The sequence below is a fragment of the Halorubrum rarum genome, assembly GCF_048380895.1.
Classification (GTDB): Archaea; Halobacteriota; Halobacteria; order Halobacteriales; family Haloferacaceae; genus Halorubrum.
On sequence record NZ_JBLWMN010000017.1, the window covers coordinates 1 to 57453 of the forward strand.

The window sequence follows — 57453 nt, forward strand, 5'->3', positions numbered from 1 at the left end:
GGAGCCGCTCGGCGACCGCCCCTGACTCCCTCGCGCGAGGCCGTTCGCGGCCTGACGGCCGCTCACGGGCGCACGCCACCGCATGCATTCTTTATAAGTAGCCATCGCCGTCGCTCACGATCGTTTAAATACTATATTACAACCGACGACCTGCAACACCCACTCCCGCTATCGATCAAGAAACACCGTTCGGCGACCGACTGTTTCATTCTCCGTTGTATTTGAAGAATAGGATCTCGACGGAACCAGTGGGACAAACTTCATGCTCGCGTAACCGCATGTGATACACATGCATGGTGATGACGTCGGTGGTCCGCGAGACCCCCTCGAAGCCGCGGTCCGCGAGCGGCGGATCGACGACCCGGATCGGGGACCCGGCCCGCGGGTATCGCGGGTCCCGGAGCCCCACGTCAACGACACGTTCGACGTCGACGGCATCGACACGAAGCGGCGGGAGTCCCTTCTGGAGGCGCTTCTCGCCGCCCGCGACGACGTGAGCGCCGCCTCTGCGACCGAACGGAACGGCACGGTCGGGATACACCACGATCCGTCGGTGTCACGGGACGAACTGCGGGCGGAGCTCGAGTCGTACGGGCTCGTCGTTGCTCCGGGCGACGAGGCGTTCGCGAGCCGCCGAGCCGCCCAGTTCGACTCCGCCCGCGTCGCCGTCGCGGTCCTCTTCGGACTGATGGTCGCGGTGCCGTACGTCGGCGTGTTGTATCCGACCCGGGTCGAGTGGCTGTTCTACGACCCCGTCACCGTGGCGTACCTGCAGTCGATCCTCGACTCGCGGGTCGCCACCCACTTCTTCGTCAACCTCGCCGCGCTCTCCGGCGTCGCCTTCCTCGTCGCCTGCGGCCCAACCATTCGCCGGTCGGTCGCGGCGGTAAAAGCCGGTCGACCGACGAACGAGGCGGCGTTCGTCGTCGGCGTCCTCGCCGTGTACGGGTACAGTACGCTCGCCGCGTTCACCGGCTTCGGCGGCACCGTTCACTACGACCTCGTCGCGTACGCGGTCGTCGGTGCCACGCTCTGGACGCATTTCGACGTCGACTCGGCGACGACGGGGACGGACGACGCGAGGTCGACGACCCCCGCGGCTCCGGACACGACTGACGAGGAGGACCCGATCGCACTGACCGACGGCGGCCGGCACTGACCGACAACGGCCGTCACTGACCGACGGCGGCCGGCGCAGACGACAACGGTCGTCACGGACCGACGACGACCGGCGCAGACGACGTCCGTGTCGTTCCGGCCATGCCTCACGCTCCGGGAACGAAGGCGGCGAGCTCGATCAGTCCCCGTGCGATCGCGGTCACCATCACGAGATAGACGACGTTTCCGGCGGTCGAGAACGCGAGGAACCGCCCGGACGGATACGCGCTCAGCCCGGCGGGGATCGCCATCAGGCTCCGAATCCCGGGAACGGTGTTCGTGACACAGATCCCAACCCCACCGAACCGGTCGAAGAGCCTCGTGACGAGTGCCACCCGCCGGTTCCCGATCCGGCGCTTCACGAGGGAGGGGATCCGGTCGACGTACGGCACCGTCCGTCGGACCCCGATGAACTCCGGACTCTCCTCGTTGAAGCCGCGATAGATCGTGAACTGTCCGAGCGTGGACGCGACGACGCACACGGCGGCGATCACCGCCAACGCCGCGTCGGTCGGCGATGTCAGCGCGACGTACGCGACGTACAGGGCCGCCGGCGGGGTGAGCTTCCCGACGATCATCCCGTCCAAGTAGAAGAGCAGGACGATGGTAGGGACCGCCAGCGCCTGGAGCACGACGAGGACGTCGACGACGCTCGGAAGCATGCGATCGAAGAACGTGCCGGGCGAGTATAACGACGGCGGCCTGACCGGTCGCTCCCGGTTACCGAAATGCAAGGAGAAAGCCTCGTCCCGTTAGGTCGGGGAGGATGTCACTCGTTCCAGACTTTCCGTGGCATCGGGAGACCCTCCCACAGCGCCGGATCGATCGGGTCGTCGAAGCCGACGTCCAGTTCGTGTTCCAGTATCCACTCGAGCTGTCGCACGTGTTGGCCCGTGTGCCACGTCGTCCGCTCGAAGAACTCGTGTTTCGTCGGCTGGCCCCAGAACACGTCCGCGGTCTCCGACCAGTCCGTCGTCGAGCCCGGCCCCTCGATCCAGTCCCGGAACCGCCCTCTGACGGAGCGACCGTACGTGTCGAGCGCGACCGTCGAATGGGGGTCCCAGTCGTGGTCCATTCGTGGGACGCCGTCCATCGGGACGCCGGCCTCGTGCATCATGAACACGTCCGGCAGACTGAACACGTGCTGGATCAGCTCACCGTAGCTCCGCGGTCTGTTCGGGATGTCGGTGGACAGCTCCGACTCCGGGATCAGTTCGAGATATCGGAGCGCTGCCGACAGCATAGTGTCGAGTCGATCACCGAGCTCCTCGACTGGCAACGGCTCCGCTTCGTGCTCGATCCCGACGAGGTCCGCGACGTTCGGGATGTCCTTGCCGTCCGCCCAGTCGTCCCCGACCCTGACGACCGGAACGTGCCCGGGGAGTCCGAGCTCGGTCATCTCCTCGATGATCTCCGGATCCGCTCCCTGAACCCCTATCGGCGACGGATCCGTCGGGTCCCGCTCGGCGTCGGGACCCACCACGTTGTGTGACACGAACTCCACCCCGTTGCGCTCTAAGAACTCCTTGACGCGCAAACAGCTCGTGCATCCGGTCGCCCAGTAGAGATGTGTGTCTGCTGTGGACATGTTTCCTGCGCTGACCAACGTCTGATGAAGGTAAAGCTGTTGTGTCCATCGACTGGTTCGGGTTATTGTTGGCCATCCGAACACAGTGTCCGTTCGCCGATGCCGACGATCGTTGAGGCGGTGGTCGATCAACGGCGACGATCGACGGCTGGATACCACCCATCACCTCCGATCCCTCCGTGTCGCGTTCGCACGCCAGGACGGGGCCGTAGTCGTGTGACCCGGTCCGAACCCGTTCGTGTATTTAAAAGTCGAAACGAATGAAGGGGTAACCAGAGGGGGAACCGGTGCGTCCTTCGAGACGTAATGAACCGATACGCCGCCGGTGAATCGTGTCGCACGCGGTTCGACACGGTCGCTCACCGACGCCACGTCGGTGGGGGATCGGCCGACGGACTGCGACGTTCCGCGGACCGTCTCGGGTGTCGACGATGACGTGGGTCAGGTTTCGCCTCGGGCTCCCGGACGGGTCGTGGATCGCGGACGTCTCACGAGCGAACCCGATGACGACGTATCGGGCTCTGGGCATCGTCTCGGATGACGACGTCGGTTACACGCTGCTCTCGGTCGTCGGTCCGAAGCGGGAATCCGCCGCCGAGGACCTCGACGTACTCGAGGGAATCGAGCAGGTCGAGACCCTCGGTAGCGACGAGTTCGAGACGACGCTGCACGTGACCGGCGAGACGCCGCAGTTCTTCGACGCCGTCCGCCGGTCCGGACTTCCGGTCGAGCCGCCGATCGAGGTCGTCGACGGCGGCACGTCGATCGAAGTTGCCGGCGATCACGAACGGATCTCGTCGCTCGGTCGTCACCTCGCCTCCCTCGACATCGCGTTCGACGTGGAGCTCGTCGGGCAGTACGACGCCGCGAATCGCGTGCTGACCGACACCCAACGGGATCTCGTGTTGGCGGCGATCGACGCCGGCTACTACGCCACCCCGCGCCGGTGTACGCTGACGGAGCTCGCCGAGCGGGAAGGGATCGCTAAATCCACCTGCAGCGAGACGCTCCAGCGCGCCGAGGAGCGACTGATGAAGCGGTTCGCCGAGGGGTTACCGCATGACGAAACCGCCGACACGACCGCGAAACGCGAGGTGGTCGTGTCGTGACGGCCGCTCCGGCAACGGAGGACGACCCCATCCCGGCAACGGAGGACGACCCCATCCCGGCAACGGAGGACGACCCCGACTCGTCCGACGACCTGCTCGCCCGCATCGACCCGACCGATGCGGATCACGAGCGGGTGACGGTGTCGTGTTCGTACCGGTGTCACTCCGGGGAGACGTTCGGCGGCGAGTGGCGCGGCGTTCCCGTCGGAGACCTCCTCGCGGACGCGGATCCGGAGACGACACACGTGCGAGCCGTCTCCTCCGATGGATACTGCGTTCCGGTTCCGATCGTGGACGCGTTCGAGACCGTCGTCGCGGCGGAGCGCGTCGACGACGGAGCGGACTCCAACGGACTTCCGCGGCTCGTCGGAAGCGGGATCGAGGGTCCACGAACCGTGCGCGATCTCGTCCGACTCGAAGCGGTCTCGCTGCCCGCGGATGCGGATGCGGAGCCGCGGTTCCTCGGTGAATCGGACGCGGACCACGACGGGACCGCCGAGCGGGGAGACGTCGACGATCCGACGGAGGTGTCCGACTGATGGTGCTGGACGCGACGCCGATCGTCGTCGCGGGCGGGCGGTCGCTCCGGTTCGGGAGCCGAGACAAGCTCGTGGCGGAACTGAACGGACGGCCACTGATCGATCGGGCCGCGGTCGCGGTGGCACGTGCGACCCGAACCGACCCGATCGTCGCGACGCGGGACCGCGATCACGCGTCCCGCCTCGACGACGCCATCGACGGCGTCACGCCGTCGTTCGTCCACGACGATGAGGAGTACGAAGGGCCGGTCGCGGGCGTTGCCGCCGCGCTCGACACGGTCGATACGCCGTGGGTGTTCGTCTGTGGCGGCGACATGCCGTGGCTCTCCCCGCGGGCGATCAGACGCCTCGGCGAGCGCGCGGAACACCTCTCGCCCGCGGGTGTCGTGCCGGTGTCTGGCGGTCACCCGGAGCCGCTTCACGGTGTCTACCGCGTCAACGACCTCCGACGGGCCATCGAGGGCGCGTGTCCCCGGACGAGCCTTCGCGGCGTCGTCGAACGGCTCTCCCCGCTCGTGACCGTTCCGGCGACCCACGCCGACGACTCGCTCCGGCACTCGCTCGCGGACGTCGACGAGCACGCGGATCTGTTAAGCGGAGGGGCCGCCACGATCACCCAATGACGCGGACAGAGACCGAGATCGAGGTCCCGTCGGTCGTTCGCATCGCCGGCCCGAGCGACGCGGGCAAGACGACGCTCGTCGAGCGACTCCTCGAGGCGTTCGACGGTGAACTCACGGTGGCGACCGTGAAATCGATCCACCACGACATCGAGCCCGACACGGCGGGAACAGACACGCACCGTCATCGCACCGCGGGCGCTGCGTCCGTGGTCGGGATCACGCCGTCGTTCGCGTTCGAGGTCTCGCCGATCGGCGACTCCGCGAACGCGACGGAGTCGGATCCGACCGACTCGGACGCGGCGAAGCGCGCGGCGCTACACGCGACGCTCCGTCGGTTCGCGGACCGCGGATACGATCTCGTCCTCATCGAGGGGTTCTCGGGGACCGACCTCCCGACGGTGTGGCTCGGGGACGGCGACGGTTCGACGGTCGCGGGCGAGGTGATCGCGACCGGATCGGACGCCTTCGAGGAGATCCTCGCGGCGGTTCGCGCCGCGGGCCCGCCGCCGACGGTCGACGTCGCGGCCGCCGACGAGGAGTAACGACGACATCGGGCCACGCCGTCGACGCGGATCAGATCTGTGGACCGAGAGACCCGAGCGCGTCCGACCCGTCGATCGCGATCGAGAGGTCCGCCGTCGCCTCGCCCAGCAGTTCCAGCCGCTCGCGAGCGTCCGCGTCGGCGACGGCCCGGTCCTCGAAGTCGTCGGCGTTCGCGTACGCCGCGCCGCCGACCGCGTGTGCGCCGAAGAACGCGAAGAGTGGGCGGAGCTCCTGATCGATCGCGAGGAAGTGGTGATCGGTCGCGCCGGTCGCCACGAGTCCGACCGCCGCGTTCTCGAACGGAGCGACGTCTCCCTGCCACCCGCCGCGCGGGACGGCGTCGAGCAGGTTCTTCAGCGCACCCGAGTACGACCCCCGATACACCGGCGTTCCGACGACGTACGCGTCGGCGTCGACGATCCGATCGAGCGCCTCGGCCGTGTCGCCCTCGTAGGCGTCGCGTCCGCGACCGTCCGCCGTCGCGAGGTCGTACTCCGCGAGGTGGAGCGTCTCGGCGACCACCTCGTCGTGACTCGCCGCCGCGGCGTCGATCGCGACCTCGACCGCGCTCCGGGTCCGCGACTCGGTGGAGACGCTGCCGACGATCCCGAGGAGCGTTCGTGCCGTCATCTATCGAGCGACCCTCGCGCCGCCGACCGTCTCGATCTCGTCGACCGCGTCGACGTCCTCGGGGGCGAGGGGCTCGGCCTCCTCGACGGCCGGAATGATCGTCTGCCCGAAGCGTTCGAGGTCCTCGTCGTAATCGAGGAACCCCGCGAGCACGACGTCGATTCCGATCGCATCGAGCTTCCGTATCCGCTCGACGATCTGTTCGTCCGTCCCGATGAGACCGGTTTTGAAGCCGTCGTTGTACTGAACCAGGTCCTCGAAATCGGAGTCGGACCACATCCCGTCGCCCTCCGCGGAGGACTGTCCGGCCTGTTTCACCTGCTCGCGGAACGCCTCGACCGCCTCGTCGGTGGCGTTCTCGATCACGCCTTCGAGCACCGATTTCGCCTTCGACTCGGTGTCTCGCTGGATGACGAACGCGTTCGCGGCGAACCGGGGCGGTTCGGTCTCGAACTCCGCGGCGTACTCCTCGACGTCCTCGATGACGGCGCGGATCTCCTGGAGGCTCCCGCCGTTGATGAACAGCACGTCCGCCTGCCTCGCCGCCATCCGTCGTGCGGCCTGCGAGTTACCGCCCTGGAACACCTTCGGATACGGGTCCTGAACGGGCTTCGGCTCCAGCGGCGCGCCCTCGAAGCCGTCGATGTCCCTGCCGATCGTGTAGAACCGACCGTCGTAGGTGGCCCGCTCTTCCGTCCACAGCGCTTTCAGGACCTCGATGAACTCCTCCGATCGGGCGTATCGCTCGTCGTGTGCGAGCCAGGGCTGCCCGAAGCCGGTGAACTCGCCTTTGAACCAGCCGGAGACGACGTTTATCGAGAACCGGCCGTCGCTGATGCGGTCGGAGGTGGCGATGAAGTTCGCCAGCGGGCCGGGCTCCCAGAGTCCGGGGTGGACCGCGCCGATGACGTGGAGCTCGTCGGTCTGTGCCGCGAGCGCGTTCGCGATCGACAGCGCCTCCAGCTGGCGGTCCGCGCCGTAGCTGCCGAAGAACCGCGCCTGTGCGAGCGCGTAGTCGAAGCCGACCTCCTCCGCCGTTCGAGCGAGGTCGAGGTTGTACTCGTACGTCCAGTCCGTCTCCGTCTCCCAGTCCGAAACGACCAGCCCGCCGCTGACGTTCGGCACCCAGTACGCGAACTCGGTATCCATACCCGACCCTCGGCCCGGACCGGTTTAACGCGGTCTACGGCGGCGATAGCTGTTGATGCTCCCGTGTGGCGGCGAACCCTGCGAACGGACCCGGTCGCCGGCAACGATTGACGAGAGGTCGGTTCCGGACCGACGGGTAGAAGGCCCGCCCGACCGCATCGAACGCCATGGAGGTCGAGTGCCGGTTCTTCGGACCCTTCCGTGACGACGTCGGTGAGAAGCGGGTGACGCTGGACGTCGACGTCGAGACGTACCGCGAACTGCTTGCGCGGTTGGCGGAACGGTATCCGGAGCTCGACGGGCGGCTGCTCGCGGACGGCGGAGACGACCTCGCGGGGCGAACCGTCGTCAGCGTGAACACGACCGACCTCAGACATCTCGATGGACTGGACACGCCGGTCGAGGACGGCGACGTCGTCCGTGCGATCCCGTCCGTGTACGGTGGGTGAGACCGTCATTCGGTGGGTATAACCGCTTGACGGAAGATGAGCCGCGGAGCCCGAGCGCGCCCCTCGCTTCCGCCGCATCGCTTTTGACCGCACCCGTCGTACGTTCCGACATGAAGAACGTCCTCCTGTTGGTCGTCGGTCTCGTCGGACTGATCGAACTCCTCGTCCCGAGCTGGATGGTCCGGCTGTTCACGCGAGTCGCGTATCGAGACGCGGACGACGCCGAGCCCCGAGAGTGGTTCCACGTCGCCGCCAGACTGGAGGGTGCGGTGCTCGTCACCGTCGCGCTCGTCGGGCTGTTCCGCTCCGCCCGCGGGTCGGGGGCGCACGGTGACACGTCGAACGAGTCCGCCGACGAGGCGAGCTAACTGGGTCCTCGCCCGGGTCTCGTCCGTTCTCGTCCTCTTTCGCGCTTCCCCATCCCATACTACCATATACGAGGCGGCTGTTGAACGGAACACCATGTCTCGATCCGATCGTCGGATGGCCTCCGGGGACTCCGGTGAGGTCCGCGTCCTCCACGTCGACGACGATCCGGATTTCACCGCACTCACGGCGACGTACCTCGATCGGATCGACGAGTCGATCGAGGTGCGTTCGGAGACGAGCGTCACTCCCGCGCTGGACGCGCTCGGGGACGAACGGATCGACTGTGTCGTCAGCGACTACGATATGCCCGAAATGGACGGCTTGGAGTTCCTCGATCGCGTCAGGGAGCGCGACGACGACGTTCCGTTCGTCCTGTTCACCGGTAAAGGAAGCGAGGAGATAGCGAGCGAGGCGATCTCGGCGGGCGTCACCGACTACATCCAGAAGGAGGTGGGCGGCGACCAGTACACGGTGCTCGCCAACCGGATCCGGAACGCGGTCGAACAGCACCGCTCGAAGCGAGCGCTCGCCGCCAGTCAGGAGCGACTCTCGCGATTCATCGACCAGTCGCCGCTGGGGACGATCGAGTACGACGACCGGTTTCGGATCGTTCGCGTGAACGCCGCCGCCGAGGAGATCCTCGGGTACGACGAGTCGGAGATCGTCGACGGGACGTGGATGCCGTTCGTCCCCGACGACGAACAACGGCTCGTCGCCGAGGTCGAACGACAGCTGCTCTCCGATAAGGGCGGCTACCGGAGCGTCAACGAAAACGTTCGATCGAACGACACGCGAATCCTGTGTGCGTGGCACAATCAAGTCGTGACCGACGCGGACGGGGAGGTGATCCGGATCTTCTCGCAGTTCGAGGACATCACCGCCCAGGAGTCCAGAAAGCGGGAGATAGAACGGACGAACGCCGTGCTCTCGACCATCTTCGACACGCTCTCAGTCGGTATGCTCGCGGAGGACGCCGACCGCCGAGTCATCGCGGTCAACCAGCAGCTGTACGACCTGTTCGGCGTGGAGGGATCGCCCGAGGAGGCCGTCGGAGCCGACTGCGAGCGGTTCGCCATCGAGGTCAGCGGCATGTTCGCGGATCCTGACCGGTTCCTCGAGCGGATCAACGAGATCGTCGACGCCCGAGAGCCCGTCCCGAACGAGCGGATCGCGCTGGCCGACGGACGCAGCTTCCGACGGACGTACCGACCGATCGATCTCCCCGACGGTAAGGGACATCTGTGGGTGTATCGGGACGTGACGGAGCCGGTGATCTGACGGTCAAGCAAGGTCGACGTCCCACAGCGGAGCACACAACGGGACCGTTCCGACCGGCTACTGATCGACGATTTCGACGCCATCGATGTCGATGCGCGCACCGCCGGTTTCACTTTCGGTCGCGGTTACTTCCCAGCCGTGTGCCTCGACGATCGATCGAACGATCCATAGTCCGTAGCCCGTGCTGTCCGAGCTGTTCGAGTACTCTTCCTCAAACACGCGATCACGATCGGATTCCGGAATACCGCAACCGTCGTCCGCGACGTAAAATCCACTCTCCCCGAGCACGACCCGAATGGTCACGTCATTTCCTCCGTGCTTGACGCTGTTTCGGAACAGGTTCTCGAACACTCGCTGGAGACGATCCGGATCGGCGAGGATCGTTCCCCTCCCCTCGATCTCGAGTGACGCCCCCTCGGTGTCCACGTATTTCCATGCATTGCTCGCGATGCGATCGATATCCGTCGGCTGGGTCTCGGCGATGTCCCGTCCCGTTTGAGAGAGCCAAAGGAGATCCTCGAGGATCCGATCCATTCGATTCAACGATGCGTTCACTCGATCGAGATGTTCCTGCTCGCCGTCTTCTCGGTACAACTCCAGACGTCCCATGGCAATCGAGAGCGGGTTCCGAAGATCGTGTGACACCGTACATGTGAACGCTTCCAGTCGGTCGTTTTGGCGTGTTAGCTCCCGTTCTCGATCCCGTAATTGCTGTTTCCGTTCGAGCTGATCGAGTGCCGTTCTGATATGTTCTGACAGTACTTCTCCGACGGCGATATCCTCACGACCGAACGCTCCTCGTTGCTTTGACGTTGCGATCAACACGCCGTGCTCCCCGAGCGGAAGGAACAGTTCACTGTGGACATCGGTCTCCGGGTTGTACGCGTCACCCTTCTCGCGAACGTCATCGATCGCGATCGGCGCTTGGTTTTCATATGCTCGCCAGGCGATACTGTTTTCCGTCAGAGTTGGCGGATCGCCGATAAGCGACTCGCCGGCCTCCGTTATCGCGGCGGGAACGAGCGTCGCTGATTCCTCCTCGTAATAGTGGATGCCGTTCGTATCGAGCCCCAGAGCGTCTCGTGCGGCCTCGACGCCGACTTCGGCCACCTCGGTCCGAGTTTCCGCGTCCAGCAACGTTTCCATCGCGTCGTTCAGTGCTTTGAACTGACGTTTGCGTTTCTCACGAGCGGTGACGTCCGTGTTCACCGCAACGAACTTTCGGACTGTTCCGTTCTCGTCAGTGATCGGTGCGATCGTCTGGTCGATCACGTACCGATCGCCGTTCTTTCGCCGATTTATCACTCGGTTTCGCCATACCCGACCGTCGAGGATCGTTCGCCACAGCTCCCGGTAGAACGCTTCATCGTGTTCACCCGACTGGAGGATCGTTGGTGTGTTCCCAACCGCTTCATCGGAGCTGTAACCGGTGATCGCTTCGAAGGCGGGATTGACGTACTCTATTTCGGCGTCGATGTCGGTGATATATATCGCATGCCCGGATTCATCGATCGCCCGCTTGAAGGTTCGAAGTCGCCGCTGTCGACGTTTCTTTTCGGTGACATCGCGAATCGCCATCAACACTCGATCGCCGGCCACGTGGTGTCTCATCGGGGCCATGTTTCCCTCGTACCACAACGTCCGATCGTCGAGTTCGAGTGGGAACTCGATCCGCTGGGACGTTTCGGATCGGATCGTCTCACGGCATGCGTTCCCGATCCGGTCTCTCTCCTCCGCCGAAACGTATTCGCGGAACGACTCTTCGTCAAGGAGCGATGAAGACACTGCATCATGCTCCGGGTGGTCTGTGACGGGTCCTTCGCAGTTTCCGTCGCGGTCGAAGACTATCAGTCCGTCCGATGATGCCTCGTAGATCGCTCGGAGTCGGTTCCGTTCGGCTCGGAGCTTTGCCGTCGTCTCAATCGCATTGATCGCGTGAGCGATGTCGTCTCCCAGTCGTTCGAGAAGCTTCCGTTCGAACCCTCCGATATTGGCGTGTCGATCCGTACCGACACACAGTATCCCGTAGTTGGTACCCTGATACGTAAGCGGCACTTCCGCGATCGTTTCGGATCGGTACCAACGATCCAACGTCTCGGTATCCTCGTCGGACGCATATCGAGATCCCACGTCGCCGCTTTCGGGTCCGTCGGAACGGATCGTCGCGTCGTCGTACAGTTCGGACCGGCTGAAAACGTCACAGACGTACCGTTCGAGTTCCGTCCGTGAGGTCTTCCGAACCAGAACTTCGCGTACCTCCTGAGCGACGTGGTTGATCCGTTCGATTCGCTCAGCGTGTCGCTCGGCATGGTAGCGATCAACGATGTTCTCGATCCGGTTCCTGAGCACCTGATACTGGCTGGTACCGTGCTCTTTTTGAATATATTCCGTTGCTCCCGCTGAAAGCGCTCGCTCGGCGACTTCCTCTGACCCCTTACCGGTGAAGAGCACAAATGGGAGATCAGGTTTCTGCTCTCGGACCCGTTCGAGCAGCTCGATCCCGTTCATATCCGGCATCTGGTAGTCACTGACGACGCAGTCGACACTGTCGTTTAGTCGTTCGAGCGCCCGTTCGGGATCGGTTTCGGTCGTTACGTCGATTCGCTCGCTCCGAGTTAGATATCTTGAGACCAACTCGGCGAAGGATTCGTCGTCGTCGACGTGTAACACCTGTAACTCGGTTCCGATCTCGGACTGTTTCTGGCTCATTCTTTGTATCTCGAGAGTAGATCACAGTAGAGTAGTCGTGCTCGCGTTTGATCGCTTAGTAGCGTTTCGAGACGCGAGTCAGTTTCCGCTTCCAGTTCCGCCTTCCGTTCTTTCAGTGCGAGGTACTCCGGATCGTTCTCGACGATGTCGATATATCCCGTTTGTTCAAGTGCGATCAGTCGGGATGTAATGGAGAACAGCTCCTGCATTCGGTCCTCGAGGGCCCGCCGTTCGAACAATGACTCGACAAGCGATCGCAGCTCTCGTTCTCGAACAGGCTTGATCAGATAGGCGTCGAACTCCATGTCGACGATGTCGGCGTCCGGTTCGATGGCGGTGATCATTGCGACACGACAGTCGAGGCCACGATCCCGGATTCGATAGAGCACTTTATCACCGGAGAGACCCGGCATGCGCCGATCGAGCAGGACGACGTCCGGAACTGGCGTCTCATTGTCAAACAGGTACTCGATCGCTTCTGTCCCCGTGGTAGCGGTTTCGATCGTGTAGCTGTCCTCGAGTCTTGCCGCGTACATCCCGAGCAGGAACGGTTCATCTTCGACGATCAACACTCTACCGTCCGAAACCCCATCGCCATCCTCTCTCACTGACGCCGGTCGTTCGTTGTCGTCCGTTGCACTCGGATCGTTACTCCTGTCCATCGGTCTCGGGCTCGTGGTTCTCCGTCGATACCATCAACTCTCGATCGCTTGCCGTCGTATCATTGTCGCTCATTGGTGGCTCTCCTCGGTCGTACTGACCGTTACCGAGCGCTTCGATGACGAATCGACGACGGAGATCGCCTCGGAATGAGGCTGTAAGGGAGCGTAAAACTCATCGACGAAGTCGGCCGAGACCGCCTCGAACGTGTCGGACATCGACGTGCGACGGTTGATGTCGTCTGACTCGAGTCTCGTGAAGCGCTTCCACCATTCGATATCCTGTTCCGAAATTCCGATATCGTCGGTGAGTCGACCTCCATCGACCTGTGGACGCTCCTCCGCGGTGATCCTCGCTGAAGTATCATCCGACATTGAGCTTATGGATAGCATAACTCATATATGTAAGAACGTCAGGGGCAAAATATCCCGCCTAGACTACCAATGGGGGTGATATTTCCCAGACGAGGAGGGAGGACTCATCCGCTCCGGATCAAGAATTCTCATTACAAGGATCAGCAATGAAACTCACTCGAGTAGTTCCGAACTGGTTCCGTCTCTCTCACCCGTCTCGGTCGCCGTCCAACAGACCCGAAAGTATGGTCCGTTCGGCTGCTCGGAGATGGCGATGAAACGCCGACGTCGAGAGATCCATCATATCGGCGAGTTCGACTCCGCTTGCCTGTTTTGGCGAGGTGAAGTATCCGCTCCGGTACGCCAGTTCGATCGCTTCTCGTTGACGAGCGGTGAGCCGATCGAGAATCGATCCTGGTAGCGAGGTCAACGTGTCCGGCGTTTCCTCCTGACTCCGCTGAGCCGTCAGTTCCGAGTCGGGATACAGAGTGGTGAGCGTTTCGACGGCAGTGTGGACGTTCATGGTCGGTGACACGCCGACGACGACAGTCGCCGCCTTCTCGGCAGCCGTGATCCGCTTGATCTTGATCCCGTGATCGGCGAGTCTCGTCCCAATGAACGTCCCGGACACCTCTAGCTGTACCAACGGCTCCGACTCGTCATCGAGAATAAACTGGGTACTGTCGACTTCGCTCGCCTCCTTGGCATGTTCGAGGAGTCCATCGGCCGAACCGTCAACGACGGTGACGAACAGGTGTGTCGTTCCGCTCTCCTGCGGGACCATTCCCTCGACTCTGAGGTGGGTATCCGTCCGTTGAGCGAACCGGAGGACGAAGCATGAGAGATCCGTCACTCGAAACTCGAGTTCGGTTGCCTGGTTCGTAACGAGCGCGTTCTTCCGTTGGACCGCATTGATCGCGTAGCCGGTGATTCGCCCGAGTTCGGTCCACACCGATCGAACCGGGCCACGGAACGGGTCCACGTCGTTTACATAGACGGTAAGGACTCCGTACACACTGTCTTCGTACCGGATCGGAACCGCGAACACGGATTTGAAGCCTCGTTCGAGTGCACGGCCCCGCCACGGCTGACGGCGTGCGTCCTTCGCCGTGTTCTCGACGATCGAGAGCTCCCCGGTCCGGATCGCTTCGAAAGTCGGCTCGTGCCCGTCATCGATCGACTTGGAAAGGCGATCCAGATACCCCTGTCCGTCTCCCGCACGCTGTCGCTCGACGATCCGATCGTCAACCGGATCGCGTTCGGCTATCCACACGAATTCGACCCGATCGTTTTCGGCTAGCTGTTCGCAGACCGCTCTCTCGAGTTCGGTACGGGTGGTAGCAGTGATCAGCGCCCCGGTAAGGCCTCTGATCTCGCCGTTCAACTGTGCGAGCAGTTCGAGCCGTTCGTTCCGTTCCCGGAGCTCGCGTTCATGCCGTCGCAGCGACCGCTCCCGTTCGACACGATCGAACGCCGCAGTCGCCTTCGCTCCCAACAGCTCAAGGAGGGTGGTCGTGTTCTCGGCGTAGGCTCCTCGTCCGGCCGATCCGACGAGCAAGACGCCGTGATCGCCGAGCGGATACACGATCTCGCTCCTGGACACGGTGTCGGGATCGCACCGGTCGGCGTCGTCGGCTCGAACGTCGTCGAACGTCTCGGGGGAACCGGTCTCGAAGACGTGCCAAGCGATGTTCTCATTCGGTCCCAGAGTCGGCAGTTCGTCGACGTGTTCGTCGACGTCGTCGGAACACGCGATCGGCTCAAGAACGCCCTCGTCATCATTAAAAAGATACAGTTTCACGCTCGTGGCGTCGGTCACGTCTTGTGTGGTGTCCACTGCGATATCCGCGATCGATTGGTTCGTCCCTGCAGTGAGAAGTTGCTCGCCCACCTCGTTGAGTGTCTCGAGTGCGTCTTCGTATCTGACGTGGTCGGAAACGTCTCTCAGCGTCGTATACACTACATGGCGGTCCTCAAGCTCGACCGTTGATGTCGACCACTCGACCGGGACCTCGATCCCATCGTTATCGATTGCACGTATCCGATCGCCGTTGGGGAGTCGCCTGCAACTACCCTGCCTCTCGACGCAGAGATTAAACTGCCGTCGGTACTGGTCCTCGTCGACCTCGGGGTACAGATCGGTGTAGTGTCGTCCGACGAGACCCTGCTGTGGCGTCCCGAACAGCTCGGCTGCCGCTTCGTTCGTCTCCACGATCGCTCCGGTTTCCACGTCTGTAACGACGATCGGGTCGGGTGAGGCGTCGATCAGTGTCAGATACTTTCGACGTGCCGTTTCGATCGTCCGTTGCTGGCGACGTTCGACAGTGACGTCCTGAGACATCCCCATCGCTGCGACGATCGAACCGTTCTCTCGAACGGGACGAACGCGGATCCGGGCGATCCGGTCTTGCACCTCCGTTTCGAACCGGCACGATTCCCCATTGAGCGCCGACCTGTACCGAGCTTCCATCTCCGAGCCGATCGGCTCCGGCAGTGCCTCCGAGACTCGGGAGCCTTCGAGGTCGGACCGACATAGATCGAGTCGGCCGAACCACTGGCCCACTACCAGTTCGTACTCCAACTCCTCGTTAACCAGCGAAACCACACCGTTCGGGAAATTCTCAGCGAGCACTCGGTACTTGTTCCGGTGTTCCAATGCATCCCGCTCTGCCGTTTTGCGATCGCTGATGTCTCGGACGGACGCGAGCACCCGCTCCCGATCGTCGATGTCAACGAGGGTGAGTATCACCTCTGCCGGAAACGACGTCCCATCACGTCGCCGTACCTGCCACTCAAATCGGATCTTCTCCTCTTTAGAAGCTTCCTGGATCCGGTCGAGGGCCGTCTCGATCGAATAGGTCGGGTCGTCCGCGCTAAGACGTTCTATTGTTTCGCCGACGATCTCACCGTATTCGTAGCCCACCATCTCGAGATATGTCTCGTTAATGTCAACTATCCTTGTTGAATCGGGATCGTGCACGGCGAGTCCATCCGCGACACCGTCGAAGACGTTCCGACCGTCTCGCGGAACAGTCACGAGCGGAGTTTCGGTAGATCCTCCCCGGAAGTGTGAGCCTCGGATTGCTTCCATCCGATCGGCTCCGGGGCTCGGTGAGCAGCCTCCGCTGTGGTCCCAGTCACAACCGAGTTCATCGATACACTAACACTACTCCATTCCAAGAGTACATCAATCTTCGCCAGTCCATGAACTACATCAATCTTCACCAGTCCATGAAGCCGTTCGCACACGGTCCCGTGCAGGAAATAGAGAAGCGGCTCGGAAACTAGTTTGCTACCACCGATCTCTCCGGTTCCGAGTTCGTTTCGCTCTCGTCTTCGGCTCCACTACGCTGTGCCGCTACGTATAAGCGCCCGTCGCCGTCGAGCACGCCCCTACAGCGCCGGCGGCTCGTGGCGGCCGAGAACGATCTCCTGTCCTTCGATGTCCTCTAACGCGGCGACGCGGCCGCCGATCTCGACGCGGCCCTCGGCGGTCTCGACCACGAGCGAGGCGACCTCCTCGGTGTCCTCGAAGGCGACGTCGACGACCCGACCGCCGACGGTGACCGACTCGCCCGTCTCGATGTCGCGTCCCTCGACGGTGGCGTAGAACTCCCCGCCCATCTCCCGGACGTCCTTCACGGCACGGCGGATCGAGGCGTATCGGCGGGGGAACGGTCGGGCCTTCCCGTCCGCGGCGAGCGTCTCGGCGGTCGTCCAGAGGACGGTCCCGAAGAACCCGGACACGAGGAAGCCGAGCGCGGAGCGGTTGAAGATGACGCCGTAGCGCTCGCGGTCGTCCCGCAGCGCGTCCTGTGTGGCGTATACGGAGTACTCCCCGTCGCCGACCGCGAGGACGGGCGTCGTGATCCCCCTCCGCGCGCGAGCGATGGTCGCGACGTCGAGGTAGTCGAACTCGTCGGGATTCGGCGCACGCGAGGCCGGCGTGACGAGGAGCTCGATGCTGACCCCTTCGTTTATCTTCTGCGCCAGGTCATCGCGGAAGCGACGCAGGATCTCCGGCGTGAACGAGACGGCGAGCTCGTACTCCGCTCCAGTTATCACCTCCTCGATGTACCGGAGGATCGTCGAGCGCGACTTCACGAGCGACACGGCCTCGGTCTCGCGGGTCGGGGCCGTGTATCGCGCCTCCAGCTCGTCGACCATCTCCGAGAACGACGAGCGAAGCTCGCCGAACGCCTCCTCGGGATCGACGGCGACGATCTTCATCGGCCGCGACTCACGTAGCTCGACGAGCCCGCGGTCCGAAAGGCTCCGCACCGTATCGTACACTCGCGGCTGCGGGATATTCGTTCGGTCGGCGATGTCGCTCGCCGTCAACTCTCCGTGTTCTAACACCGCAAGGTACGCGTCGATCTCGTACTCTCCGAGGTTGAACCGGTCCCCGACGTAATCGAGCGTCGCGCGGAGGTCGTCTGCCATACGCGGCCCAACACGCTCCCCCGGTATAGGTTTTTACTATACCCCGAGTTGCACGGAGTTTCGGAGCGAGGTCAGCGATCGGGCCAGTGCCCGTCTTCGACCGTCGTACGCGGGATCGCCGTTCGATGCTCGATTTCGGTTACATGTACATTCGGTCGTAGGTGCCCTCGGGTTCGCGCTCCTCGATCCGTTCCGCGAGGTCCTCGTAGTACTGTCGGATCTCGTCGGCGAACGCCGACAGCGGCCCGGCGTCGACGCCGAGATCGTAAGTGTCGTCGATCGTCTCGACGAGCCGTACTGCGGCGTCGACGTCCGGTGCTTGTGCGTGTACCGGCGTGACGAACAGCCCCACCCCGAGCGGCGACTCCATTCCCCGTTCGAGCAGTGCCGCGTTCGTCCCGTCGAGGAATCCGGCCGCCATCGGCTCGACGTCACTCGTATCGAGTCGTTGTTCCCGATAGTCGTCGGTGGCGACGTAGAACGTCCGGTGTCCCTCGGGGCCGTGCGGAATCGGGACGCCGGCGAGAACCGCTATCTCGGAGATGTCGGCCGCCTCAGTCCACTCCAGGATCGACTCCGCCAGCGACTCGCCGAGCACGGACGGAACGAACTGCTCGCCCACGAGAATGGTCACGTCGAGGTCGGGACGCGAGTACAGCCGAGTCGGGTGTCGCGGTCGACCCTTCTCGAACGGCGTGATCGAGGGGATACCCTCCGCTCGCACGTAGCCGGTCTCCACCAGTTCGAGGTGGTCGACGAGGTAGTCGACGGCCGTGAGGCCGGCGAGCCCGTACGCCGAGAAACCGGCAACGAGCGTCGAGCTCGGGGCTGATTCGTGGGTGACGTCGAACGACGGAGGCGTCTTGAACATACCGAACATATGGGGAGTTCGCCCGGCTGCGTGTTAGCGTTTCCCCCGAAACGCGCTCGCCTCGATGGCTGAGGGGCCCCAGTCGGACCTCGGACGAACGTATCCGATCGGGTGCTGGCCGCCACGGGAGGAAACGCTTTTTCGGGTGGGGGCCGCGGATAGCGCATGGTCGAGACCGAGGGAACCGTTCCGGTGGCCGAGTGGTTCCCGTGGTTCGCGGATCTGCCGGGTGCTCGCGCCCTGTTCGTCCTCATCGTGTTCGCGCTCGGCGTCGTCCTGTCGAACTTCCTCGTCCGACTCATCGGTCGTCCGGTCGCGCGGCGGTTCGCCCGTCAGAGCGTCGCACAGACTGTCATCCGCGGCGTCAGAGCCGGCACGATAACCGCCACGCTGCTGTTCGCGCTGTGGGCGATCGGCGTCCGGTTCGCCGACCTCCTCCTCGGGACCGCGGTGTTATCCGCGGTGGTCGGTATCATCCTCGCGCCGCTGATCGGGAACTTCATCAACGGCGTGTTCATCCTCGCCGACCAGCCGTACGAGATCGGCGACATGATCGAGCTCGACGACGGGACGCAGGGGTTCGTCGAGGACATCACGATCCGATACACGAAGATATTCACGATCGACAACACGTTTCTCGTCGTGCCGAACGGCAACATCCGCGAACGCGACGTCACCAACTACTCCGCGGAGGACGAACGGACTCGACGGACGCTCGACGTGCTCGTCACCTACGAGTGCGACGTCGAGGAGGCCCGACGGCTCATCGAACGTGCCGCCCGCGACTGTGAGGCGGTTATCGACGGCGGACCCGACATCCGGATCGGCGTCGCGCGGTACAACGCGAGCCCCGACTGTCGGGTCGAGGAGTTCGGCGACGACGGCGTGTTGCTCCGGCTTCGCTACTGGGTGAAGAAGCCGTACAAACTCGGGAAGGTCCAGTCGGACGTCAACGCCCGTATCCGTGCACTCACCGCCGACGCCAACGTCGAGATGGCGTACCCGCACCGCCACCTCGTGTTCGACGACACCTCCGGCGTCGCTCGCGTGGGCGTCGACGGCGATGACGGGCGAGACGGTGAGCGGGCAGAGACGGGAGACGGTGACGACACGGAAACGGGCGACGGTGAACGAAAACGTGCAGGAGATGAGGCAGGGACCGGCGACACGCATCTCGATGCGGCAGAGCCGGACGACCCCGTGTGATGCGGTTTCAAGCGATCGGAACGCTGATATCCGAACGGCCTCACTTATAAACTAGTGACGGACAAGCCCTCCAGTGACCCGTCGGACCCCGACGGAGACCCTGCCGGAGCAGATAGCTCGGACGACCCCGATCGGATATACGGCGGCCCGACCGACGACGACACCGACCCGACCGACGACGACACGAACGACTCGATCACCGAGGGGAGCCTCGTCGGACCCCTGTTCCATCTCGCGTGGCCGATCGTCGTCATTCAGCTGTTACAGGTGACGTACAACGTCGTCGACACCTTATACCTCGGTCGCCTGTCCGCGGAGGCGGTCGGGGCGATCAGCCTCGCGTTCCCGCTCATTTTCCTGCTCATCGCCGTGGCGGGCGGGTTCACGACGGCGGGAGCGATCCTCGTCGCGCAGTACACGGGCGCGGACGGCGACCGGTCGGCAGGACTCGTCGCCGGCCAGACGGTCGTCACCGTCGCCGCCCTCTCGGTTCTCATCGGTGTCGTCGGCTACTTTTATACCCGTCCGGCGCTGGAGCTGCTACCGAGCGACCCGGACACGGCGGCGTCGGTGATCCCGCTCGCGGCCGACTACATGGAGATCATCTTCCTCGGGATCCCGCTGATGTTCGGCTTCTTCGTGTTCTCCGCGCTGATGCGCGGCTACGGCGACACCCGGACGCCGATGGCCGTGATGTTCCTCTCGGTCCTGTTGAACGTCGTCCTCGATCCGTTCCTCATCTTCGGGTTCGCGAACAACCCGCTGTTCGGCTGGCTCGCGGCCGTCCCCGGCGTCGCAGCGCTCGATCCGGTCGCTGTCGAGTCCGCGCTGTTCGCGGCCACCGAATTCACCGGATACGGGATCGAGGGGGCTGCACTCGCGACGATCGCCTCCCGCGGCGTCGCCACCGCGGTCGGCCTGTGGCTCCTGTTCGCGACGGGGCTCGGACCGACGGTCACCCTCGCACATCTCCGGCCCGACCTCGAGTTCATCGAGGACATCTTCCGGCTCGGACTCCCGTCCAGCGTCGAGCAAACGACGAGCGCGATGGCGATGATCACCCTGACCGCGATGGTCGTCACGTTCTCGCCGCCCGTCGTCGCCGCCTACGGGCTCGGGAACCGGCTCATCTCGCTCGTCTTCCTCCCCGCGATGGGGCTCGGACGCGCCATCGACACGATGGTCGGACAGAACCTCGGCGCGAACCGCGCCGACCGAGCCGCCCGCGCCGTGAAACTCGCCGCGGGCACCGGCGCGGGAGTGATGGTGCTCGTCGCCGTCGTCGCCGTCGCGTTCACCGAGCCGATCGTCTCCGTCTTCCTCGGTGACGTGCCGGACGCGCCCGCGACGATCTCGTATGCGGTCGAGTACGTGCGGATCCGGTCCGTCGAGTTCGCCTTCATCGGCGTCACGCAGGTGATTCTCGGCGCGTTCCGCGGTGCCGGCAACACCAAGATCGCGATGGTGATCTCGATTCTGACCCTCTGGGTCGGTCGCGTCGCGAGCGTGGGCTACCTCGTGTTCGTCGCCGGCTGGGGCGCGACCGGTATCTGGGTCGGAATGGCGCTCGGAAACGTTCTCGGCGCGCTGATCGGCGTGGTGTGGTTCGCCCGCGGCACGTGGACCGAACGATATATCGACGGCTCCGCACCCGACGTCGACGCCGCGACGACGGGCGACGGGGTCGTCGGGAAGTAGCACCTACGCGAACGTGTCGATCACGGTCCCGGTGTCCTCGCCGGTCGTGTAGTAGTACCCCGCCTCGTCGGTGAGGTTCCCCCAGTCGGCCCAGCTCCCCTCGTAGTTGCGTACGTCCTCCCAGCCGAGCTCCTCGAGGACGAACCAGCCGACTGACGCCCGCACTGCGGTCTGACAGTACGCGACCGTCGTCTCGTCCGGCGAGAGCCCGGTGTCGTCGATCCACAGCGTTTCGAGCTCCTCGGGCGTTCGGAGTCGACCCGCCTCGCCGTCGATGCTCTGCGGGAAGTTGACGTTGAGCGCGCCGGTGATGTGCCCGAACCGCTCCGTGCCGTCGCGTTGTTCGATCCCGTGGTACTCGTCGGGCGAGCGCATGTCGAGAATCGGTACCGCCGCGCCGTCCTCGGCGACGTGCTCGGCGACGAACTCCCGGGTCGCAACGACGTCGGTGTCGAGCTCCGGGTCGTACGACGCCGCCTCCGCCTCCGGCGGCTCCGAGACCGTGTCGCCGCCGCCGGCCGTCCACACGGAGTAGCCGCCGTCGAGCAGCGAGACCGTTCCCGTATGACCGATGGCGTTCAGCGTGTAGATCGCGTACGTCTCCCAGAGGTTCGACTCCGCACCGTACACGACGACGTCGTCGTCGCTGGCGATCCCGGCGTTCTCGAGTAGCAGCGCGATCGTCTCCGGCGACGCTTGGAAGCCGTCCTCGGTCTCCTCGGTGTGGCTCCGGAGCATGTTCTCGTTCGAGAAGTGGTGTGCACCGGGGATCCGCGCCTCCTCGACCGCCGCCTCGTCTCGAACGTCGAGCAGTTTCACGTCGTCGAGGTTCTCCGTCAACCACTGGCTGTCGACGACGCCGTCGAACTCCTCGGCGGCGGGCGTGGTGTACGCCTCGGGCGTCTCGGTGTCGTCCGCGACTCCGAGACAGCCGGCGACGGCCGCCGTCAGCGTCGCTCCGGCGGCTGCGAGGAACCCCCGACGATCCGTCGACGTCCGTGTCGTGTCTCTCGTCATCGATCGATCCCTCGAGCGGGACCCGCATAACGGTGTTATCCGCGGCTCGATCCACCGTCGTTCACGACGGCGCTCGCCGCACCGATCGCCTCCGATTCAGGGCTGATCGGCGGAGAGACGGGTCGACGCCGGAACGTGGCACTCGATCGGCCGGTCGTCGACACGTGTAATACTTGCGCATTCGGCGGCCCGTCTCGCGGGGGGAACCGCTCTCACGCCTCCGCCAGGAGCCGGTCGACGACCTCGGATATCCGATCGATCGCGACCGCGACGTCGTCGCCGTCGACGTCGAGATGGGTCGTAAAGCGGGTCGTATGGGTGTCGAACTCCACCGCACCGACGCCCGCGTCCGCACAGGCATCGACGAGCGCTGCGGCCTCGATCCCCGCCTCGTCGGTGTGGGCGACGACGATGTTCGTGTCCGGTTCCGGGGCGTCGATCCCCGTCAGTTCGTCGAGCCCGGCGGCGAGCCGCTCGGCGTTGGCGTGGTCGTCCGCGAGCCGGTCGACGTTCTCCAACGCGAGCAGACCGGGCGCGGCGATCATACCCGCCTGTCGCATTCCCCCGCCGAACAGCTTGCGGACGCGCCGCGCCTCCTCGATGAACGCCTCGCTCCCCGCGAGGATCGAGCCGACGGGCGCGCCGAGTCCCTTGGAGAGACAGACGTTAACCGAGTCGACCGCCTCGACGAGTTCGGGCGTGGGCACGTCGAGCGCGACGGCGGCGTTGAACACGCGCGCGCCGTCGAGGTGAACCGGGACCCCGGCATCGTGGGCGACCGCGGCGGCCGCGTCGAGCCGGTCTTTCGGGACCGCGGTTCCGCCCCGGTAGTTGTGGGTGTTCTCCAGGGAGAACAGCCCGGTTCCGGGACGGTGGAGGTCCTCGGTCACCAGCTCCCGCTCGACCGTTTCCGGGGTGGGGACGCACCGCGACCCCGCGTCGATCGGTCGGGTCTGGAGTCCCGAGAGCTCCGACGCGCCGGCCAGTTCCCAGCGATAGAGGTGCGACTCTCGCTCCAGTACGAGCTCCTGGCCCGGCTCCGTGTGGACCTTGACGGCGATCTGGTTGCCCATCGTGCCGGAGGGCACGTACAGCGCGGCCGCCATCCCGAGCGCGTCGGCGGCTCGACGCTCCAGCTCGTTGACCGTCGGGTCGTCGCGGTACACGTCGTCGCCGACGTCGGCGTCGCGGGCGGCGTCGCGCATCGCGTCGGACGGGGTCGTGACGGTGTCGGATCGCAGGTCGATGAACTCGTCGGCTTCGGACATTCGTTGGCGGCGGTTCGACGGCCGACCGGAAATAACTCGCGCTCCGATATCCCGTCGCGACGTCGCGGACGGGAACCGGGGCCGATCGTCGATCGAGTTCCGCGTTCGGACCCTTCTTAAGTCAGGCGGCGAATATCACGGGTATGGAAACGGAAGCCGCAGCCGACGACGTATCCGCCGCTCCCGACGCGTACGAGGACCTCCTCGATCGGGCTCGGCGGTGGAACACGATCGGCAGCGCCGCGGGCGTGCTCGGCTGGGACCAGCAGGTGATGATGCCCGAGGGCGGTACGCCCGCCCGATCGAAGCAGCTCTCGACGCTCTCGTCGCTGCAACACGACGTTCTCACCGACGAGGCGACCGGCGAACTCCTCGCCGAACTCGACGATGCCGACCTCACGGACGAGCAGACGGCCGTCGTTCGAGAGCTCGGCCGGGCGTACGAGCGCGCCGACGCCGTCCCGGTCGAGCTCGTCAAGGAGATCTCGGAGACGAGCTCGAAGGCCCTTCAGGCGTGGGAGGAAGCGAGGGCGAACGACGATTTCGCGGCGTTCGCCCCGTACCTGGAGAAACACGTCGAGCTCAAGCGCGAGTACGCCGAACACATCGATCCCGATCGGGACCCCTACGAGGTCCTCTTCGAGGACTACGAGCCGTGCCTCTCGATCGATCGTGCCGAGGCGATCCTCGAGGAGCTTCGAGAGACGCTCGTCCCCATGATCGACGAGATCCGCGAGTCGGATCGCGATCTGGCCGTCGACACCTTCCACGGGGAGTTCCCTGCGGACGACCAGGAGGCGCTCGCACGTGACGCACTGAAACTGGTCGGCTACGACTTCTCGCGCGGTCGACTCGACGTCTCCTCGCACCCGTTCACGTCGGGGACCCAGTTCGACTGCCGCGTGACGACCCGGTTCGACGAGTCGGACCCGCTCGGTGCGATCGGCTCGACGATCCACGAGTTCGGCCACGCCCAGTACACCCTCGGGCTTCCGAAGGAGGCGTGGGGCACCCCGCTCGGGGAGTCGCGCGATCTGTCCGTCCACGAGTCGCAATCGCGGCTCTGGGAGAACCACGTCGGTCGCAGCCGCGCGTTCTGGGAGCTGTTCTTGCCGACGTTCCAGGCGCAGTTCCCGGAGACCGCGGACGCGACCGTCGAGGACGCCTACGAGGCGGCCAACCAGGTGTACGAGGACAACCTCATTCGCGTGGAGGCAGACGAGCTCACGTACCACCTCCACATCATCGTCCGATTCGAGATCGAGCGCGACCTGATCCGCGGGGATCTGGCCGTCGAAGACGTACCGGAGGTCTGGAACGATACGTACGAGGAGTACCTCGGGATCCGTCCCGACACCGATTCGGCGGGGTGTCTCCAGGACATCCACTGGAGCCACGGCAACTTCGGTTACTTCCCCACCTACTCGCTCGGCTCCGTGATGGCCGCACAGCTGTACGCCGCCGCAGAGGCGGATATCGAGGACCTCGAAGCGAACGTCGCCGACGGTGACTTCGAGGCGCTCCACGAGTGGCTCGCCGAGCACGTCCACCGGCACGGCTCCCGCTACGAGACGAACGAACTGGTCGAGCGTGCGACCGGCGAGCCGTTCGCTGCGGACGCGTTCATCGACTACGTCGAGGAGAAGTACGGCGAACTGTACGATCTGTAGAGAGTACGCTCTCTAGGGTACGATCTGTAGAGAGTACGCTCTCTAGGAGATGACTCGCGCTGCCGCGCGCGAAACCCGCTCCGCCGGTTGTTCGAGACGGTCGAGGACTGACGATCGATCCAAACGGTTTTGGTATCAGAATGTGGTATTTTCCGCATGACTGGATCGATCCGGGTACTTTACGTCGCCGCCGACGATCGAGCCGCCACGCGGCTCGCGGCGGCGAACGACCGGATCGATGTCACGACGGCTGAGTCGATGCGGACGGGCGTCGAGACGTTGGACACGGCGGCGGTCGACTGCGTCGTCTCCGATCGGGATCTGCCCGACGGGACCGGAATCGAACTCCTCGATGCGGTCCGTGACGAGCATGGCGACCTTCCGTTCGTCCTATTTCTCCGGACCGATTCCGAGCGCGTCGCCGTCGAGGCCATGCGTCACGGCGCGACCGACTACGTCGCTAACGACGACACGGAGGCCGCCTACGACGACCTCGCGGCACGGATCATCGATGCGGTCGAGCGCCGTCGAGAGAGCCCCTTCGAGCGACTCCCGGTCGGAGCGATCGTGTGGAACGACTCGACCGAGATCGTTCGGGTCAACGAGGCCGCGGAGTCGATCCTCGAGCAGGACGGAACACGCCTCCGTGGAGCGACGTGGACCGAACTCGTTCCCGACGACGAGCCCGCCGCGGTTCGTGAGACGATGGATCGGCTTCGCGAGGGGGAATCGCAGACGACGCTCGTCAGCGAAACGCTGACCGAGGGCGGCGAGACGGTCTCCTGTGAGTGGCACCACCGGGCGGTGACGAACGCGTCGGGCGGTCTCAGATCGGTCCTCTCGGCGTTTCAGGACGTGAGCGACCGCGTCGAGCGCGAGCGTCGGGTGAGCCAACTCCGCGACCAGTTACGCGAGTTGGCGTTCGCGACGACGAAAGCGGAGGCCACCCGTATCGCGGTCGACGCCGCCGAGAAGGTGATGGAAGCCCGGCTGAGCGGCATCCACCTCCTCGACGAGAGCGGTGAGACGATCGGCCCCACCGTGTTGACCGGGACGGCCCTCGAAGCGTTCGAGACGGTTCCGAAGTACGAGCGGGACGCGGCGTACGGGACGCGCGACGCGTTCATCTGGGACGTCTTCGAGAGCGGGACCCCACGGCGTGTCGACGACGTCGCGGGAGACGACCGGATCCGCGAGGATACCCCGGCTGGAAGCATCATCGTCCACCCGCTCGACGACCACGGCGTGTTCATCGTCTCTGCACTGGAGACGGACGCGTTCACGGACGCCGACGACGCCCTCACCGAGATCCTCGCGCGGACGCTCACCACCGCGTTGGACCGCGTCGAGCGTGACGAACGGCGGTACGAACGCGAGCGTCGTCTGGCTCGGCTCCACGAGGCGACGCGTGACCTGATCGCCTCCGAGACGGAGGCCGAGGTCGCGACCAAGGCCATCGAGGCCGCCGGTGATATCCTCGGGTTCTCGATCTCGGTCGTTCGTCTGTACGACGAGGACGTCGGTGGGCTGGTGCCAGTCGCCGAGAGCGAGGCGGTCGACGACGTGCTTCCACCACGGAAGGCGTTCGTACCCGGCGACGGCAGTCTCAACTGGCGGACGTACGAGCGTGGTGAGATCGCCGTGTACGACGATATCGAACGGGAGCACGGCGCGTTCGACAGTGGGACGGGTCTTCGGAGTCTGATGATCCTCCCGATCGGCGAGTACGGAACGCTCTCAGTCGGAGAACTGGAGCCGAACGCCTTCGACGACTCCGACGTCTCGATGGCGCGGATCCTCGCGACCACCGTCGAGACGGTTCTGGAGGCGAACGAGCGGAAGGCGGCGCTCCGTCGGCAGCGTGACGAACTCGAGGCCCAGAACACGCGACTCGAACGGTTCGCGGACGTGTTGAGCCACGACCTCCGGAACCCGCTGACCGTCGCGCAGGGCCGGCTTCAACTCGCGAGAGAGAGCTCCGACTCCCCGCATCACGCAGCGATCGGTCGTGCCCACGATCGGATAGAGACCCTCATCGACGACCTGCTCACGCTCGCACGGAACGGCGAGGCCGTCGACGACCCGGAGCCGATCGAACTCCGACGGCTGGTCACCCAGTGTTGGAACACCGTCGAAACGGACGCCGCCGAGCTCCGGGTGCTGACGGACGCGACGATCGAGGCGGACCCCAACCGACTCAGGCAGTTGATCGAGAACCTGATTCGGAACAGCGTGGAACACGGTTCCACGAGCAATCGGGCGGAGCCCGATGACAGCGTCGAGCATGGCTCGACGGGAAACCGGCCGGAGGTCGGTGATAGCGTGGAACACGGCTCGACGAGCGATCGGGAGACATCCGGCGACGACCCGAGCGATGAGCTCACGATAACGGTCGGTGCGCTCCCGAACGACGCCGGGTTCTACGTCGAAGACGACGGCCCAGGGATTCCAGAAGACCTCCGATCGAAGGTGTTCGAGTTCGGCTACACGACCACACAGGGCGGAACAGGGTTCGGGCTCTCGATCGTCGCCAGCATCGCCGAGGCACACGGCTGGACCGTCGAACTGACCGAGAGCGACGCGGGCGGCGCACGGTTCGAGTTCCGAACGTCGTAAGGTCGCCTCCCGTACCGCGTCCGGAAGCCTCACAACGGCCGTGTTCGCGCTTTTTGGATCGAGATAATTTATAAATGACTAAACTATCCATATGTGTGGACGGTCGTTTCTCCGAAGTATGGAATCTGGTGGGGTTTATACCTTCACTGGAGTCGTTCGTTCAGGTAGAGGGAGACACAATGTCAACGAAAGCACGAAACGAGTTCGGCGGGGAGTTCGGTGGCGTATCGCTGCGGGGAGAGGCCCACTCGCTGTCGGCGCTGTTCATCGTCGCGTTGCGGGCGCTGATCGGCGGGATGATCCTCTTTGCGGGCATCGGGAAGGTGCAGGGATGGCCGTTCGATGCGAGCGGGTACTTGGTCCACGGCGTGGATGCGGCCAGTCCGGTGAGCGGCCTGTTCGCCGCCATGGCCGGCAGCCCGCTGCTCATGGAGATCATCAACGTCGTCATCCCGGTCACCCAGGTGCTCATCGGCGTCGCGCTCATCGCGGGCGCGTTCGTCCGACTCGCCGCGCTCGGCGGCGCGCTCCAGATGCTCATGTTCTACCTCGGCGGCTGGGAGGGCGAACTGCTCGCGCTGTTCGACTCGACGCTCATCTACGCGATCGTCTTCCTGACGGTCGCCGCCTTCGGCGCGGGTCGCATCCTCGGCGTCGACGCCTACCTCGAGCGCCTCGACGTCGGCGGCCAACCCCTCGTCGAACGCTACCCCAAACTCCAGTACCTCCTCGGGTAACGCCCGAAAACAGTTCGGTCGGCGAAACGGCCGGACCGGCGAAACGATCGACCCCTGAACTCCAGCGAACCGGCCCTTTTCACGCTACCCACACCGACCCGGTCGGTGTGGCTCCACGACGGTCACGACGCTCCGTGTCGTGTGACCGAGTCGGGCAAGCGGGCCTCAATCGAGCAGTTCGTCGACGGTGCGGATGAAGCGGTCCACGACGCTCTCGGGGAGCGTCGGCGACACCTCATCGAGGAGCGCTCCGGTCCGCTCGGCGTCCACGAGCGTGAGGGTCATCGGGTGATCGACCGACTTCGTTACGATACCGTGCTCGACCAGGTTCGAGACGTGCCAGGCGATCGTGCTTCGTGCGACGTCGAGTTCCGACGCGAGCGTGGTCTGGCGCGTCGGGCCTTCGGCGTAGAGCCGGACGACGATCGCGCGCGGCGTCTCGCGCTGCAGGTACGCGATCAGTCGGCGGTCCCACGGGTCGAACGTCGTCTCGAAATAATGGCTCTTTCCACCGATCCGCTCGACGACGAGCTCTCCGTCCGTCACGAGTCGACGGAGATGATACTGGGTCTGTCCCGTTGCGATGTCGAGGTCGCGACTCACTCTGTTGAAATGCACTCCGGGGGTGTCTCGAACGTGTCGCTTGATCCGCGTTCTGGTGTCCGGCATCGGTGCGTGTTGAACGGTCGTCGATCACGAGATAAAAGGCTCGCGCCCGTTCTCGATCGGCTGGACCGATCGGGGCGTGATTTCTTATCGCTCCTCACACTACTGCTCGTACACGTGACTTCCGTGACCACACTGTCGGCGATCGAGGGGTGGGGGGTTGAAGGGTCGCTGCTCCTCCTCGCGGTCGTGTTCGTTGCCGGACTCGGGACCGGCGTGCTGTTTCTCGTGAGCCTCGTCGCGTATCGTCGTCGCCGCACCAGCCAGTACCTGTTGATAAGCGTCGCAGTCGGGGGACTTCTGGCACGGTCGATCGTCGGGGCCGGAACCGTCCTCGGCTACGTACCGATGCCGATCCACCACTTCCTCGAACACAGCCTCGACTTTCTGATCGCTGCGACCGTGCTCTATGCGGTGTATGCCCACGCACCCGGATCGCTGTCCGAGACCACATCGAAGTGACCGAAGCGGCGTCCCGCTACGAACTCATCCGGGTAAACGTAGCCAACCGACGGTTCCGGTGAGAAATCGCCTGCAACTCATCGCCGCGTCCGACGCCTCCTCTCACTCGAGGAATCGGACGCGGGCACCTTCGAGGAGCGTGTCCAGCCGACGGCCGTACGTCAGGATCCCCGCCGAGCCGACGGTGCTGACGACGATCCACCCGACGAGCGTCCCGAGGGCCCGTCCGGTGTCGACGAATCCCCCATCGGGTGCGAACGCGACGCCGATCACGTACTCAAACACGAGCCCACGGAACGCCCCGTTGGGCGTGAGCGCGAGGAGGGAGGGGATCGACGCAGCCGACGTGCCGGCATCCAACGACCGCAGGAGCGCGAGGTCACCGCCGAGTACCCCGCCCACGAGGAGGAGCGTACCGAGCGCGACGGCGCTGCGACGGCTCGACACGACCGCAGACACCACGACCGCGATCGAGAGGTACGCCGCACCCAGCAGAGTAACGAACGCGAGGAACCGGACGTATAGGAGCGGCGAGTCGATCCCGGCGTGAGTGGCGTAGATCCCCGTATCCGGACTCGCGGTCAGCCAGACGTACCCGCCAACCAGCGCGAACGGGACGCCGACGACGGCGAGGAACGCCAGCAACCGGGCGAACAACACCCCCGAGACGTAGCCGACCACGCTCACCGGATACGTCCGTATCACGTCGAGCTCGCCGCTCGCGACGTCGGTGAGCAGTGCACGATAGCCGAGCACGACGGCGATCGCCGGCACCAGCACCTCGGTTGGAAAGAGGAGGTCGACGACGCCGGGAACGAACCCGGTCCCACCTCCGCCACCGACCGTGAGAATCCCCAGCAGGACGGCCAGTAGTCCGACGGCGAGAACGCCGTATCCGGGCGTTCTCGCGACGGTCGCGAGCTCGCGGTGGAACACCGGTCCGACGCCGCCGAACACGTCACGAACGTCCTCCGCTGCTTCGACGACGAGCGAGAGAGCGGCCGTCATCGATCCGAGACCCCCGCGACGTGGACGGCCTCCGGTTCGTCGTCGGTCCGTCCGCCGTCCTCGATTATCGCTCGATACAACTCTTCGACGTCCGCGACCCCGTACTCGTTCAGTAGCGATTCTCGCGAGCCGGCGGCGGCGACGCGTCCACGGTGAAGCAGCACGACGTCGTCCGTGTGTCGATCCACGAGATCGAGGTCGTGGGAACTGACGACGACCGCGGTGCTTTCGGACGCCCGTGAGGTAGCCACCTCGAAGGCGCGCTCGCGCATTCCCGGATCGAGTCCGCTCGCCGGCTCGTCGAGCACGACGAGGGGTGGATCGCCGACGGTCGCCTGGGCGATCCCGAGGAGTCGGCGCATCCCGCCTGACAGCGCCTCGACGCGACGATCGGCGGCGTCCGTGAGCCCGACGCGCTCGAGCGTCTCGTCGGGGGGCTCATCGACGAGGCTGGCGTAGAACGCGATCGTCTCACGGGCGGTAAACCCGTCCCGGAACGGAATTCGCTGGGGCAGATACCCGATCCGCCGAGCGGCGTCTGGCCCCGTGTATCGAACGTCTCCCGCGGTCGGATCGATCGTGCCGGCGATCGATCCGAGCAGGGTCGACTTCCCCGACCCGTTGGGTCCGATCACGACCGTCACGCCCGGCCGGATCGCCATCGAAACGGAATCGAGGACACGGACCCCGCCGTACGTCCGGGTAACGTTCGACAGGTCGACGAGCACGCCCGCAGTCATCCTCCCCACCCATCCGTCCCGCTCGTGCTCCCGGCGGTCGTTCCGCTCGTGCTCCCGGCGGTCGTCTCGCTCGTGATTCGGCCGGTCTCGTGTATCGTCATCGGTCGGTCGAGTTCCATGCGCCAGTCGGCACGGGCGGTGTCCGCCCCCCTCGCCGCGGCGATACGGTCTGGTGCGTGGGGTCCGGTCGCGGGGGACGGATCGATGATGGCTCCCGATCGGGCACCGGGAACCGTTCCCTGGAGTCGGTGGAGGAGGGCTGTGGCGGGCGATTCTCTCACGGCGACTGCGGCGACCTCTCGGTGGAGTGCGGCGTCGACCGGCGACGTGGGGCGGTACGCACGCTCCCCCGGCTCGTGCACGCCGACGGCTGCGCCCTCCCAGTAGTTTCCGCGCTCCCCGTCGGCCCATATCCGGAGGGCACCCGCGCCTGCGCCGGCGTGGCGGTCGTTGCCGACGAAGTCGTTGGCGACGATGCGACTCGACGGGACGACCGTGGTGGCTCGGGCCCCTTCCTCGTTGTCGACGAGGACGTTGTGCTCGTACAGCGATCCCCGAGCACTCGTCGAGAACCCGAGCCGGTTGTTCGCGAGCGTGTTGTAGCCGACGTACGACCGCGTGCCGGACGCCTGAATCCCCGCGGACGAATCGCGCACGTCGTTGCCGACGATCGCGTTGCCTGACGGTCTCGTCATCACGGTGATGCCACCGAACTCCGCATCCCGGACGACGTTGTCCGCGAGGAGCGCGTCACCCGTGTACATGAGGTGGAGCCCGTACCGGTTCCCCACGAAGGTGGCGTTCCGGACGACGGAGCCGTCGGCGCGGTGGAGGTACACCCCGTCACGCCCGCCCGAAACCGTGGCGTTCGTGAGCGTCACTCTCGACTCCATCGCGATAACGCCCATAAACCCGTCTCGCCAGTCGTCCGGTCCCTCCACGTGGAGGTCGCGTATCACCGCGTCGGACCCATCCCGCAGGAGAACGCCGCTCGCGTTCGTGTCGACGTCGACACCGTCGACGAAGAGTCCGGGCGCGCCGACGGCCCGGATCGCGGCATCGCCGTGCCCGTACCCGAGCTGGACGTTCGTGTCCCACGCCTCGTCGGCGTCCGGTGGCCCCTCCGCAGCGTCGGCGTTGCGCGTCTCGCCTCCGGTTCCGGTAACCGTCACCCCGACGATGGCGACGTTCGGCGCGCGGACGGTGACCACCGACCCCTCGCCGCCACCGTGCAGGTGGGCGTTCTCCCCCACGAGGCTGATCGGCTTCGTCACCTCGACGGTCTCCTCGTAGCGACCGGGCGGAACGAGGACGGTCGTGTTCGGCGGTGCGGCCGCCACCGCCGCTCCGATCGTCGGCTCGTCCGCCCCGACGACGACCGAAACCGGTCGGTCGGTGTCGACCTCGGCGGTCGCGATGCGCTCGTCAGCCCGCTCCCACCGATCGGGAGCCATCGACCGAACCGAAACGGCCGTGTCGACGTCGAACGACAGCGTTCGGAGCGTCGTCCAGTCGATGATCGTTCCCCCGTGCACGTCGGCGAACGCACCCGCGGCCTCCCGCTCGGCGAAGGGGACAACCGTCTTTCCGGCGGGGGTTCGGACGTCGCTGTCGACGACGTATACGGCGTCGGTTGCTGACGTCCACGACGGAGCGCCCTGCGCGCTGAAGAGGCCGTCGGCGGTCGAGCCGGGGTCGGCGTCGTCGAACGTCTCGACGTAGGCGGCGAGCGGATACCCGAACTGACCGTCGGTCCGCCCGTCGTCGATCGTCCCGACGAACGACTCGATCCCGTTGTACCCCACGACGTACTGGAGCTGCGAATAGAACACCTGTATCCGGGGGACGGTCGCCGATCCCGTCATGAGTTCGTCGGTTTCCGAGGAGACGCCGAGTTCGACGGCGTCGTTGTACGCGACCGGGGACGGTGCTGCCGCACCGGGGTCGGTCAGGAACGCCCCGGCCGTCACGATCACCGCCAGTACGAGGAGGACGGCGAGCGCGAGGAGAACGTGACGGGAACGGTCGTCTGAGGGACCGAAAATCACTACGTAACGCGTTCGTCGCCGCGGCATTTATCCGGTCTGGTTCGTTCCTCGAACGGGAGCGTGAACCCGTCCCGAGGCGATAAACCGCTGCAGCCGACTACGATCGATCGATGTTCGACTCCATCCGTGTGTCGCTCGGAAGACGACGCCTCCTGACGAGCGTCGGTGCCAGCCTCTCCGTCTCGATCGCCGGCTGTCTGGGTGGGAGGGACGAGACCGCCACCCCGATCACTCTCGACGGAGAACGGACGTGTGACCAGTGTGGGATGATCATCGAGGACCATCCCGGGCCCGTCGGACAGATACACTTCGCCGACGACGAGCCGGAGGGCGGTCGACCCGCCGGATTCTGCAGCAGCACGTGTACATACACCTACCGCTTCGACGCCTCGGACGTCGGTCGCGACGTCCGTACCGTCTTTCTCACCGACTACTCGATCGTCGACCAAGACGTGTTCGAGGAGGGCTCTGACGTACTGTTCTCCTCCCACGTCGAGGCCGAGGCGTTCACCCGGACGACGGAGCTCACGGTCGTTGCAACGAGCGAGGTCGCCGGTTCGATGGGGCCGGATCTGATCCCCTTCAGCGACGACGCCGACGTCGAGTCGTTCGTCGACGACTACGGGGGCGAACCGATGGCTGCGGAGTCGGTCGATCGCGCGACGATCGACGCGCTGTGAGCGCCCTCGAACCATCGATCAGCCCTCGAACCATCGATCACCGTCGCCTGCGAGCGTCTCATCCCTCGAACGCGTCGACGACGGCGAACACGTCCTCGTTCACGCGGGTGCGGTCGAGGTTCTCGCCGCGGTAAGCCCGCTCAACGGTCCCGTCGGGATTGACGAGCAGCGTCACGATGACGTGAGCGAAGTCGTATCCCTCCATGCGCTCGCTCTCGGTGTCGCGCTCGAACCCGATTCCCAACCGGTCCGAGACGATGTCCGTCGCCTCCTCGGGAGACTCGGGCCGCAGGTAGTGCCAGTTCCCCAGGTCGAGGTCGACTCCGAGGGTCTCGGCGTTCTCGCGCAACGCGTCGGCGTCGTCACGTTCGGGGTCGAAGGTGATCGGGAGGAACGCGACGTCGTCGGTCATCCCCGCCTCCGCGACGGCTCCCTGGACGCCGACGAGCTGGTTGAGGAGGATCCCGCACTCCGCGGGACAGGAGGTGAAGACGGCGGTGATCAGCGCCGTTCTGTCGAGCGTCGCGGTGTCGATCGTCACGTCCCCGATCGGGTCGCGGAGTTCGAACTCGGGCAGCGGTTGACCGTAGGCGGGGTACGACAGGGCGTCGCTCTCCGCGAGCTGGTCCTCCTGTGGCCCCAGTACGACCCCCTCCTGTCGGTCGTCGAACAGACGCTCGGTACACCCGGCGAGCCCCGCGGTCGGAATCGTCGCCATCCCTCCGAGCACCGCTCGTCGTCTCATTGTCGGACCGACGGGCGGGACGAGGATAACCGGTCTGGTGCGACTGCCGAACTCACAGCGCGAGCCACAACTGAACGACCCCACCAACGACGAGGAGCACGCCGCCGAGGCGGGTCAGCCGTCGGGACATCCCGGAGACGAGTGCGGTCCCCGCACTGTGCCCGGCGGCGATGACGACCGTGGCCCCGAGCAGCAGCAGGACGAACGTCCCAGCGAGCGCGGCGAAGACGCTCAACACACCGGCCGGCGGAAGCGCGAGGGCCTGTACGACGACGGCGAGGAACAGTGGGGAGACACAGCCCGCCGCGGCGAGCGCGTACATCGCCCCGAACAGACCGAATCCGACGACGCCGGTCCGCCGTCTCGGTAGCGGAACGTGAGCGGACACGTCGTACTCGGCGACGACGAGCGTACCCAACGCGACGAGAACGATGCCGACGCCGGCCTCGAAGGTGGGTATCACCGACCGGAGGGAGTTCCCAACGACCGCCGTGAGTCCGCCGAGGACGGTGAACGTGGCGACGGCACCGAGCGCCGCCGCACTGCCGCGGAGCGCCGCCCCCGCGACCGGCGAGCGCTCGGGGTTCGACGCCGAGACGTAGTACCCGACGTATCCCGGCAACAGTGCGTACGAACACGGGGAGAAAAACGCCGCCGCACCCACTCCCGCTGCGAACGCCGTCGCCGCTGTTACCCCCGTCATGCGTTCCGAACGACCGCGACGAGCTCGGATGCACTCGTCGTTCCCGACTCGGCGTACACGGCCGCGTTCGTCTCGTCGAAGACGACGGTGTACGGGACGGCAGAGGCGTCGAGCGCCGTCGTAAGCGCCAGTTCCTCATCGAGTCCGACGGTCCACTCGCCGTCGTGCTCGCGCCACCAGTCGACGACGTCCGATCGGTCGACGGACACGCCGACCGGTTCGTTGGTGACGGAGACGAACTCCGCGTCGGTCACACGACGTGTCTTTCGGAGCGCGTTCATGTACGACGCACACGTCGAACACCACGTCGCGAAGAACTCGAGGACGGTGACCGACCCGGGCTCTGGGACGAGCCGATACCCGGCGGTGCTTCCGGGGGCCGTAAGCGTCTCTATCCGCGTCGGCGAGAGGGTGTCCGTTCCCCGTCGTCGTGCGACGTACCCACCACCGCCGAGCACACCGATACCGGCGATCGCGGCGAGTGCGGTGCGACGGTTCATCTGAGACGGTTCACACCGATCCGTTCGGTGCGATCGAGATAGTGGCTCTGGTGCGTCTCTCGACGGGTCGACGGGACGAGGTGGGTGATACCGAGGGCGCGCGCCGACGATCGCCGGTGGCGACAGTGCTCGAACGGCGCGGAACACACACGGGATCGGGTCACACCACCGCTCTGGTCGGTGCGGTCTCGGCGTCGCTCCCGACCGCTCGATCCATGCCTCGCCGTCGATCGACCGCCGGCGTGACCCTTCCCCAACGGGCCGATCCGCCGCGTCCGCTTCGGTGCGCTATCGCCCCACGAGGCGTCTGACGGGCGTCCTACGCTCCGGAAAGTATTTGCGTCGTCTCCGGCGAACTACATCCAGTAATGGACGCCCAGCGAATCGAGGACATCACCGAATGGGACGGCCGGAGCTTCTCCGACGGGTTCGCCGGTCTACGCCGTCTCGCGGATCGGGGGTTCTCCGGGGCGGCGACGGACGGTTCAGGGTGGCTGTTCGTGTTGAACGGTCGCGTCGTCGGCACCGTCGACGCCGACCTCGACGACTTCGCCGATGCCTCGGGCACCGTGTACAAGGCCCCGGAGGAGGTGCTCCCGCTGCTGTTCGCGATGCAGGAGCACGGCGGCGAGAAGCGAGCACAGTACTACACGAACGACACGCCGCTGTCGGACGCGGATCGGAAGCTCTCACAGGGCGGCTTCACGGGGTACGTCGAGCTCTCCGAGAACGTGCTCTCCGGCGACTACTACGTCACGTACACGGCCGGCGAGTCGCGAGCCGCCGCGTACGTCGGGAACTCGCGCCGGCTGGAGACGGGCGAGCAGGCGTTCGACCTCGCCGACGACGAGGTCGGCATCTACACCGTCTACGAGGTCGACCTCGACGTCCGGGAGATCCCTGAACCCGCGGACGCGTCCACCACTGGATCGGACGAGACGGAACCCGCAGTCGGTGACGACGACGAACCGATCGAGACGGACGTGACCGGGAACGACGAGCGGTCATCATCCGCCGCCGGCACCTCGTCGACGGACGGCGACGCCCAGCCGGGCGGCGGTGACTCCCCAGCGGGCGATGAGAACGCGACGAACGGTCGATCGGGCCCCGTCGATACCGAGACCGCGCGCGCGTCCGCCGCAAATGCAGCGTCGAGCGGATCCGACGCCACCGCGGAGCGGAACGCCACACTCGACGGATCCGACGACGACGCTCACGGGGTGTCCACCGATGACGCCGCTTCGGAACGTCTCGGGGAGTCGCACGCTGACGGGCGGGCGAACGTCGACGAGCGATCGAGTACGGACGAGGACGTCGCGGCTACAGACGGACGATCACAGGTGGCCGACACGGCCGCCAACGCGGAAGACGAGGACGTCTTCTCCGAGGAGGCTGAGTGGCGGGAGGCGAAATCGATCCCGGCACTCGATCCGAGCGAGGCGAGTGCACGGGCGGAACGCCGGTCTCGTGACGACGGTCGCCGCGACTCGTCGGCGGATCGAAGCGACTCGTCGTCCAGCGAGCCGTCCCGCTCATCGACGGACACGAAGCGGCGCGACTCGCCGCCGAGCCCGCGTTCGACCGATCGGTCCGAGTCGGGAAAATCGGCCGTCTCGAAGCGTCCGTCCGTCCAGCGGAGCGAGCTCCATCGGGAGGTCCAACGGCTCGAATCACAACTCGAGGCGGCGGAGTCGGCGCGCGAGTCGCTGGCGACCGAGCGGACCGAGATCGCCGAGGAGCGCGATCGGCTCGAATCGGAGGTCGACGGTCTCGAAGCCGAAGTCGAGCGTCTCGAATCGGAAGTCACCGAACTCCGCTCCGAGCTCGAGCAGGCACGCGAGGAGTTGACCGCGATCCAGCCGGGTCGCTCCGGCGACGAGCGACTGCTCCCGGCGGCCGAGGCACGCAGCGAGACGAACCTGTTCATCAGGTACGATTCGAAGGGTGGCGTGACTCTGGAGGACGCACACGACGGCGACGTCGACCCGGCGGCTCTTCGCGAGAACCTCCGGATCGAACATCACACGAGCTTCGACAGCGACGGTGTGCTCGTCGACGGCGCGCCCTTCAGGGAGTTCCTTCACGGGACGATGGAGTACGGGTTCACGCGCTGGCTCGTCGAGGAGCTGCCGTTCGAGGTTCGGGACACCGGAAACGAGAGCGCGCTTCGCGACCTGTACGACGCGCTCCCCGACATCGACCGCGCGGAGATAGACGGATCGGTGTCGATCATCACCCGCGAGGGCGGCGAGGAGACCCGCGAGCAGCGCACATTCGATCTCGTGTTGCGCGACCGGATGGGGAACCCGCTTTTCATCGCGGAGCTGAACGACAGCCGTGACCCGACCGTCGAGGGAACCTTGGAGTCGCTCGTCGCGGAAGGCGGCGACATCGCGGAGTCGAACGACTCCTTCGCGGGCGCGTTCGCCGTCACGGCGAGCTTCTTCGAGCCCGGTGCGCTGGAGGCCGCGAGCAACGCCGTCGGTGGCGGCCTGTTCGGCCGGTCGAAACGCAAGAGCTTCGTGAAGCTCTCACGGAAGCGCGGCTACCACCTCTGTCTCGTCGAGTCCCGCGATGGCGGCTTCCACGTCACCGTCCCGGACTTATGATTCCCCGGCTCCGTTGAAATATCACCCATCGGACACGATACAGCGTGGAACACCCGGTCGCTGAAGGGTGCTTCGTGATCGATGGCGGGAGTACGTGAATCAGATCGGTGGCGCGGGTGCTTATACGTCGAATGTGGGTGTTGTTGGCGGGTATTTATTCTCCGCTGTTGGGTAACGCAGGGTCGTTCCGTTTTTGGGCTATCGAGAGGGTACGGGATAGCCGGCGCAGCCCCGCCGGTTCAGGGCACCGCCGTTCAGGACTATCCGTCCATCAGTTCAGGAAACCATCCCGCAGAACCCATTTAGCGTCCGAGCGCCTATGAGGTGGTAATGGAGGACGCCTCTTCGGCACGGACGCACTCACGAATATATACTGCTCCACGAACGGAGGTCTCGCAGAATCAGGGCAAGTTCCGGATCCACTTGAACTTCCCCGGTCGGGCAGTCCCCGACCACGACGATCACGGGTACGGGCCACTCGCGACCGTCGTCGAGTCGTTCATGGATCCGGGCACGCTCATTCGGATGCACCAGCATCGCAACGAGGAGATAATCTCGTGGGTGCCCGACGGCGTGATGCGCCACGACGACCGCCAGGACAACGAGCTCGTGACTGACTCCGAGCACCTGATGGTGATGAACGCCGGCAGCGGCTTCTGGCACGCCGAAGAGACGCTCGCTGACGACCCACCGCTGCGGATGCTCCAGATCTTCGTCCGGCCGCACAGCCTCGATCTCGAGCCAGGCATCCAGCACGAGCCGATTCCCGGTCCCGTCGCGAACGAGTGGCGGCATCTGTTCGGTCCCAAGGGAACCAACGCCCCGCTGTTCGTCCGCAACGACGTCGATTTCTACGACTGCCGCCTCGACGCCGGTGCCACGGTTACGCTCCCGTCCCGGTCGGACTGGCACACCTATCTGTACGTCTTCGACGGTACCGTCGACCTCGGTGAGGCGTCCATCGGGGACACCGAGAGCGCACTCGTGACTGACGACAGCGACGTCACCGTCACCGCAGTTGAGGACTCGACCATCGTCGCGTTCACCATCAACCCTGACGCCCCGATCACGCGCCACGGCACGATCGGCCGCTGAGACACTGGAAAGCGGGCCACCGCTGGTGTCTTTCGTCCCCTCGAGAGGGCGAGGGCTTCCTGGCGAGCTCTCATAGTCAGGCGATCTCCGTAAGCCAACAGGGGACGACGAGCGATCTGTCGATCGACGACATCCCAGTCGCCGTGTTGCACACACAATCAGATGACGTCGACTCCACTTCGTGCGCGGGAACGGCGCGTCCACCCGAACGACGTCGAGGAAGTCGAAACTGCACTCGACTCGTGATTCACGCCCGCCGTACACGGCGGGATCCTCTGGCTGTCTACAGCTCGTCCGTGACGTCTTTGGCGACGGCTATCACACCCGTGATCGTTCCTGACACGTCCCGAATCGGTGCTGCCGAGAGGATCAACCGAACGCGGTCGCCGTCTTCCGTGTACCGTAGGATCTCGTCGTTCCTGAGTATCTCACCGCCAAGCACACGCGTGAATCGAGTTTCAAACTCGGGTTCTTGCGCCTCGCTGTATAGCCTGAGATCCTGAACCTGTTCACCAACGACTGACTCTGTCTCGTACCCAAATACGTTTTCAGCGGCCTCGTTCCACAACTCGATTCGTCCATCCACATCAACCGCAATGATCGGGTCCGGTGAGATCTCGATAATCGCTTCAAGCCGCTCTGTCGTGTCTGTGAGTTCTCGTTCCCGCGTGACTTGATCGGTAATGTCCTCTTGAAACCCGATAAAGTTCGTGAGGGTTCCGTCGTTGTCTTTCACCGGTGCGATGCTGACCCGGTTCCAAAACGGCGTTCCATCCTTCCGGTAATTCCGAATCCGAACCGATACCGGCTCTTCAGATGCAATAGCACGACTGATCGTCTCAACCGTTTCAGGGTCCGTCTCCGCTCCTTGGAGGAACCGACAGTTCCGTCCGGAGATCTCTTCTGCATCGTATCCGGTCAACTCACGGAACTGTTCGTTGGCGTACACCATCGGATTGTCCGGCTGTATCGGATCCGTGATCGTGATGCCGACCGGTGCGTTCTCCATCGCCTTCGTTTTCCATCTGAGTTCGTTCGCACGTTCGACACGGTCGGTGACATCACGACTGATGACGAGATGCTCGCCGGGTACGATATCGGTCACTGCCGAGTATTCGACCTGCCTCGTCACCCCATCATCGCCCGTGACCGGTATCGTATCGTGAGCAACACCGGACCGTTGGAATTCGCTCCAGGTGGCGTCGAAATCGACTTCCGCCGGAATGAACTCCGAGAGATGCCGACCGAGTAACGTCTTCCGGTCCACGCCGAACACGTGTTCCGCAGCGGGATTCGCCTCAACCACTCTTGCGTCGTCGTTGACGATCAGCATCGTGTCGGTGGACTCTTGGAACGCTGCCTGATACTGGTCACGAGCACGGGTGAGCTTCGCCAACCGTTGTTGAGGGTTCGCTGCGGTCTTCCGCGGGATCGAGACCGTCATCGTCGTCCCGTCTGGTGAGGATTTGGCAGTGGTCTTCCCGTCGTGATTCGAGACGATCCAATGTATCAGCCATAGCCCCAATCCGCTTCCATGGATAAGCGGAGTTTCCGCCCCGGTTTCGAGTACTTCCGCTTCTTCCTCGTCGAGTCCGGGTCCGTTGTCCTCGATATGGATCTCAACGGCGTTCGGAACCGTTTCGACAGTAACGGTGATGCGTGGGTGTGTCCCGCTGTGTTTCGCAGCGTTCTCAAGCAGTTCCCAGAGAGCGCGCTCGAACCCCGGGAAGAGGTCCGTTGTGATGGCTTGGTCGGATTCGAGGGTCACCGTCGCATTCGGATACTTCCGACGGGCGGTGTCCACGACGTCCTCGACGAGCGAAACCACTTCCGTGGGCTCTCGTTCGTCCTCAGCGGCGACGATTTCATCGAGTTCGCGGGCCTTCTCCGTGAGTTCGATGAGTCCATCGATGTTTTTCAGCGCAGTCTCCCCGTAGGTGTCCCCGTCAAGCTTCTCGGCCATAAGCTTGGTATATCCTCGAATGACGGACATGTCGTTTCGGAGGTTATGCCGGAGCACTCGGTTGAGTACGAGTGCGAGGTTTGCATACCGTGTGAGGGTAGCCTCGTGTTGTTCCCGTTCGAGTTCGCGTTCGAGGAGTCGAGCGATGAGTTCCGCAAACATCGTCTCCTCGTTGCTAAATGGGTCCTCTCGCGGATCGTCCGCTACGAAACAGACCGTTCCGTACGACTCTCCGTCAACGACGAGTGTCGTCCCGAGATAACAGTTGAGGCCGTGTGACTCGAACGCGATGTCGTTTTCCCACCCTTGGTTCGGGGCATCGTGAAGGGCGATCTGCGAGTCAGACTCGAGCGTGCGCCGGCAATACGTCGTTCCAAGGTCGAGTTGCAACCCCGGGGGGAACGGGCCATCTTTTGGATCAGTACTTATCTCTGCTTCCCAGTAGTTGGTTTCCTGATCGATTCGGGTGAGATGACCGTTATCTGCCCCCAAATACTCGGCACCGAGCGCGAGTGCCTCACGTCCTTTCTCCGTGAATGGGATGTCCTGCCGAACGATGTCGTACAGTTGCTGTCTCGCCTCACGAGAACGCACCGTCCCCCCAGTCACAGGGAACGCTCCGTGAACGCAGTCGTATGACAGCAGGGCTCACGTCTAGCCGATGGAGAGTGGAGACACATACACATATATCGAGTATGGTTATTAATAATAAAAAGGATGGGGTGAATAAACAGTAAACGCGATTAGTGAAGATCGCAAGCTCTGTTGAAATCCTCAATATCTGATGTACCTGGCCCCGATCGCGGTCAGTACGGACACAGCGGCGATCGATAGCGGGAGTACATGACTCAGATCGGTGGTCTGGCCGTTTATACGTGGAACTGAGGTGTTGCTGGCGGGTGTTTATAAGCTGCTAGCGGGGCGGTGAACACCTCCAAAGCCTTAGTCACTCACTTATAAGCGATCTTACTCGGATCGACGGTAAACACCTGCAAAGCCCCAGCCGCTCGCTTATAAGCGGTCTTCCTCGGATCGACGGTGAACACCTGCAAAGCCCCAGCCGCTCGCTTATAAATGGTCTTACTCGGATCGACGGTGAACACCTGCAAAGCCCCAGCCGCGACGACTCGCGCGCCTTGCTGCGCGCCTCGCTCAGTCGCTGTCGCTTCCTCGCTGCGGTGTCGCCGGCGGCTCTGCCGCCGGCTGCCCGTGGCGCGTAGCGCCACGCTGCTTGCTGCGGCGGGCTTCGCCCCACCGGGAGACTCCGTCTCCCGAGCCCCCGCTCACTCCGTTCGCGGGGATCACGGCTGCCCCTTTGAGTCCCACCCCGCACAGCACCGCACCCGCACCTCACGCCTCCCCAGCCTCGTCAGGGGCGGTCGCCGAGCGGTTCCGGCGACCGCCTCTGACTCCCTCGCGCGAGGCCGTTCGCGGCCTGACGGCCGCTCACGGGCGCACGCCACCGCATGCGTTCTTTATAAATAACCATCGACGTCGCTCACGGTCGTTTAAATACCGCAGCACGACCGGCGGACTGCAATACTCACTCCCGTTATCGATCGCCGCTGCATCTTCAGTGAACGGATGCTTCAGTCCGTATTATCCTGAATGATGGGGACTCCAACGGACCGGGAACCGAGAGAACGCCGACATGAGGTTGATAATCGAACCCCCAATTCCGAAATAGGTTCGTTATCGAACCGCTTTCTATTCCCTTATACACCTTGTATACTCAGCCGAGCGCGTCCGAACACCTGATGTCGCTCAGTTTCAACCCATGATGGACCTACCTCCCGACCTCGACACCGGTGACGCGACCCCCTACGAGTGCTTCGACTGTGCGACGATCGTGGACGACGGGGACGGACACCCGGGCGTCTGCCCGAACTGCGGCGGAACGATGCGGAACCGAGGCCTCCCGATCGAGTGACCAAGACGACGGCTCCCGATCGAGTGACCAAGACGACGGCTCCCGATCAGAGTGACGAGCGCACGCGACGATACGACTTATAAAACGATTTTCCGGCACTGATGGCGGTCCGCGCACGTCGAGACGACGACGTGCGTCCGGACCGCTGATCGTGACCGTACCGATCAGTGCCCGTTTCGCTCCCGATCGCGGCGTCGTTCCAGAAGCCGCTTGATCCCCGCACCCGGTCCGCCCTCGATCGGCCACCCGTTCGTCCGCCAGCCCGGCGGCTCCGGCGCGAACTCCGGACACGACCCCGAACACTCTCGAGCGGTGGGCGTTCGTTCCTTGGCGGCGCAGTGAGGAACGAGCGCGCGTCCGGCTCGTCGAAGCTCGAAGCAGCGACAGTCGGGCCGCATCGTCTCGTGGAACGAGCGCCATCCCTTTCCGTAGGCCCGCTCCGCGATCTCCAGCCGCCGAGTGATCGTCTGCTTGTCGCGCTCCGACGGCGTGAGATCGCTCGGGTACCAGTCGACGCGTCCGGCGTCGTCGTCGACGCCGCTCTCGAAGTCGGTCGTGAGGATCCCCGCTTCGACGGGCATCGCGCGCAGGAGCGCGGGCTCGACCCGGTCGCCGGTCGTCTCCGTCGCGAGCCAGACCTCGTCGGCGAGCGCGGCGTCGACGTCGTGGGACAGCTGGTCCGCGAGCGCGTCTGCCGCGCTCGCGTCGAGATCCGGCTTGTTCTCGATCGCGACGATCCGCCGCACCCAGTCCGGATACGGTCGCGTCCGGCGCAGCTCGATCCGATTCCCGCGGCGGCGCTTCTCGATCAGGTCACGGTCCGCAGCCCGGTGGACCGCCTGCCGAACGTACCGCCACGGGTACCCCGGCTGCGGGAGCGCGTCGCGATACCACGCCCATGTCGCCGGAGCGTATCGGACGACGTGGAGGAGGTCGGAGTCGATGGTCCGAGCGCCGAACGCCCGTCGGCTGGCGAGTCCCTCCGGATCGACCTCGATGACGACGGTGTCCCACCGTCGCCGCTTCGTTCCGAGCTGTCGGGAGACGATGACGGGGCGGGGCGACTCGTCGGGATACCAGGCGAGTTCGGCGTACCGACAGACGAGCAGTTCGTAGCCGAACTCGGCGTCCGGGATCACGACGTCAGCGCCTCCAGGAGGTGGACCGCGGTCGCCTTCGTCAACGGCTCGTTCGCGTTGCCACAATGGGGCGACTGGACGCAGGCGGGACACCCGTCCGCACAGTCACAGCCGTCGATCAGCCGCGCCGTCCGGCCCATCAGCTCCTCGATCCGCTCGTGGCCGCGGCGCGCGAGGCCGACGCCGCCGGGATAGCCGTCGTACACGAACACGGTCGCCGCGTCGTTGTGGGGGTGATACGGCGTCGAGAGCCCGCCCACGTCCGCGCGATCACAGAGCATGTGGAACGGGAACAGCGAGATGAGGCCGTGTTCCGCGGCGTGAATCCCGCCGTTGAAGGCGTACTCGCCGCCCGCCCCGGCCGTTCCGTCGCTCGGTCCCGCCGATCCGGTGTCCGCCCCGACCATACCGTCATCCACCCTCGCCGATCCGGTGTCCGCCCCCGTCTCTCCGTCCGTCCCCGCCGCACCACCGATCGATCGCATCTCCGCTTCGACGTCCTCGGGAACGGGGACGTGGATCGCCTTCGTTCGGAGCGTCGTCTCGGGGAGATCCAGCGTCGACTCGCCGAGCGACTGCCCGGTCGCCGAGTCCTTCCGGACGAATCCCGTGATCCGCTCGGTCACCGTGACGTCCGCGAACCGGACCGGTGCGTCCGGCCGGGCCGAGAGCGTCCGCTCGGCGAGGTCCTCGTTGACGACGACGTCCTTCTCCGAGAGCACCTGCGTGTAGTAGTCCGCCCACGACGACTGGAGGCGTGCGACGTCACGGTCGAGATCGAGATCGGTCACCTCGTACGTGCGCCCCTGCTGGTGGTAGATCGCGCCCGGGTGGGCGTCGCGAAGCGCGTCCGAGAAGCCGAGCGATGCGACGACGTCGTTCGAGGAGCCATCGATCAGGTCGATCTCGCGCTCCTCGGCGGTCCGGAGGCTCATGTCGTGTTGCGGGCTCGACGACCCGTTGAACGTCCACCGCGTCCCGTCCGCGGCGTTCCGCCGTTCGAGCACCCCGGCGTCGGTCAGGTCGGCGACGACGCGCGGGAACGACTCGCCGAAGTGTATGCGGTCTGCCGGAGACAGCCAGCTCTCGTCGGCGGCACACGCGACGTGTCGCGGGAGCAGCTGGTCGTTCTCCGGGTCGCAGATCGCGTCCTCCGGCGGAGCCTCGAAGAAGTCCTCCGGATGATTCATCAGGTACTGGTCGAGCTGGTCCTCGCCGGCGACCATGACCACGAGCGCGGGGTCGTCGCCGCGCCCCGCCCGCCCCGCGCGTTGGTACGCCGACATCCGCGTTCCGGGGTAGCCGTCGAGGATCACGGCGTCGAGCCCGCCCACGTCGACGCCGAGTTCGAGCGCGTTCGTCGACCAGACGCCCCGCAGGTCGCCGGCGTGGAGATCGGCCTCGATGGCGCGGCGCTTCCCGTCGGTGAGCGCCGCCTGATACGCACCCACGTTCGCTGCGAGGTCGCTCTCGCCGCGCTCGCGGAGTTCGCTCGCGCTGTCGGTCGCGTACTGCTCGGCCGTCTGGCGGGCCCGCGTGAACGCCAGCGTCTGACTACCGGCCGCGACGAGGTCGACGAACAGCCGCTTGCTCTCGGTGTGGCTCGACCGCCGGCGGCCGGCTCCCCGCTCCTGCCAGTCGTCGTCGTACTCCGGCGGGTTCCACAACACCCAGTCGCGAGGTCCGTGTCCGGAGGCGTCCTCGTCGACGAGCGCGATCCGGTCGGGGTCGCGTCCGGTGACCGTCGCGGCGTGGTCGACGGGGTTGTTGATCGTCGCCGAACAGCAGACGAACTGCGGGTCGGTTCCGAAGCGCTCGCAGGTGCGCGCGAGCCGACGAAGCGTCAACGCGACCTGCGAGCCGAACACGCCGCGATAGTTGTGGACCTCGTCGATGACGACGTACTCCAGCGAGGAGAAGAACCACTCCCAGAGCCGTCCGGCGTACGGCAACAGCGCGTAGTGGAGCATGTCCGGGTTCGATAACAGAACCGTGGGACGGCGGTCGCGGACGTCACGTTTCTCCGCCCGTGAAAGCCGCCCGGTGTACGAGTCGACGGAGACGCGGCTCCCGAAGCCGAGACCGTGAGCGAGATCGGAGAGCGTCTCCGCCTGATCGGCGATCAATGCGTTCTGCGGGCCGACGTACAGCGTCCGTCCGCCGTGGTCCATCGCGGCCTCGAACGCGGGAACGGTGTACGCGAGGGACTTGCCGCTCGCGGTCTCCGTGGCGAGCACCACGTCGTCGCCGTCGCGGAGCGCCGTGATCGCCTCCGCCTGATGGCGATACGGGCGATCGATGCCGCGCTCCGCGAGCGCGTCCGCGAGGCGCGGTTCGAGATCGACGTCGGCGAACTCGGGAGCGCGGGCGGACACGCGTCTGTGCTCCGCGATCTGTCCCTCGTAGTATGGGCGGCCACGAAGCCAGTCGATGACGTCGTCCACGACACCCGTAGGGGGCGGGAACGCCTAACCGGTTGTGGTCGCCCGGAATCGTTGCCGTCATGGGCCGTAACCGTCGACGGGTCGCGCCTGAGGGACGGTCGGTACTATCGGAGCCGGCCGGATTGCGGCTCCCGCCGGAGTCGGTGTCTTGCCGATCGAGTTCGGTCGATGTGATCGGACTCCTCGGCTCAGGCGTCAAAAAATCGGGAGAGGGTCGCCAAATACCTGTTTTCTCATCGCATGAAACCACGGTTTTACCGGGAGATCTGCCGTTCCTACTCACTGAGAATTCACATTTTACTCATGTGTTCCGGTAGCGAACTTCGACACGAGCTCATGGTAGACCGCGGCACCGCGACCCCCGACGAGACAGCGGCCGCCGAGTCACCGACGAGCCGGGACACCGGACCGACGCCGGAGCGCGAGACCGACGGGAAGGCGGCGAGCGCGTCCGATCGATCGCCGTACGAGGATCGCGGGGTGCGAGCGGTGTTACAGGTCGAGCGTGGCGGCTCTTGTCTGCTGGACGAGTTCGATGGGAACGTGCTGGACGTCGACGTTCGGTATCAGATGGGTCAGTGTCTCGCGGAGGTCGAGGTTCTCGAGTATGGAGCGACCACCTCGTCGACGAAGCAGTTCTCCGCGCCGATCTGCGAGCACTGTCCGGGGATCGTGTTCTCGCGGTACGGCTGTATCCCTCGCTTTCTGGAGACCGGGACCGGCTCCTTCGTGGTCGAAACGCGACTCGATACCGTCGACACCCTCTCGACGCTTGTCAACGAGGTCCGACAACGCTGTGCAAGCGTAACTGTTCGGTCGCTCACCTCGACCGAGGGACCGGACGGGACGGAGTCGTGTTCGGTGGACATCTCCTCGTTGACGCCGAAACAACGCGAAGCCGTCTCGAAAGCCCAGGACTGTGGCCACTACGATCCGGACTCGGACACGTCGTTGGCGGACGTCGCCGCGGAGATCGATATCTCGACGTCGGCGCTCTCACAGCGTCTCCAGCGAGCGGAAGCCAACATCCTCCGACAGCTGGACTGTGAGTGTAGCTGTTGGATGGACTCGTAGCGGTTCGTTCCGGTGTCCGTTTGGGTTATAAGTAGCTAACGCTTTTCAATCGGATTCGGCGATTCAGTCCCCCGAAAACAGGTGGTAACGGGCAGAAACCTCCTCGTTTCCCGCGATCGCTCGTCTCGGCACTGCTCGGTGGGATGGTTCGGAGTATATAAAACCTTTATCGGTCCCGAGAACGCTCTATCCGCGGACCGGGAGTACGTCCGAACGTGAGACCCATGAACGACGACTCCCACACGGACCGACTCAGCGTCAACCGTCGGTCGATACTCACGGCGACCAGCATCGGAATCGGCGCAGCACTCGCCGGCTGCCTCGGTGGCGACGACGAGCCGGAAGCGGACCTCGAAACCGAGGAGCCCGAACCGGAAGAAGAGCCCGAACCGGAAGAAGAAGAGGAGGAAGACGAGGAGGAGGAGCCGCCGAACCCGGAGGAGACGGCGAACGCCCTCATCGAGCCCGCGACGCTCAAGGAGTGGCAGGACGCCGGCCTCGTCAATCTGCAGGAGCTCGACGACAGAAAACGGGTCGTCGTCCTCCGCGTCTGGGAGACCGACACGTACGAGGACGGCCACGTTCCCGGCGCGCTCAAGTGGGACGCGAGCGAGTTCCACGCGAGCCGGCTCGAGGGACTCGGCGAGGCGGCCCCGATGGTCCCGGACGGCGAGCTGATGGACGAGGTCATTCAGCGAAGCGGCGTCTGTCCGCAGACGACGATCGTGCTCTCCGGACCGAGCGCGTTGCGCACCGCGAGAGCGTACTGGACGCTGCGGTACTGGGGCTTTCCACGTGAGCGCGTGAAGGTCCTCAACGGTGGCTATCACGCTTACGGCGAGGAGTACGGGCTGGAAACCGGCGGCGAGCCGGACGCACCGTCCGCGGAGTTCAGCGTGGAGGCGAACGACGGCCTGAACAACGACGAGCGTCTCGGGATCGCACAAGTGATCCAGCGCGTCGACCTCAAAGGGGAGGGTGAGCGCGACGACGTCTTCCTCGACAACCGTCCCGATCCCGCCGCGACGATCGCCACGTCGGTCATCGACGACCCCGCTAACTACCACGATGGCGACAGCTACGCGACCACCTACGAGGAGGGCGGACGCTGGAAGGGGGCCGACGCGGTCGAATCGCACCTCTTCGGACTGGACGGCGTCTCGGACGGCGACACGTTCGTGACGTTCTGTGGCAGCGGCTACCGCGCCGCGATGGGGTACTTCGCACTCGACGGGATCCTCGGATACGACGATGTGAGCGTCTACGACGGCTCGTTCTCCAGACAGTGGGCCAACTACGACGGCAACAACGACGACGCGAACACCCCGCCGGACGAGTGGCGCGTCGACATGCATGACCGTACGGACGGCGACACCGGCGACAGCGAACTGGAGATCGCGGTCGACGAGATCCCCGCGCTCGACTCGCCCGAGGCGAACCAGATCGAACAGGCCGACCTCGAGTACATGGGTGACGCCGCCGACGGCGATGGTGGCGGCGACTGGGGCTGCGGCTCGCTCATGGCACCGACCGCCGGCGACTGACGTCGCGACCCGCTCTCGGCACCGACCGCCGGCGACTGGCGCTTGGCGGGACCCTGACGATCACCACTCGGAACCACACATCCGATCGGTCGTCGAGTAATATCGAATTCTCTTTTAAACTGTTAAATCCGAGGGTGATAGCGTTTTAGCTGTATGGTTGCGCTATACGGGTCCTATACGAGTATTTGTGCCCGAATTCTGGAAATTCGCTGTTAGACGATCGTACCAAAACTCGTGGATCGCTTATAAAACCTTTATCGGTCCCGAGTGTCCGCTATGGGTGGTCGTACCCAGGGTACACATGTGAGCCACTGATGTCCCGAAACAACGAACTGGATCCGTTGGAAACGCTCGAATCGCTCGACACCGAGCCGGAACCGAGCGAGTACGATCAGGACCTCGGACGCGAGGTCGGCGAGGCCGCGATGCGGGTCGCGAACGGGGAGCTCTCCGAGGAGCGGTTCCACGAGCTGTTCCACGAGCGGTTCAAATCCGAGTTCGGCGACGAATACGTCGCACCGGAGGGGATCGACGATGAGTAGCAACCAGCAGGGAGGGCCGAGCCTCTCCCGCCGGGCGCTTCTGAAAACGACCGGTGCGGCCGCAGGGCTCGCGGGGCTGAGCGGCTGTACCGACCTTATCGAGGGCGACGTCGACCGGGACCTCAACCGACTCGGCGACGCGGAGGTCGCGTTCGGCAACTGTTGGATGTGCTGTCACGACTGCAGTCAGAAGGCGTTCGTCAACGACGGAACGGTCGTGGACATCACGGGCGTCGACGGGAACCCACGAGGGAGCGCCGGCGCGGGAACCGAGGGGACGCTGTGTCCGAAGGGGTTGAACCAGCTGGACAAGACCCACGACCCCGACCGGATCAAACAGCCGTACATCCGCGAGGACGGTGAGCTTCGCGAGGCGACGTGGGAGGAGGCGTTCGAGTACACCGCCGAACGGTTGACGGAGTTCGACGAGGAACACGGCGCGGAGACGTTCCTCGACGCCGGAAGCTGGGCCGAAACACCTATCTTCCGTAACATTTGGCGGGACCTGTACGGAACGCCCGAGCGGATCGGTCGCGGGGTCCACGTCTGTGCCGGTCCGACGTTCGTCGCGGGCGGGATGATGGGCGTCGGCTCGAACAACCGGATCCCCGACTACCAGAACTCCGAGTATATCATCGCGTGGGGGCGGAACATGATGGAGGCGTTCGGCGGGCAGTTCGAGCCCAAAGGCGTGCTCGAGGCGATCGACAACAACGACGCGACGCTCGTCACGATCGACCCGCAACACACCGAGACCGTCCAGAAGTCTGACAAGTGGCTTCCGATCAGGCCGCGAACGGACGGTGCGCTCGCGCTGGCGATGGCGCACGTCATCATCGAGGAGGAGCTGTACGACGAGGAGTTCGTCGAGAACCACACGTACGGGTTCGAGGCGTACCGCGAGGCCGTCGCGGACAAACCACCCGAGTGGGCCGCAGAGATCACCGGACTCGACCCCGACGACATCCGCGAGGTCGCGATCGGGTTCGCCGAGGCGGCACCGCAGGCGGGGATCAGCATCTGGACCGGCGTCGCACAGGTCGGCAACGGCTGGAAGAGCGCACAGAACATCACCGCCCTGAACGGGCTCGTCGGGAACATCGACCGTCCCGGCGGGCTCCGCATGTGGCAGTCCGCGGAGCTCGCGAACCCGTTCGCGGTGCGGGACATCGACCTGCCGAACAACGCGGAGGGGAAGACCCCGGCGCTCCAACGGTACGAGGAGTACGAGGAGTACCCGGTCCGTCACATCGAAGGGATCGCTCACAACCTCGTCCCCGATATGGTCGAAAACGGCCACATCAACGGCATCTACTGCCACCACGACATGCCGTTAAAGGACGGCAACGCACAGGGGTGGCTCGACGCGATCGAGGAGATGGATCTGGTCATCGCCGTCGACGCGTACTGGAACGGAATTACCCGGAACGCCGACGTGGTGTTCGCGGACGCGACCCAGCTCGAGAAGGACACCGTAAACACCGGGAGCTGGAACGCCTACAGCGACAGGACGTGGGTGACCGGCGGGCAGGCCGCCGTCGAGCCGCAGTTCGACACGAAGCCGGACTACGAGATCCTCGTCGGGATCGCCGAGGCGATGGGCTGGGGGGAGTACTTCCCATGGGACGACGCCGAGGAGTTCATCGACGACCAGCTCTCGGTACACGACCTCACGCTCGCGGAGCTCAGCAGCGGCGAGAGGAACTACGAGCTGCTCGACGAGTACCCCTACGAGCAGTGGGGTGACGACTACCAGTTCCAGTTCGATCTCGATCGTATTCCGCCGCTCGTGCAGGCGGCCGACGAGGCGGGGATGGACACCGCACCCGAGTGGATCCCGCCGGGAACGTACGGCGACGAACTAAACGACGAGTACCCGCTCGAGTTCTACGACACTCGGGCCGTATACTTCTCACACGGCAGCGACCAGGCGCTCGACCGGCTGCTCGAGAAGTACGCCGAGCGACACGACCTCGACGGTGAGGAGTACCGCGGAAACTACCTGGTGATGAACCCGCGGGACGCCGACCCGCGCGGGATCGAGAGCGGCGACATGGTTCGGCTCGAGTCCGAGACCGGACACGGCGAACTGATGGCGTACGTGAGCGAGCGAACCCAGCCGGGCTTCATCACCGCGGAGTACGGGTTCGGAGAGGGCTCGCTACGACCCGACGACGAGGGGATGAACACGATGTTACTACACGACAAGCAGATGGACCCGATCACGGGACAGCCCGACAGACACGTCGCTGCCGACGTCACGAAGGTGGGAGGTGACTGACGATGGGAGAACAGTGGATGTTCTACTTCGACCCGAACCGGTGTATCGGCTGTCACGCCTGCTCGATCTCGTGTAAGCAGCGACACAATCGCGACGCCGACGCGGACGACTGGCGGACGGTGACCCATCTCAAAAGCGGGGAGTACCCCGACTTCGAGGAGGTTCCGGTGTCGATGTCGTGTATGCACTGTCACGACGCACCGTGTGAGAAGGTGTGTCCGCCGAACGCGATCGAGAAGCGCGAGGAGGACGGCATCGTCACCGTCGACCGGGACCTCTGTATCGGCTGTCACTACTGCGCGTGGGCCTGTCCGTACGGCGCGCCGACGTACGGTGAGGAGGGGCTCATGTCGAAATGTAACATGTGTCTCGGCGAGGGGCCGGGAAGCGGTCACGGGAAGCCGCCGAAGCAGAAGCCGGAGGACGGCGGGGCCAAACCCTCGTGTGTCGATAACTGTGTCGGCCAGGCGATCAAGGCCGGACCGGTGAGCGAGATGATGGAGGAGTCATCCGAGTCGGCCGCCCAGCGATTCAAGAACGGCGCGTACGACTCGCGCGTGATCGTCGAGCCGATGGACGAGGACGCCACCGAATCGCTGAGTGAGGCCGCCGAGCCGCCGGAGAGCGCCACCTCGGGAGCCGACACGGGAGCCGACACGGCGGCTTCGGTCGACGGGAGCGCCGGTGATCAACGGGGTCGTGACTGGCTCAACGGGTGATCACGATGACGACCGCACTCATCACGCTCGAAACGTTCGTCGGGTTCCGGTGGCTGCCGGCCAACTACTGGGATCTGTCGATCCCGGTGTATCTCTACTTGGCAGTCCTCGCCGGCGGTGCGTACCTCACCGGTGCGTCCGCCTCCTTCATCCGGTCGTGGCGCGGCTCCGGACCTCTGGAGTCGGAGATCGCCCGATGGGGGTTTTTGATCGCCGTGTTTAGCGCCGCGGGCGCGGGACTTGCCGTGCTGTCACACCTCGCGGTGGTTTACCGGGCGATCCTCTTCCCGGTGTATCTCACCAACTTCAGTTCGTGGATCACGATCGGGACGTGGATCCTCGTGATCCTGTCGGTGCTCGCCATGCTGTGTCTGGCGCTCCAGCTGTTCGGCGAGTCGGCGGCGGCCGACGAGGGCGCGAGCCTCTGGCCACGGGCGATCGTCGCGAAGCTCGGGGTCCTCGAGACGGTCGATCGGCTCGTTGACCGCCTTCGCCCACCGATGGCGGGGGTCGCGGTGCTTCACGTCCTCGGAAGCCTCTTCGCGCTGGCGACGATGTACACGGGGTTCGAGCTGGCGATCGTCGAGACGGTGCCGCTGTGGAACGAGCCGGTCATCGTTCCGGCGCTGTTCCTCACCAGCGGCATCGCCGCGGGGATCGGGCTGACGCTTGCGGTCACCATGCTGTTCGAGCGTGAGATCGGCCCGGTGTTCGGCGGCTACGCGGTCGTCGTCGGCGTGCTCTCCGGCGCGAGTCTGCTGATCGCGTGGTACGGGTGGAGCAGCCTCGCCGCGAGCGACGTTCCGGCGGCGAGCGCCTCCTACGGTGCATTGACCGACGGGACGCTGGCGATGGGCGTCTGGATCGTCGCCGTCGGCTTGGTACTGGCGCTGCTCGTCGGAGTCGCGTTCGGCGTCGCCGCGGTCGCGGGACGGCTCCCCGAGCCGGTCGAGCGAGCCGGCGGCCCGATACTGATCGGGTCCTTCGGGCTCCTCACGGTGAGCGGGCTCGTGATTCGGATCCTGTTCCTGCTGGCGGCCGAGCAGAACCCGGTGGTGGTCGTCGCATGACGGCCGTCGAATCCGAACCGGTCGCGGCGGACGGGCTCGGCGAGGACGACGTCGCGAGCGACGCTCGCGGGGACGCCGAGGATGCCGGCCCGGAGGCGACGGGAGGGGGCGTCACACTGGAATCGCTCGCGGCGCTGCACGCCCTGCTCGCGCGGTGTTTCGAGCAGCCGGACGTGGAGACGTCCGAGGCGATCCGGTCCGGAGCGATCGTCGAGCGTATCGGAGAGCGAGCCGGCGTCCTGGACATCGACGTCGACCGGCCCCCGCTTCCGGACCGGCCACACGAGGCGTACCTCCGGACGTTTGACGCATTCGAGGGCGGCGAGTACGCACCACCTGCGGAGTCCGTCTACGAGCCGTGGTGGGACGGGACCGACCGCGGCATCCTCTCCGGCCCGCCGGCACACGATATGGAGCGTCGGTACGAGGCGGTCGGCGTCGAGACGCCCGACGCGTACCCGTCCGACCACGTCGCGCTCGAACTGGAGTACGCGAGTCTGTTGCTCGAGCACGGGGCGGACGGGGCGTACGTCGCCTTCGCAGAGGAGCATTTCGACTGGGTGCCGGCGCTCCGCGAACGCGTCGAACGGACGAGCGACGTGGCGTTCCACCGGTGGGCGGCCCGGACGCTCGACACCGTCGTGGAACGGACGGTGGCCGTTCTCGAGGGACGGGCGGACGGAGGTGAGGGCACCGATGAGCAGTAGCTCGTCGTCGTGTGACGTCGACCCCTCGGAGCGGAGCCACGAGGGGGCGGTCCGGATGAGCCTCGCTGTTTCGGACCCGCACGCTGCTCGCGATCTGCTCGTCTGTCTCGGGGACAACGCCGGGATCTCCCTGTCGATCGACTGCGTGACCCAGGAGGGGTCGACGCCGTGTGTGATCACGGTCGACGGCCTGTCGGATCAACAGATCGAGACGGCCGAGATCGCGGTCGAACGCGGCTACTACGAGAAGCCGCGGGAGGTATCGCTCTCGGAACTCACCGAGGAGTTCGACGTGTCGAACTCGGCGGTCTCACAGCGACTGAGCAACGTGGAACGGAAGCTCGTTCGCTCGCTCGTCGAGTCGTGTCAGGCGTAGGTCACGGTCGGACGGGTCGACGAACGGACCGGTCGGATCCGAGACCCGGCGGGTCACAGGATCGACGACACCGCCTCACGGAGACTCACTCCTTCATCGACGACGTCGCGCCGGTAGTGCATGTAAAAGGCCCCAAGCGGCGGCTGAAGCACGTACGCCAACGCGATCGGGAGGACCGCCGTCTGCGGGATCGTCGGCGACGCGACGACGACCGCCACGGCGATCGAGAGGTTGCGCATGCTCGTCGCGTACACGAGCGCGACACCGCTCGCGGTGTCGAGCAGGAACCGTCCCAGCGCCGCCCCGACGGCGAGGATCGCCGTGTAAAACAGCAGGAGCGGGACGATCGTGAGCGCGGAGGCGACGGGGTCGGCGAGGATGCTCTCGGAGCGCATCGCCATCGCGATGAAGACGATGAGCATCACGCCGAACGAGCTGAGCCCGCCGAACGTCGGCTTGAGCTGTTTGAACCCCTGCGGTCCGTAGCGGCGGAGCAGCCCCCGGCGAGTGAGGTTGCCGGCGACCATCGGGACGATGATGACGACCGCGAGCTGGCGGTACAACGCGGTCGGATCGAAGCCGACCTCCGCCGGGACCAACACCGAGAGGTACGCGGGGAGGACCGCGACGGCGACGAGGAGGTTCACGGCCATGGCGACGAGGGCGGACTCCAGGTCGCCGTTCGCGAGCCCCGTCCACGCGGCGGTCATGCCCGACGTCGGAATCAGCGCGATGAAGTACAGGCCGATCGCGTACCCGACGGAGCCGTCAAAGAACAGTCGCGCGAGACCGACCGCCAGAAGCGGAGCGAACCCGAAGTTCACGAGGAGACTCAACAGGACGGGCCCGGCGTGGCTCCGGACGTTCACGACCTCCTTGAGATCGATGTTGATCATCATCGGGTAGATCATGAGGAACAACACCGGGAGGACCGCGGCCTGCAGTGCGCTCTCGGCGTCCGCGCCAACGATCTGCCCGAACGCCAATCCGGCCAGCAGTGACCCACCGACGACGTAGATCAGGTTGGACTTGATCCCCGTGAGAAACGACCGAAGCATGTTGTTCTAAATTGGGGACAGTAAACAATACTGTTTCGGTTGACAGCGACCCGGACTCGAACGTCCGTCTCGTTCAGTTCCGAATACGAATGATCCCGGGCTCGTTCAGTTCCGGATCCGAACGATCCCGTCGCGGAACACGACGTGATTCGGAACGATATGCTCCTCGCCGTCGGCTTCGATGTTGGTGACGAACAGGTTAACCTCCTGGACGATGCCGCGCTGTCCGGCGACTTTCACCTCGTCACCGATGCCGTACGGCTGGTGTAACAGGAGGAACACTCCGGCTGCGCCCGACGCGAGGAGGTCCTTCGTCGCCAGCGCGGTGAAGAGGACGACCGCGAACGCGTACGCCGCCAGAAGCACCACGAGCGCGAACGTCTCGACGCCGATCTGGCTGAGTGCGATGAGGACCGCAACGTACACGACGCTGTACTTGACGAGCGTCGGGAGCACGCTGCTCTCCGGGAGCTTGACGCCGCGGAGCCGCTCGGCGACGAGGAGTTCGGCCTTGTCTCCGAGCACGATCCCGACGATCAACACGAGGGCCGCCACGAACAGCTTGGGGAGGAACGTGGCGACGTCCGACCAGAACAGTTCGACGTACCGGACGTTCGCGACGGTGAGCGCGACGATGATCGTGAGGCCGGCGATGAAGTACATCGAG

49 protein-coding genes (1 of these 49 only partly in view) are annotated in these 57453 nt (G+C 65.1%); 26 read left to right on the forward strand and 23 right to left on the reverse strand.

Annotation, left to right across the window (positions count from 1 at the left end):
* Positions 1 to 289 precede the first annotated feature (289 nt).
* Complete coding sequence (locus tag ACNSN7_RS12260) at positions 290 to 1159, forward strand: hypothetical protein (protein ID WP_418282582.1); 870 nt, start codon at positions 290 to 292, stop codon at positions 1157 to 1159.
* Between the two features lie 106 nt (positions 1160 to 1265).
* On the opposite strand, the gene ACNSN7_RS12265 is transcribed toward ACNSN7_RS12260, so the two are convergent.
* Both ACNSN7_RS12265 and ACNSN7_RS12270 read right to left on the reverse strand, forming a co-directional pair.
* Positions 1266 to 1820 carry a DedA family protein gene (locus ACNSN7_RS12265; RefSeq protein WP_418282583.1) on the reverse strand — a complete coding sequence of 185 codons (555 nt, stop codon included), beginning with the start codon at positions 1818 to 1820 and terminating at the stop codon, positions 1266 to 1268.
* 107 nt (positions 1821 to 1927) lie between these two features.
* On the reverse strand, positions 1928 to 2746 hold the full coding sequence (locus tag ACNSN7_RS12270; RefSeq protein WP_418282584.1) for a DinB family protein: 819 nt from the start codon (positions 2744 to 2746) through the stop codon (positions 1928 to 1930).
* Between the two features lie 431 nt (positions 2747 to 3177).
* Between ACNSN7_RS12270 and ACNSN7_RS12275 the strand changes: the two genes are divergently transcribed.
* From ACNSN7_RS12275 to ACNSN7_RS12290, 4 genes are read left to right on the forward strand one after another with little or no spacing between them, the layout of a single operon-like run.
* Positions 3178 to 3855: a helix-turn-helix domain-containing protein gene (locus ACNSN7_RS12275; protein WP_418282585.1), complete on the forward strand. Its 678-nt coding sequence runs from the start codon at positions 3178 to 3180 to the stop codon at positions 3853 to 3855.
* Positions 3852 to 4394, forward strand: coding sequence for a molybdopterin-binding protein (locus tag ACNSN7_RS12280; protein ID WP_418282586.1), 543 nt, complete (start codon positions 3852 to 3854; stop codon positions 4392 to 4394). Before ACNSN7_RS12275 ends, ACNSN7_RS12280 begins: the two co-directional genes overlap by 4 nt.
* On the forward strand, positions 4394 to 5017 hold the full coding sequence (mobA, locus tag ACNSN7_RS12285) for a molybdenum cofactor guanylyltransferase (protein ID WP_418282587.1): 624 nt from the start codon (positions 4394 to 4396) through the stop codon (positions 5015 to 5017). The genes ACNSN7_RS12280 and mobA overlap by 1 nt, the downstream gene beginning before the upstream one ends.
* Positions 5014 to 5559 (forward strand): molybdopterin-guanine dinucleotide biosynthesis protein B, encoded by a 546-nt coding sequence (locus tag ACNSN7_RS12290; RefSeq protein ID WP_418282588.1) that lies wholly within the window; start codon positions 5014 to 5016, stop codon positions 5557 to 5559. The genes mobA and ACNSN7_RS12290 overlap by 4 nt, the downstream gene beginning before the upstream one ends.
* A gap of 31 nt (positions 5560 to 5590) precedes the next feature.
* On the opposite strand, the gene ACNSN7_RS12295 is transcribed toward ACNSN7_RS12290, so the two are convergent.
* Both ACNSN7_RS12295 and sfnG read right to left on the reverse strand, forming a co-directional pair.
* Positions 5591 to 6190, reverse strand: coding sequence for an NADPH-dependent FMN reductase (locus ACNSN7_RS12295; protein ID WP_418282589.1), 600 nt, complete (start codon positions 6188 to 6190; stop codon positions 5591 to 5593).
* Entirely contained in the window at positions 6191 to 7339 is a 1149-nt protein-coding gene (sfnG, locus tag ACNSN7_RS12300; protein WP_418282590.1) for a dimethylsulfone monooxygenase SfnG, read from the reverse strand. It abuts the gene before it with no gap.
* 167 nt (positions 7340 to 7506) lie between these two features.
* Here sfnG and ACNSN7_RS12305 point away from each other — a divergent pair, with 167 nt between their 5' ends.
* The 3 genes from ACNSN7_RS12305 (at position 7507) to ACNSN7_RS12315 (ending at position 9435) form a co-directional block, all read left to right on the forward strand.
* On the forward strand, positions 7507 to 7788 hold the full coding sequence (locus ACNSN7_RS12305; RefSeq protein WP_418282591.1) for a MoaD family protein: 282 nt from the start codon (positions 7507 to 7509) through the stop codon (positions 7786 to 7788).
* 110 nt (positions 7789 to 7898) lie between these two features.
* Positions 7899 to 8156, forward strand: a complete 258-nt coding sequence (locus tag ACNSN7_RS12310; protein ID WP_418282592.1) for a DUF6199 family natural product biosynthesis protein — start codon at positions 7899 to 7901, stop codon at positions 8154 to 8156.
* A gap of 94 nt (positions 8157 to 8250) precedes the next feature.
* The gene (locus tag ACNSN7_RS12315) at positions 8251 to 9435 is read left to right on the forward strand and encodes a PAS domain-containing response regulator (RefSeq protein ID WP_418282593.1); all 1185 of its coding nucleotides are present in this window, start codon (positions 8251 to 8253) and stop codon (positions 9433 to 9435) included.
* Between the two features lie 57 nt (positions 9436 to 9492).
* On the opposite strand, the gene ACNSN7_RS12320 is transcribed toward ACNSN7_RS12315, so the two are convergent.
* The 5 genes from ACNSN7_RS12320 to ACNSN7_RS12340 all read right to left on the reverse strand — a co-directional run bounded on the left by ACNSN7_RS12320 (position 9493) and on the right by ACNSN7_RS12340 (position 18480).
* The gene (locus ACNSN7_RS12320) at positions 9493 to 12144 is read right to left on the reverse strand and encodes a PAS domain S-box protein (RefSeq protein WP_418282594.1); all 2652 of its coding nucleotides are present in this window, start codon (positions 12142 to 12144) and stop codon (positions 9493 to 9495) included.
* Positions 12141 to 12713, reverse strand: coding sequence for a response regulator (locus ACNSN7_RS12325; RefSeq protein WP_418282595.1), 573 nt, complete (start codon positions 12711 to 12713; stop codon positions 12141 to 12143). Before ACNSN7_RS12325 ends, ACNSN7_RS12320 begins: the two co-directional genes overlap by 4 nt.
* A gap of 652 nt (positions 12714 to 13365) precedes the next feature.
* A complete protein-coding gene (locus ACNSN7_RS12330; protein ID WP_418282596.1) occupies positions 13366 to 16248 on the reverse strand; it encodes a PAS domain S-box protein in 2883 nt (960 codons plus the stop codon).
* Between the two features lie 302 nt (positions 16249 to 16550).
* Complete coding sequence (trmB, locus tag ACNSN7_RS12335) at positions 16551 to 17600, reverse strand: HTH-type sugar sensing transcriptional regulator TrmB (RefSeq protein ID WP_418282597.1); 1050 nt, start codon at positions 17598 to 17600, stop codon at positions 16551 to 16553.
* Between the two features lie 139 nt (positions 17601 to 17739).
* Positions 17740 to 18480: a proteasome assembly chaperone family protein gene (locus tag ACNSN7_RS12340; RefSeq protein WP_418282598.1), complete on the reverse strand. Its 741-nt coding sequence runs from the start codon at positions 18478 to 18480 to the stop codon at positions 17740 to 17742.
* Between the two features lie 156 nt (positions 18481 to 18636).
* Here ACNSN7_RS12340 and ACNSN7_RS12345 point away from each other — a divergent pair, with 156 nt between their 5' ends.
* Both ACNSN7_RS12345 and ACNSN7_RS12350 read left to right on the forward strand, forming a co-directional pair.
* The gene (locus ACNSN7_RS12345) at positions 18637 to 19677 is read left to right on the forward strand and encodes a mechanosensitive ion channel family protein (protein WP_418282599.1); all 1041 of its coding nucleotides are present in this window, start codon (positions 18637 to 18639) and stop codon (positions 19675 to 19677) included.
* Positions 19678 to 19731: 54 nt separating this feature from the next.
* Entirely contained in the window at positions 19732 to 21375 is a 1644-nt protein-coding gene (locus tag ACNSN7_RS12350; protein WP_418282600.1) for an MATE family efflux transporter, read from the forward strand.
* A gap of 3 nt (positions 21376 to 21378) precedes the next feature.
* On the opposite strand, the gene ACNSN7_RS12355 is transcribed toward ACNSN7_RS12350, so the two are convergent.
* Both ACNSN7_RS12355 and ACNSN7_RS12360 read right to left on the reverse strand, forming a co-directional pair.
* Positions 21379 to 22392: a sulfurtransferase gene (locus ACNSN7_RS12355; protein ID WP_418282601.1), complete on the reverse strand. Its 1014-nt coding sequence runs from the start codon at positions 22390 to 22392 to the stop codon at positions 21379 to 21381.
* Positions 22393 to 22604: 212 nt separating this feature from the next.
* A complete protein-coding gene (locus ACNSN7_RS12360; protein ID WP_418282602.1) occupies positions 22605 to 23660 on the reverse strand; it encodes a threonine aldolase family protein in 1056 nt (351 codons plus the stop codon).
* A gap of 143 nt (positions 23661 to 23803) precedes the next feature.
* On the opposite strand from ACNSN7_RS12360, the gene ACNSN7_RS12365 reads away from it, so the two are divergent.
* The 3 genes from ACNSN7_RS12365 (at position 23804) to ACNSN7_RS12375 (ending at position 28683) form a co-directional block, all read left to right on the forward strand.
* Positions 23804 to 25330, forward strand: a complete 1527-nt coding sequence (locus ACNSN7_RS12365) for a carboxypeptidase M32 (RefSeq protein WP_418282603.1) — start codon at positions 23804 to 23806, stop codon at positions 25328 to 25330.
* 156 nt (positions 25331 to 25486) lie between these two features.
* Positions 25487 to 27946: a GAF domain-containing protein gene (locus ACNSN7_RS12370; RefSeq protein WP_418282604.1), complete on the forward strand. Its 2460-nt coding sequence runs from the start codon at positions 25487 to 25489 to the stop codon at positions 27944 to 27946.
* 179 nt (positions 27947 to 28125) lie between these two features.
* Positions 28126 to 28683, forward strand: coding sequence for a DoxX family protein (locus ACNSN7_RS12375; RefSeq protein WP_418282605.1), 558 nt, complete (start codon positions 28126 to 28128; stop codon positions 28681 to 28683).
* 165 nt (positions 28684 to 28848) lie between these two features.
* Here ACNSN7_RS12375 and ACNSN7_RS12380 read toward each other — a convergent pair whose 3' ends face one another.
* Positions 28849 to 29352 carry a winged helix-turn-helix transcriptional regulator gene (locus tag ACNSN7_RS12380; protein WP_418282606.1) on the reverse strand — a complete coding sequence of 168 codons (504 nt, stop codon included), beginning with the start codon at positions 29350 to 29352 and terminating at the stop codon, positions 28849 to 28851.
* 114 nt (positions 29353 to 29466) lie between these two features.
* Here ACNSN7_RS12380 and ACNSN7_RS12385 point away from each other — a divergent pair, with 114 nt between their 5' ends.
* On the forward strand, positions 29467 to 29811 hold the full coding sequence (locus ACNSN7_RS12385) for a DUF7471 family protein (RefSeq protein ID WP_418282607.1): 345 nt from the start codon (positions 29467 to 29469) through the stop codon (positions 29809 to 29811).
* Positions 29812 to 29913: 102 nt separating this feature from the next.
* Here ACNSN7_RS12385 and ACNSN7_RS12390 read toward each other — a convergent pair whose 3' ends face one another.
* Genes ACNSN7_RS12390 through ACNSN7_RS12400 form a run of 3 tightly spaced genes read right to left on the reverse strand, consistent with a single transcriptional unit; the run spans position 29914 to position 33634 of the window.
* Positions 29914 to 30819 carry an ABC transporter permease subunit gene (locus ACNSN7_RS12390; RefSeq protein WP_418282608.1) on the reverse strand — a complete coding sequence of 302 codons (906 nt, stop codon included), beginning with the start codon at positions 30817 to 30819 and terminating at the stop codon, positions 29914 to 29916.
* Positions 30816 to 31559 (reverse strand): ABC transporter ATP-binding protein, encoded by a 744-nt coding sequence (locus ACNSN7_RS12395; RefSeq protein WP_418282609.1) that lies wholly within the window; start codon positions 31557 to 31559, stop codon positions 30816 to 30818. The genes ACNSN7_RS12390 and ACNSN7_RS12395 overlap by 4 nt, the downstream gene beginning before the upstream one ends.
* The gene (locus ACNSN7_RS12400) at positions 31556 to 33634 is read right to left on the reverse strand and encodes a right-handed parallel beta-helix repeat-containing protein (protein WP_418282610.1); all 2079 of its coding nucleotides are present in this window, start codon (positions 33632 to 33634) and stop codon (positions 31556 to 31558) included. Before ACNSN7_RS12400 ends, ACNSN7_RS12395 begins: the two co-directional genes overlap by 4 nt.
* Before the next feature lie 83 nt (positions 33635 to 33717).
* Between ACNSN7_RS12400 and ACNSN7_RS12405 the strand changes: the two genes are divergently transcribed.
* Entirely contained in the window at positions 33718 to 34287 is a 570-nt protein-coding gene (locus tag ACNSN7_RS12405; protein ID WP_418282611.1) for a nitrous oxide reductase accessory protein NosL, read from the forward strand.
* 58 nt (positions 34288 to 34345) lie between these two features.
* Here the strand turns inward: ACNSN7_RS12405 and ACNSN7_RS12410 are convergent, their stop codons facing one another.
* From ACNSN7_RS12410 to ACNSN7_RS12420, 3 genes are read right to left on the reverse strand one after another with little or no spacing between them, the layout of a single operon-like run.
* On the reverse strand, positions 34346 to 35032 hold the full coding sequence (locus tag ACNSN7_RS12410) for an SCO family protein (RefSeq protein WP_418282612.1): 687 nt from the start codon (positions 35030 to 35032) through the stop codon (positions 34346 to 34348).
* 52 nt (positions 35033 to 35084) lie between these two features.
* Complete coding sequence (locus tag ACNSN7_RS12415; RefSeq protein WP_418282613.1) at positions 35085 to 35735, reverse strand: cytochrome c biogenesis protein CcdA; 651 nt, start codon at positions 35733 to 35735, stop codon at positions 35085 to 35087.
* On the reverse strand, positions 35732 to 36235 hold the full coding sequence (locus ACNSN7_RS12420) for a TlpA family protein disulfide reductase (protein WP_418282614.1): 504 nt from the start codon (positions 36233 to 36235) through the stop codon (positions 35732 to 35734). Before ACNSN7_RS12420 ends, ACNSN7_RS12415 begins: the two co-directional genes overlap by 4 nt.
* Positions 36236 to 36603: 368 nt before the next feature.
* Between ACNSN7_RS12420 and ACNSN7_RS12425 the strand changes: the two genes are divergently transcribed.
* Entirely contained in the window at positions 36604 to 38844 is a 2241-nt protein-coding gene (locus ACNSN7_RS12425) for a DUF7527 domain-containing protein (RefSeq protein WP_418282615.1), read from the forward strand.
* 330 nt (positions 38845 to 39174) lie between these two features.
* Positions 39175 to 39939 (forward strand): pirin family protein, encoded by a 765-nt coding sequence (locus tag ACNSN7_RS12430; RefSeq protein ID WP_418282616.1) that lies wholly within the window; start codon positions 39175 to 39177, stop codon positions 39937 to 39939.
* Positions 39940 to 40222: 283 nt separating this feature from the next.
* Here ACNSN7_RS12430 and ACNSN7_RS12435 read toward each other — a convergent pair whose 3' ends face one another.
* Positions 40223 to 42511, reverse strand: a complete 2289-nt coding sequence (locus ACNSN7_RS12435; protein ID WP_418282617.1) for a PAS domain S-box protein — start codon at positions 42509 to 42511, stop codon at positions 40223 to 40225.
* Positions 42512 to 43682: 1171 nt separating this feature from the next.
* Between ACNSN7_RS12435 and ACNSN7_RS12440 the strand changes: the two genes are divergently transcribed.
* Entirely contained in the window at positions 43683 to 43832 is a 150-nt protein-coding gene (locus ACNSN7_RS12440) for a rubrerythrin-like domain-containing protein (RefSeq protein WP_418282618.1), read from the forward strand.
* 164 nt (positions 43833 to 43996) lie between these two features.
* Here the strand turns inward: ACNSN7_RS12440 and ACNSN7_RS12445 are convergent, their stop codons facing one another.
* Together ACNSN7_RS12445 and ACNSN7_RS12450 are read right to left on the reverse strand one after the other, a co-directional pair.
* Entirely contained in the window at positions 43997 to 44971 is a 975-nt protein-coding gene (locus ACNSN7_RS12445) for a DUF5787 family protein (RefSeq protein WP_418282619.1), read from the reverse strand.
* Complete coding sequence (locus ACNSN7_RS12450) at positions 44968 to 47415, reverse strand: DEAD/DEAH box helicase (RefSeq protein ID WP_418282620.1); 2448 nt, start codon at positions 47413 to 47415, stop codon at positions 44968 to 44970. Before ACNSN7_RS12450 ends, ACNSN7_RS12445 begins: the two co-directional genes overlap by 4 nt.
* A gap of 336 nt (positions 47416 to 47751) precedes the next feature.
* Here ACNSN7_RS12450 and ACNSN7_RS12455 point away from each other — a divergent pair, with 336 nt between their 5' ends.
* The 8 genes from ACNSN7_RS12455 to ACNSN7_RS12490 all read left to right on the forward strand — a co-directional run bounded on the left by ACNSN7_RS12455 (position 47752) and on the right by ACNSN7_RS12490 (position 55728).
* A complete protein-coding gene (locus ACNSN7_RS12455) occupies positions 47752 to 48489 on the forward strand; it encodes a helix-turn-helix domain-containing protein (RefSeq protein ID WP_418282621.1) in 738 nt (245 codons plus the stop codon).
* A 224-nt stretch (positions 48490 to 48713) separates the two neighbouring features.
* Complete coding sequence (extH, locus tag ACNSN7_RS12460; protein WP_418282622.1) at positions 48714 to 50033, forward strand: selenite/tellurite reduction operon rhodanese-like protein ExtH; 1320 nt, start codon at positions 48714 to 48716, stop codon at positions 50031 to 50033.
* Between the two features lie 314 nt (positions 50034 to 50347).
* Positions 50348 to 50575 (forward strand): 4Fe-4S ferredoxin N-terminal domain-containing protein, encoded by a 228-nt coding sequence (locus ACNSN7_RS12465; protein WP_418282623.1) that lies wholly within the window; start codon positions 50348 to 50350, stop codon positions 50573 to 50575.
* Positions 50568 to 52856 (forward strand): molybdopterin-dependent oxidoreductase, encoded by a 2289-nt coding sequence (locus ACNSN7_RS12470; RefSeq protein ID WP_418282624.1) that lies wholly within the window; start codon positions 50568 to 50570, stop codon positions 52854 to 52856. The genes ACNSN7_RS12465 and ACNSN7_RS12470 overlap by 8 nt, the downstream gene beginning before the upstream one ends.
* A 2-nt stretch (positions 52857 to 52858) precedes the next feature.
* The gene (locus tag ACNSN7_RS12475) at positions 52859 to 53575 is read left to right on the forward strand and encodes a 4Fe-4S dicluster domain-containing protein (protein ID WP_418282625.1); all 717 of its coding nucleotides are present in this window, start codon (positions 52859 to 52861) and stop codon (positions 53573 to 53575) included.
* A 5-nt stretch (positions 53576 to 53580) separates the two neighbouring features.
* A complete protein-coding gene (locus ACNSN7_RS12480) occupies positions 53581 to 54645 on the forward strand; it encodes a dehydrogenase (RefSeq protein WP_418282626.1) in 1065 nt (354 codons plus the stop codon).
* Positions 54642 to 55352 carry a TorD/DmsD family molecular chaperone gene (locus ACNSN7_RS12485; RefSeq protein ID WP_418282627.1) on the forward strand — a complete coding sequence of 237 codons (711 nt, stop codon included), beginning with the start codon at positions 54642 to 54644 and terminating at the stop codon, positions 55350 to 55352. Before ACNSN7_RS12480 ends, ACNSN7_RS12485 begins: the two co-directional genes overlap by 4 nt.
* Positions 55342 to 55728, forward strand: a complete 387-nt coding sequence (locus tag ACNSN7_RS12490; RefSeq protein WP_418282628.1) for a helix-turn-helix domain-containing protein — start codon at positions 55342 to 55344, stop codon at positions 55726 to 55728. Before ACNSN7_RS12485 ends, ACNSN7_RS12490 begins: the two co-directional genes overlap by 11 nt.
* Before the next feature lie 53 nt (positions 55729 to 55781).
* Here the strand turns inward: ACNSN7_RS12490 and ACNSN7_RS12495 are convergent, their stop codons facing one another.
* Positions 55782 to 56786: an arsenic resistance protein gene (locus ACNSN7_RS12495; protein WP_418282629.1), complete on the reverse strand. Its 1005-nt coding sequence runs from the start codon at positions 56784 to 56786 to the stop codon at positions 55782 to 55784.
* Between the two features lie 105 nt (positions 56787 to 56891).
* Positions 56892 to 57453: the 3' portion of a mechanosensitive ion channel domain-containing protein gene (locus ACNSN7_RS12500; RefSeq protein ID WP_418282630.1), read on the reverse strand. Its footprint extends 275 nt past the window's final position; the window shows 562 of its 837 coding nt (coding positions 276-837); its start codon lies beyond the right edge, outside the window; it ends in the stop codon at positions 56892 to 56894.

Excerpts from the sequence above, each read along its gene's own strand:
- ACNSN7_RS12260 (WP_418282582.1), top strand. The coding sequence starts at position 290 with ATGCATGGTGATGACGTCGGTGGTCCGCGAGACCCCCTCGAAGCCGCG.
- ACNSN7_RS12265 (WP_418282583.1), bottom strand. The coding sequence starts at position 1,820 with ATGCTTCCGAGCGTCGTCGACGTCCTCGTCGTGCTCCAGGCGCTGGCG.
- ACNSN7_RS12270 (WP_418282584.1), bottom strand. The coding sequence starts at position 2,746 with ATGTCCACAGCAGACACACATCTCTACTGGGCGACCGGATGCACGAGC.
- ACNSN7_RS12275 (WP_418282585.1), top strand. The coding sequence starts at position 3,178 with ATGACGTGGGTCAGGTTTCGCCTCGGGCTCCCGGACGGGTCGTGGATC.
- mobA (WP_418282587.1), top strand. The coding sequence starts at position 4,394 with ATGGTGCTGGACGCGACGCCGATCGTCGTCGCGGGCGGGCGGTCGCTC.
- ACNSN7_RS12290 (WP_418282588.1), top strand. The coding sequence starts at position 5,014 with ATGACGCGGACAGAGACCGAGATCGAGGTCCCGTCGGTCGTTCGCATC.
- ACNSN7_RS12295 (WP_418282589.1), bottom strand. The coding sequence starts at position 6,190 with ATGACGGCACGAACGCTCCTCGGGATCGTCGGCAGCGTCTCCACCGAG.
- sfnG (WP_418282590.1), bottom strand. The coding sequence starts at position 7,339 with ATGGATACCGAGTTCGCGTACTGGGTGCCGAACGTCAGCGGCGGGCTG.
- ACNSN7_RS12305 (WP_418282591.1), top strand. The coding sequence starts at position 7,507 with ATGGAGGTCGAGTGCCGGTTCTTCGGACCCTTCCGTGACGACGTCGGT.
- ACNSN7_RS12310 (WP_418282592.1), top strand. The coding sequence starts at position 7,899 with ATGAAGAACGTCCTCCTGTTGGTCGTCGGTCTCGTCGGACTGATCGAA.
- ACNSN7_RS12315 (WP_418282593.1), top strand. The coding sequence starts at position 8,251 with ATGTCTCGATCCGATCGTCGGATGGCCTCCGGGGACTCCGGTGAGGTC.
- ACNSN7_RS12320 (WP_418282594.1), bottom strand. The coding sequence starts at position 12,144 with ATGAGCCAGAAACAGTCCGAGATCGGAACCGAGTTACAGGTGTTACAC.
- ACNSN7_RS12330 (WP_418282596.1), bottom strand. The coding sequence starts at position 16,248 with ATGGAAGCAATCCGAGGCTCACACTTCCGGGGAGGATCTACCGAAACT.
- trmB (WP_418282597.1), bottom strand. The coding sequence starts at position 17,600 with ATGGCAGACGACCTCCGCGCGACGCTCGATTACGTCGGGGACCGGTTC.
- ACNSN7_RS12340 (WP_418282598.1), bottom strand. The coding sequence starts at position 18,480 with ATGTTCGGTATGTTCAAGACGCCTCCGTCGTTCGACGTCACCCACGAA.
- ACNSN7_RS12345 (WP_418282599.1), top strand. The coding sequence starts at position 18,637 with ATGGTCGAGACCGAGGGAACCGTTCCGGTGGCCGAGTGGTTCCCGTGG.
- ACNSN7_RS12355 (WP_418282601.1), bottom strand. The coding sequence starts at position 22,392 with ATGACGAGAGACACGACACGGACGTCGACGGATCGTCGGGGGTTCCTC.
- ACNSN7_RS12360 (WP_418282602.1), bottom strand. The coding sequence starts at position 23,660 with ATGTCCGAAGCCGACGAGTTCATCGACCTGCGATCCGACACCGTCACG.
- ACNSN7_RS12365 (WP_418282603.1), top strand. The coding sequence starts at position 23,804 with ATGGAAACGGAAGCCGCAGCCGACGACGTATCCGCCGCTCCCGACGCG.
- ACNSN7_RS12370 (WP_418282604.1), top strand. The coding sequence starts at position 25,487 with ATGACTGGATCGATCCGGGTACTTTACGTCGCCGCCGACGATCGAGCC.
- ACNSN7_RS12375 (WP_418282605.1), top strand. The coding sequence starts at position 28,126 with ATGTCAACGAAAGCACGAAACGAGTTCGGCGGGGAGTTCGGTGGCGTA.
- ACNSN7_RS12380 (WP_418282606.1), bottom strand. The coding sequence starts at position 29,352 with ATGCCGGACACCAGAACGCGGATCAAGCGACACGTTCGAGACACCCCC.
- ACNSN7_RS12390 (WP_418282608.1), bottom strand. The coding sequence starts at position 30,819 with ATGACGGCCGCTCTCTCGCTCGTCGTCGAAGCAGCGGAGGACGTTCGT.
- ACNSN7_RS12395 (WP_418282609.1), bottom strand. The coding sequence starts at position 31,559 with ATGACTGCGGGCGTGCTCGTCGACCTGTCGAACGTTACCCGGACGTAC.
- ACNSN7_RS12400 (WP_418282610.1), bottom strand. The coding sequence starts at position 33,634 with ATGCCGCGGCGACGAACGCGTTACGTAGTGATTTTCGGTCCCTCAGAC.
- ACNSN7_RS12405 (WP_418282611.1), top strand. The coding sequence starts at position 33,718 with ATGTTCGACTCCATCCGTGTGTCGCTCGGAAGACGACGCCTCCTGACG.
- ACNSN7_RS12410 (WP_418282612.1), bottom strand. The coding sequence starts at position 35,032 with ATGAGACGACGAGCGGTGCTCGGAGGGATGGCGACGATTCCGACCGCG.
- ACNSN7_RS12415 (WP_418282613.1), bottom strand. The coding sequence starts at position 35,735 with ATGACGGGGGTAACAGCGGCGACGGCGTTCGCAGCGGGAGTGGGTGCG.
- ACNSN7_RS12420 (WP_418282614.1), bottom strand. The coding sequence starts at position 36,235 with ATGAACCGTCGCACCGCACTCGCCGCGATCGCCGGTATCGGTGTGCTC.
- ACNSN7_RS12425 (WP_418282615.1), top strand. The coding sequence starts at position 36,604 with ATGGACGCCCAGCGAATCGAGGACATCACCGAATGGGACGGCCGGAGC.
- ACNSN7_RS12430 (WP_418282616.1), top strand. The coding sequence starts at position 39,175 with ATGGAGGACGCCTCTTCGGCACGGACGCACTCACGAATATATACTGCT.
- ACNSN7_RS12440 (WP_418282618.1), top strand. The coding sequence starts at position 43,683 with ATGGACCTACCTCCCGACCTCGACACCGGTGACGCGACCCCCTACGAG.
- ACNSN7_RS12455 (WP_418282621.1), top strand. The coding sequence starts at position 47,752 with ATGGTAGACCGCGGCACCGCGACCCCCGACGAGACAGCGGCCGCCGAG.
- extH (WP_418282622.1), top strand. The coding sequence starts at position 48,714 with ATGAACGACGACTCCCACACGGACCGACTCAGCGTCAACCGTCGGTCG.
- ACNSN7_RS12465 (WP_418282623.1), top strand. The coding sequence starts at position 50,348 with ATGTCCCGAAACAACGAACTGGATCCGTTGGAAACGCTCGAATCGCTC.
- ACNSN7_RS12470 (WP_418282624.1), top strand. The coding sequence starts at position 50,568 with ATGAGTAGCAACCAGCAGGGAGGGCCGAGCCTCTCCCGCCGGGCGCTT.
- ACNSN7_RS12475 (WP_418282625.1), top strand. The coding sequence starts at position 52,859 with ATGGGAGAACAGTGGATGTTCTACTTCGACCCGAACCGGTGTATCGGC.
- ACNSN7_RS12480 (WP_418282626.1), top strand. The coding sequence starts at position 53,581 with ATGACGACCGCACTCATCACGCTCGAAACGTTCGTCGGGTTCCGGTGG.
- ACNSN7_RS12485 (WP_418282627.1), top strand. The coding sequence starts at position 54,642 with ATGACGGCCGTCGAATCCGAACCGGTCGCGGCGGACGGGCTCGGCGAG.
- ACNSN7_RS12490 (WP_418282628.1), top strand. The coding sequence starts at position 55,342 with ATGAGCAGTAGCTCGTCGTCGTGTGACGTCGACCCCTCGGAGCGGAGC.
- ACNSN7_RS12495 (WP_418282629.1), bottom strand. The coding sequence starts at position 56,786 with ATGCTTCGGTCGTTTCTCACGGGGATCAAGTCCAACCTGATCTACGTC.